The 44,836-nt window shown below is 57.2% G+C and carries 47 protein-coding genes; 23 read left to right on the top strand and 24 right to left on the bottom strand.

Features of this window, described 5'->3' with window-relative positions; all coding sequences use genetic code 11:
- Positions 1–46: 46 nt before the first annotated feature.
- From IM273_RS20875 to IM273_RS20860, 4 genes are all read right to left on the bottom strand, one after another.
- A complete protein-coding gene (locus tag IM273_RS20875) occupies positions 47–742 on the bottom strand; it encodes a helix-turn-helix transcriptional regulator (protein ID WP_059357823.1) in 696 nt (231 codons plus the stop codon).
- Positions 717–1,112, bottom strand: a complete 396-nt coding sequence (locus IM273_RS20870) for an amino acid-binding protein (RefSeq protein ID WP_193051779.1) — start codon at positions 1,110–1,112, stop codon at positions 717–719. Before IM273_RS20870 ends, IM273_RS20875 begins: the two co-directional genes overlap by 26 nt.
- Positions 1,105–1,428, bottom strand: a complete 324-nt coding sequence (locus IM273_RS20865; RefSeq protein WP_041911331.1) for an antibiotic biosynthesis monooxygenase — start codon at positions 1,426–1,428, stop codon at positions 1,105–1,107. The genes IM273_RS20870 and IM273_RS20865 overlap by 8 nt, the downstream gene beginning before the upstream one ends.
- Positions 1,429–1,503: 75 nt before the next feature.
- Positions 1,504–2,916, bottom strand: coding sequence for an aldehyde dehydrogenase family protein (locus IM273_RS20860; protein ID WP_193051780.1), 1,413 nt, complete (start codon positions 2,914–2,916; stop codon positions 1,504–1,506).
- Positions 2,917–3,016: 100 nt separating this feature from the next.
- On the opposite strand from IM273_RS20860, the gene IM273_RS20855 reads away from it, so the two are divergent.
- The gene (locus IM273_RS20855; protein ID WP_193051781.1) at positions 3,017–3,919 is read left to right on the top strand and encodes a LysR family transcriptional regulator; all 903 of its coding nucleotides are present in this window, start codon (positions 3,017–3,019) and stop codon (positions 3,917–3,919) included.
- Here IM273_RS20855 and IM273_RS20850 read toward each other — a convergent pair.
- Positions 3,906–4,385, bottom strand: coding sequence for a carboxymuconolactone decarboxylase family protein (locus IM273_RS20850; RefSeq protein WP_014882392.1), 480 nt, complete (start codon positions 4,383–4,385; stop codon positions 3,906–3,908). The genes IM273_RS20855 and IM273_RS20850 overlap by 14 nt on opposite strands.
- Before the next feature lie 101 nt (positions 4,386–4,486).
- Here IM273_RS20850 and IM273_RS20845 point away from each other — a divergent pair, with 101 nt between their 5' ends.
- Positions 4,487–5,875: a PLP-dependent aminotransferase family protein gene (locus IM273_RS20845; RefSeq protein WP_193051782.1), complete on the top strand. Its 1,389-nt coding sequence runs from the start codon at positions 4,487–4,489 to the stop codon at positions 5,873–5,875.
- Positions 5,876–5,912: 37 nt separating this feature from the next.
- On the opposite strand, the gene IM273_RS20840 is transcribed toward IM273_RS20845, so the two are convergent.
- Positions 5,913–6,074: a DUF1127 domain-containing protein gene (locus IM273_RS20840; RefSeq protein WP_032644967.1), complete on the bottom strand. Its 162-nt coding sequence runs from the start codon at positions 6,072–6,074 to the stop codon at positions 5,913–5,915.
- A 176-nt stretch (positions 6,075–6,250) separates the two neighbouring features.
- On the opposite strand from IM273_RS20840, the gene IM273_RS20835 reads away from it, so the two are divergent.
- Positions 6,251–7,666 carry a PLP-dependent aminotransferase family protein gene (locus IM273_RS20835; RefSeq protein WP_193051783.1) on the top strand — a complete coding sequence of 472 codons (1,416 nt, stop codon included), beginning with the start codon at positions 6,251–6,253 and terminating at the stop codon, positions 7,664–7,666.
- Positions 7,667–7,745: 79 nt separating this feature from the next.
- On the opposite strand, the gene foxA is transcribed toward IM273_RS20835, so the two are convergent.
- The 3 genes from foxA to IM273_RS20820 form a co-directional block, all read right to left on the bottom strand.
- Entirely contained in the window at positions 7,746–9,872 is a 2,127-nt protein-coding gene (gene foxA / locus IM273_RS20830; RefSeq protein WP_193051794.1) for a ferrioxamine B receptor FoxA, read from the bottom strand.
- A gap of 121 nt (positions 9,873–9,993) precedes the next feature.
- A complete protein-coding gene (locus IM273_RS20825; RefSeq protein WP_193051784.1) occupies positions 9,994–10,947 on the bottom strand; it encodes an AraC family transcriptional regulator in 954 nt (317 codons plus the stop codon).
- Positions 10,948–11,085: 138 nt separating this feature from the next.
- Positions 11,086–11,319 (bottom strand): DUF2171 domain-containing protein, encoded by a 234-nt coding sequence (locus IM273_RS20820; RefSeq protein ID WP_028015371.1) that lies wholly within the window; start codon positions 11,317–11,319, stop codon positions 11,086–11,088.
- Between the two features lie 221 nt (positions 11,320–11,540).
- Here IM273_RS20820 and IM273_RS20815 point away from each other — a divergent pair, with 221 nt between their 5' ends.
- Positions 11,541–11,729, top strand: coding sequence for a hypothetical protein (locus IM273_RS20815; protein ID WP_028015370.1), 189 nt, complete (start codon positions 11,541–11,543; stop codon positions 11,727–11,729).
- 38 nt (positions 11,730–11,767) lie between these two features.
- Here the strand turns inward: IM273_RS20815 and IM273_RS20810 are convergent, their stop codons facing one another.
- A complete protein-coding gene (locus IM273_RS20810; protein WP_193051785.1) occupies positions 11,768–12,889 on the bottom strand; it encodes a cupin domain-containing protein in 1,122 nt (373 codons plus the stop codon).
- A 135-nt stretch (positions 12,890–13,024) separates the two neighbouring features.
- A complete protein-coding gene (locus tag IM273_RS20805; protein WP_028015368.1) occupies positions 13,025–13,627 on the bottom strand; it encodes an ATP-dependent Clp protease proteolytic subunit in 603 nt (200 codons plus the stop codon).
- Between the two features lie 284 nt (positions 13,628–13,911).
- Between IM273_RS20805 and IM273_RS20800 the strand changes: the two genes are divergently transcribed.
- Positions 13,912–14,529 carry a response regulator transcription factor gene (locus IM273_RS20800; RefSeq protein WP_045259555.1) on the top strand — a complete coding sequence of 206 codons (618 nt, stop codon included), beginning with the start codon at positions 13,912–13,914 and terminating at the stop codon, positions 14,527–14,529.
- A 3-nt stretch (positions 14,530–14,532) separates the two neighbouring features.
- Here the strand turns inward: IM273_RS20800 and IM273_RS20795 are convergent, their stop codons facing one another.
- From IM273_RS20795 to IM273_RS20775, 5 genes are all read right to left on the bottom strand, one after another.
- Complete coding sequence (locus IM273_RS20795) at positions 14,533–20,115, bottom strand: ATP-binding sensor histidine kinase (RefSeq protein ID WP_193051786.1); 5,583 nt, start codon at positions 20,113–20,115, stop codon at positions 14,533–14,535.
- A 9-nt stretch (positions 20,116–20,124) separates the two neighbouring features.
- Positions 20,125–20,505 carry a response regulator transcription factor gene (locus IM273_RS20790; protein WP_048960182.1) on the bottom strand — a complete coding sequence of 127 codons (381 nt, stop codon included), beginning with the start codon at positions 20,503–20,505 and terminating at the stop codon, positions 20,125–20,127.
- 23 nt (positions 20,506–20,528) lie between these two features.
- On the bottom strand, positions 20,529–20,789 hold the full coding sequence (locus IM273_RS20785; RefSeq protein ID WP_028015363.1) for a XapX domain-containing protein: 261 nt from the start codon (positions 20,787–20,789) through the stop codon (positions 20,529–20,531).
- Positions 20,786–21,007 (bottom strand): DUF1427 family protein, encoded by a 222-nt coding sequence (locus IM273_RS20780; protein WP_193051787.1) that lies wholly within the window; start codon positions 21,005–21,007, stop codon positions 20,786–20,788. Before IM273_RS20780 ends, IM273_RS20785 begins: the two co-directional genes overlap by 4 nt.
- 61 nt (positions 21,008–21,068) lie before the next feature.
- Complete coding sequence (locus IM273_RS20775; RefSeq protein WP_023331928.1) at positions 21,069–21,755, bottom strand: hydrolase; 687 nt, start codon at positions 21,753–21,755, stop codon at positions 21,069–21,071.
- A 219-nt stretch (positions 21,756–21,974) separates the two neighbouring features.
- Here IM273_RS20775 and IM273_RS20770 point away from each other — a divergent pair, with 219 nt between their 5' ends.
- From IM273_RS20770 to IM273_RS22560, 5 genes are all read left to right on the top strand, one after another.
- Positions 21,975–23,846, top strand: a complete 1,872-nt coding sequence (locus IM273_RS20770; protein ID WP_047367252.1) for an amidohydrolase — start codon at positions 21,975–21,977, stop codon at positions 23,844–23,846.
- Positions 23,846–24,253 carry a DoxX family protein gene (locus IM273_RS20765; RefSeq protein ID WP_028015359.1) on the top strand — a complete coding sequence of 136 codons (408 nt, stop codon included), beginning with the start codon at positions 23,846–23,848 and terminating at the stop codon, positions 24,251–24,253. The genes IM273_RS20770 and IM273_RS20765 overlap by 1 nt, the downstream gene beginning before the upstream one ends.
- A complete protein-coding gene (locus tag IM273_RS20760; RefSeq protein WP_193051788.1) occupies positions 24,250–25,869 on the top strand; it encodes an MFS transporter in 1,620 nt (539 codons plus the stop codon). Before IM273_RS20765 ends, IM273_RS20760 begins: the two co-directional genes overlap by 4 nt.
- 30 nt (positions 25,870–25,899) lie before the next feature.
- The gene (locus IM273_RS20755; protein ID WP_193051789.1) at positions 25,900–26,721 is read left to right on the top strand and encodes an alpha/beta fold hydrolase; all 822 of its coding nucleotides are present in this window, start codon (positions 25,900–25,902) and stop codon (positions 26,719–26,721) included.
- A 125-nt stretch (positions 26,722–26,846) separates the two neighbouring features.
- Positions 26,847–28,088, top strand: coding sequence for a hypothetical protein (locus IM273_RS22560; RefSeq protein WP_048999283.1), 1,242 nt, complete (start codon positions 26,847–26,849; stop codon positions 28,086–28,088).
- Between the two features lie 36 nt (positions 28,089–28,124).
- Here IM273_RS22560 and IM273_RS20745 read toward each other — a convergent pair whose 3' ends face one another.
- On the bottom strand, positions 28,125–29,519 hold the full coding sequence (locus tag IM273_RS20745) for an MFS transporter (protein WP_226841188.1): 1,395 nt from the start codon (positions 29,517–29,519) through the stop codon (positions 28,125–28,127).
- A gap of 45 nt (positions 29,520–29,564) precedes the next feature.
- Complete coding sequence (locus IM273_RS20740) at positions 29,565–30,653, bottom strand: cellulase family glycosylhydrolase (RefSeq protein WP_193051790.1); 1,089 nt, start codon at positions 30,651–30,653, stop codon at positions 29,565–29,567.
- Between the two features lie 185 nt (positions 30,654–30,838).
- Between IM273_RS20740 and IM273_RS20735 the strand changes: the two genes are divergently transcribed.
- Positions 30,839–31,846, top strand: coding sequence for a LacI family DNA-binding transcriptional regulator (locus tag IM273_RS20735; protein WP_193051791.1), 1,008 nt, complete (start codon positions 30,839–30,841; stop codon positions 31,844–31,846).
- On the opposite strand, the gene fosA is transcribed toward IM273_RS20735, so the two are convergent.
- On the bottom strand, positions 31,832–32,257 hold the full coding sequence (gene fosA / locus IM273_RS20730) for a FosA/FosA2 family fosfomycin resistance glutathione transferase (protein WP_193051792.1): 426 nt from the start codon (positions 32,255–32,257) through the stop codon (positions 31,832–31,834). The genes IM273_RS20735 and fosA overlap by 15 nt on opposite strands.
- Before the next feature lie 199 nt (positions 32,258–32,456).
- Here fosA and trpS point away from each other — a divergent pair, with 199 nt between their 5' ends.
- From trpS to IM273_RS20695, 8 genes are all read left to right on the top strand, one after another.
- On the top strand, positions 32,457–33,458 hold the full coding sequence (trpS, locus tag IM273_RS20725) for a tryptophan--tRNA ligase (protein WP_193055602.1): 1,002 nt from the start codon (positions 32,457–32,459) through the stop codon (positions 33,456–33,458).
- Positions 33,459–33,709: 251 nt separating this feature from the next.
- Positions 33,710–34,192: a hypothetical protein gene (locus tag IM273_RS20720; protein WP_045259567.1), complete on the top strand. Its 483-nt coding sequence runs from the start codon at positions 33,710–33,712 to the stop codon at positions 34,190–34,192.
- A 3-nt stretch (positions 34,193–34,195) separates the two neighbouring features.
- Positions 34,196–35,854 carry an S-type pyocin domain-containing protein gene (locus IM273_RS20715; protein ID WP_193055601.1) on the top strand — a complete coding sequence of 553 codons (1,659 nt, stop codon included), beginning with the start codon at positions 34,196–34,198 and terminating at the stop codon, positions 35,852–35,854.
- Between the two features lies 1 nt (position 35,855).
- The gene (locus IM273_RS20710) at positions 35,856–36,104 is read left to right on the top strand and encodes a bacteriocin immunity protein (RefSeq protein WP_088204630.1); all 249 of its coding nucleotides are present in this window, start codon (positions 35,856–35,858) and stop codon (positions 36,102–36,104) included.
- A 67-nt stretch (positions 36,105–36,171) separates the two neighbouring features.
- A complete protein-coding gene (locus tag IM273_RS20705; protein ID WP_193055600.1) occupies positions 36,172–36,423 on the top strand; it encodes a bacteriocin immunity protein in 252 nt (83 codons plus the stop codon).
- Between the two features lie 18 nt (positions 36,424–36,441).
- Entirely contained in the window at positions 36,442–36,693 is a 252-nt protein-coding gene (locus tag IM273_RS20700; protein ID WP_193055599.1) for a hypothetical protein, read from the top strand.
- A gap of 156 nt (positions 36,694–36,849) precedes the next feature.
- Positions 36,850–37,131, top strand: a complete 282-nt coding sequence (locus tag IM273_RS22555) for a DUF6392 family protein (protein ID WP_226857965.1) — start codon at positions 36,850–36,852, stop codon at positions 37,129–37,131.
- Positions 37,053–37,313, top strand: coding sequence for a hypothetical protein (locus IM273_RS20695; RefSeq protein ID WP_226857967.1), 261 nt, complete (start codon positions 37,053–37,055; stop codon positions 37,311–37,313). The genes IM273_RS22555 and IM273_RS20695 overlap by 79 nt, the downstream gene beginning before the upstream one ends.
- Before the next feature lie 79 nt (positions 37,314–37,392).
- On the opposite strand, the gene IM273_RS20690 is transcribed toward IM273_RS20695, so the two are convergent.
- From IM273_RS20690 to IM273_RS20675, 4 genes are all read right to left on the bottom strand, one after another.
- Entirely contained in the window at positions 37,393–37,866 is a 474-nt protein-coding gene (locus IM273_RS20690) for a SymE family type I addiction module toxin (protein WP_193055598.1), read from the bottom strand.
- Positions 37,867–38,208: 342 nt separating this feature from the next.
- Positions 38,209–38,694, bottom strand: coding sequence for an Hcp family type VI secretion system effector (locus IM273_RS20685; protein WP_193055597.1), 486 nt, complete (start codon positions 38,692–38,694; stop codon positions 38,209–38,211).
- A gap of 1 nt (position 38,695) precedes the next feature.
- Positions 38,696–39,214, bottom strand: coding sequence for a hypothetical protein (locus IM273_RS20680; RefSeq protein WP_193055596.1), 519 nt, complete (start codon positions 39,212–39,214; stop codon positions 38,696–38,698).
- Positions 39,195–39,710: a DUF2778 domain-containing protein gene (locus IM273_RS20675; protein ID WP_193055595.1), complete on the bottom strand. Its 516-nt coding sequence runs from the start codon at positions 39,708–39,710 to the stop codon at positions 39,195–39,197. The genes IM273_RS20680 and IM273_RS20675 overlap by 20 nt, the downstream gene beginning before the upstream one ends.
- A gap of 638 nt (positions 39,711–40,348) precedes the next feature.
- Between IM273_RS20675 and IM273_RS20670 the strand changes: the two genes are divergently transcribed.
- Both IM273_RS20670 and IM273_RS20665 read left to right on the top strand, forming a co-directional pair.
- A complete protein-coding gene (locus IM273_RS20670; RefSeq protein ID WP_193055594.1) occupies positions 40,349–41,362 on the top strand; it encodes an HNH endonuclease domain-containing protein in 1,014 nt (337 codons plus the stop codon).
- Positions 41,362–41,946 carry a bifunctional 2-polyprenyl-6-hydroxyphenol methylase/3-demethylubiquinol 3-O-methyltransferase UbiG gene (locus tag IM273_RS20665; protein ID WP_193055593.1) on the top strand — a complete coding sequence of 195 codons (585 nt, stop codon included), beginning with the start codon at positions 41,362–41,364 and terminating at the stop codon, positions 41,944–41,946. The genes IM273_RS20670 and IM273_RS20665 overlap by 1 nt, the downstream gene beginning before the upstream one ends.
- A gap of 37 nt (positions 41,947–41,983) precedes the next feature.
- Here the strand turns inward: IM273_RS20665 and IM273_RS20660 are convergent, their stop codons facing one another.
- Entirely contained in the window at positions 41,984–42,190 is a 207-nt protein-coding gene (locus tag IM273_RS20660; protein ID WP_116343944.1) for a hypothetical protein, read from the bottom strand.
- Positions 42,191–42,395: 205 nt separating this feature from the next.
- Here IM273_RS20660 and IM273_RS20655 point away from each other — a divergent pair, with 205 nt between their 5' ends.
- On the top strand, positions 42,396–43,952 hold the full coding sequence (locus IM273_RS20655) for a type I restriction-modification system subunit M (RefSeq protein ID WP_193055603.1): 1,557 nt from the start codon (positions 42,396–42,398) through the stop codon (positions 43,950–43,952).
- A partial coding sequence (locus tag IM273_RS20650) for a restriction endonuclease subunit S (RefSeq protein WP_193055592.1) occupies positions 43,949–44,836 on the top strand: 888 nt, incomplete at its 3' end. The genes IM273_RS20655 and IM273_RS20650, both read left to right, overlap by 4 nt.

Below are 44,836 nucleotides of genomic sequence, written 5' to 3'. Positions count from 1 at the left end.
CCCTGTGGGAGAGGGTCGGGGTGAGGGCACCAGCCCGCAGTGGAGTTTAGCGGCTAAAATGCCTCCTGACGGCACTTTTTCCCGAAGCCGTCACCACCACCTCCCGATACCCCGCCACCCGCTGGATCCACCCTTTGCTTTCCAGATGAATAAGCAGCGCCGCGCCAGCTTCGCCTCCGAGGTGAAACCGCCGCTCGCTCCAGTCCAGACAGGCGCAGCAGGCCTTGCGGCGCGGATGAGCGCTTAACGACACGCCGAGCTTCAGAAACTGCTCCCGGCCATACAGCGTGAGTGCTGAACCGTCTGCCTCCAGCCAGCCTTCCGCCTGCATGAAATCGTAGATCTTTACCGCCACCGCGCCCGCCAGATGATCGTAGCAGGTTCGCGCCTCCCGCATGGCCTCCGGCGCGGTGGTTTCCGGCGGCGCAATGCGGCTCCAGGAAAGCCCCATCATCTGTTCGATCAACTCCGCCACGTCGTGCCCCGCCAGACGATAGTAGCGGTGCCGCCCCTGAGACAGACAGGTAATCAACTTTCCCTCCACCAGCCGGGCGAGATGACCGCTGGCGGTCGACGGGGCGACGTCTGCCGCGGTGCTCAGTTCAGTGGCGGTCCACGCCCGCCCGTCCATCAGCGCACACAGCATCTTCACGCGCGACGGATCGGCCATTGCCGCCGCCACCGCCGCAATGGCCTGCTCCAGCGCCGCGCCGTTATCAGTCGGTAAGCTTGTCTTTAACATGTGCTGCCCAGGGTTCGGTGATCTCTGCGGCCAGCTTATCATCATCCGTCAGCAGAATAAGGTGATTCGCATGGTCGCTGTACTGGGTAAGAACAGACACGCCGCGTGCCGCCAGCGCCGTCGCGATCTCGCCCAGCTCTCCGGGGCGCGCCTGCCTGAGCTTTCTGATCACCGGCTTTCGCACCGCCTGCACGGTAAACCCGGCGTCGAGCAGCACGCGTCGCGCTTTTTCACCATCTTCCACCAGGAAATGGGCCTCCGTACCGAATACGCCACCGCCTTCCAGCCCCACGCCGTTGCGGCCTAAAAGCTGTCCAAAGCGCGCCAGCTCGCCGGGCCCGTCGCGGAAAATCACGTGAACGTCATACATTCGCGCGCCCTCCCGTTTCGGAACTGTACTCCCGCACCAGCTGCGCCACGCGAATACGGTAGAAAGAGAAAATCGACTCCCGCCCTTCGGCCTGCGCCGCCTGATGGAAAACGTTCTGCTTCCAGCGGCGGACGGCCTCTTCATCCCGCCACCAGGAAAGGGAAAGAATTTTGCCGTCGGTCGTCAGGCTCTGGAACCGTTCGATATCGATAAAGCCGTCGATGTCGGCCAGCAAAGGCTTAAGCTCTGCGGCAAGTTGGAGGTAGCGCGCCTGATGGGCAGGCGCGGCTTTGGCTTCGAAAAGGACTGCGATCATGATGGTCTCTCCGCTGTGATGTTGAGGAGAGAATGCAGGATGGAAAAGCACAATGCTTCGGTAAAGAGCGAAGCTTTAGCCCAGAATCGACCTCGGCTCCATAAACGCCCGGATCCCCCACTCGCCCATCTCGCGCCCCACGCCGGAGTGCTTAAACCCGCCAAACGGCGCTTTCGGTTCATGGGCCAGAGTGTTCACCAGCACGCGACCGGAAACAATCTGCTGCGCCACGCGGCGCGCGCGGTCCGCACCGCCCAGCACCACCGCGCTCAGGCCGTAGTCCGTGTCGTTGGCAATGGCAATCGCCTCCGCCTCGTCACGGTAGGGAATTACGCACAGCACCGGGCCAAAAATCTCGTCGCGGGCAATCGTCATTTGGTTGTTCACGTCGGCAAACAGCGTCGGGCGCACAAACCAGCCGTCCTGCGTGCCTTCCGGCCGCCCCTCGCCGCCCGCCAGCAGGCGCGCCCCCTCTTCGACACCTTTGCGGATATAGCCCTGCACCCGCTGCCACTGCTTTGCGCTGACCATCGGGCCGACGTCCGTTGATTTATCGCGCGGGTCGCCGGAGTTCACCGCCGCCACGGCCTGCGCCAGCGCGGTTTCGATCTCCGCCTTACGCGAGTAAGGCACCAGAATGCGCGTACCGGCCACGCACGCCTGCCCGCTGTTCATAAACCCGGCCTGAATCACCAGCGGGATCGCCTGCGCCAGATCCACGTCATCCAGCAGGATCGTCGGCGATTTCCCGCCTAACTCCAGCGTCACGCGCTTAAAGCTTTCCGCCGCGTTGCGCAGGATCGCCTTGCCGGTATGCGTCGAACCGGTAAACGAGATTTTTGCCACGTCCGGATGGCGGCTGATTGTGTCACCGACCGTCTCACCCCGCCCGGTGACGATGTTAAACACGCCCGGCGGCAGAGCCGCATCGCGCAGCGCTTCGGTGACAATCTGCGTTTGCAGGGCGCTCATTTCGCTCGGCTTGATCACCGCCGTACACCCCGCGGCCAGCGCGGCCGCCAGCTTGCCGCAGATAAATCCTGCGTCGCTGTTCCACGGCGTAATCAGCCCGGCCACGCCAAGCGGCGTCATCTGCACCGTGGCTGCGCCCGCGTGGGTGACGAATTCAAACGCCTCCAGCGCCTCAATCGCCTGAGCAATCACCTCCGCCGGATAGCTGGCCATCCACGCCGAGCGCGAGGCGGGCGCGCCGTACTCTTCGATGACCGCTTCCAGCAGATCGTCGTGACGAGCGGCCACGGCGGCGTGCATACGTTTTAGCGCGGCAATGCGCTCCTGCTTTGTCGTCTGCGACCACGCGGGGAACGCCGCTTTTGCCGCCGCAACGGCGCGCGCTGCGTCAACCTCATCCGCCAGGCGTACCTGCCCGATGACCTGCGCCGTCGCCGGGTTGTATAAATCAAACCGTTCGGTGCCGTGCGGGGTAACAAATTCGCCGTTAATAAAGATCTGTTCGATAGTGTGCATATAAACCTCCTCAGGCTGTGTGAGCACAGTCTGGCACGGCTTCTCCGTTGCGATAATCCACGCTATGCTGCAAGGGTTGTTTCGATTTTCAGGATAATCTATGCATCGTTCAGGTCTGACAGAGCTGGAAGTGGTTATGGCGGTGGTGCGGCGCGGCAGCTTTCGCGGCGCGGCACAGGAGCTCGGCATGTCCGCCACGGCGGTCAGCAAAGCCATCGCCGGGCTGGAGAGCCGCCTGGATACCCGCCTCTTTAACCGCACTACCCGCAGCGTGGCGCTCACCGACGCCGGACAGCGCTACGTGGCGCGCGTTGGCCCGGCGCTGCAGGAGATCCGCCTCGCCAGCGAGGAGATCCACAGCGACACCGGGGAACCCGCCGGCACGCTGCGTCTGAACGTGCCGAACCATATCGGCACCCTGTTTCTGGACCAGCTGCTGATCGACTTTATGATCCGCTACCCGAAGATGCGCGTGGAAACCGTCAGCGAAGCGCGCATGATCGACATCGTCGCGGAAGGCTACGACGCGGGGATCCGCCTCGAGGAGTCCGTGCCGCAGGACATGATCGCCGTGCCGCTGACCGGGGAGATCCGCCAGCTGGTGACCGCCACGCCGGACTATTTTGCCCGTCACGGTACTCCGCAGACGCCGGACGATCTGCTTTCACATCAGGGGATCGGCATGCGCATGGCCCACGGCGGGATCTACCGCTGGGAGCTGGCGCGTCGGGGGGAAACGTACGCCCTTGCCGTACCGCCACGCTTTGCGACATCCGATCTTTTCGCCTCGATCCGCGCCGTAAAGGCGGGATTAGGGGTAGGATTTTTGCCGGAACTGTATATCCGGGAAGAGCTTGAGAATGGAGAGCTGGTGAGCGTTTTAAACGACTGGGCGCAGCCCTTTGCCGGGCTGCGCCTGTATTACCCCGGCCATCGCCACGTCCCGCCGGGACTGCGGGCGCTGGTGGCGATGATCCGCGAGCGCGGGATTATTCCAGGTTAGCCTTATTCAGCCCGTAAGCCGCGTCCAGCGAGCCGGGCGCCATGCGGGAGGTGATCCCCAGACGGTTCCAGGCGTTGATCGCCACGATGGCGAAGTTCAGCTCTGAAATCTCCACGTCCGAGAAGTGCTCCGCCACGCTGCGGTACAGCGCGTCGCTCACCCCATGAACGCCAATCTGGGTCAGCGCTTCGGTGAAGGCCAGCGCGGCTTTCTCGCGGGCGCTGAACAGCGGGGACTCGCGCCAGGCCGCCAGATGGTACAGGCGCAGCTCGCGTTCCCCGGCGATTTTGGCCTCTTTAGAGTGCATATCCAGACAGAACGTACAGCCGTTCAGCTGCGACACGCGAATGTCGATCAGGTGCTTCAGCGCCGGGTCGATGGAGGTTTTTGCCACCTCCATGCTCAGGGCAGACAGCGCGTTGGCGAGGGCAGGTGTAACTTTATGGTGGTTAACGCGAGTGCTCATTGTCTTTCCTCTTTTTGTGCGGCATGTGCCGTGCGATGAGGCAAATCTACGCCGTTCATGACATAGTAAAAAGATACAAAAAGCGTGAAATGAGGTAGGACATGAAGCCGGGCTATCACGACATTTATTCCCGCTATCGCGACAACATCACGCGCGGCGTGCTGAAGCCGGGCGATAAGGTGCCTGCCATCCGCGTGCTGGCGGAAGAGCTGAAGGTGGCGCGCAAAACCGTCGAAACGGCGTACGCCATTCTGACGGGTGAAGGGTATCTGGTGAGCCAGGGCGCGCGCGGCACGCGGGTCAACCCGGATTTACTGCTGCCGGATAACAATGCCCCTGCGGAACAGCCTACCGGCACGCTTCCGGCCTCGCTTATCAGTCAGCGCGAGCGGGCCGGATTTCTGCGCCCTGGCATCCCCGCCCTCGACAGCTTCCCGTATAAAAAATGGCTGCTGCTGGCGGGCCAGGCGACGCGCGCCATGCGTCAGGAGGAGATGCTCAACCCGCCCGTCCTGGGCTGGTATCCGCTGCGCCAGGCCATCGCCAGCTATCTCAATATCTCACGCGGCTTGTCCTGCACCGCCGAACATGTGCTGATCACCAGCGGCTACAGCGGCAGCCTGCGGCTGATCCTCGACACCCTCGCCAGCCGCAGCGACAAGGTGGTGTTTGAAGATCCGGGCTACTTTATGGGCCAGCAGCTGCTGAAGCGGATCGTGCCGCGCCTGCACACGGTGCCGGTCGATCGCTGCGGCATTGATACGGACTACCTGCTTCGTCACCATCGTGACGCGCGTTTTGCCATCGTCACCCCCTCGCACCAGAGCCCGCTGGCGGTGACGCTCTCCCTGCCGCGCAAGCAGCAATTGCTCGACTGGGCCAGCCAGAACGAGGCGTGGATCATCGAAGACGATTACGACGGGGAGTTTCACTACACCCGCAAGGTGCTGCCGTCGCTGAAAAGCCTCGACCAGCACGACCGGGTGATCTTTATGGGCACCTTCAGTAAAACCATCATGCCGTCGCTGCGCATGGGCTACGTGGTGATGCCCGCCAGCACCGTCGGAGCCTTTACCGACTGCGCGGATATCACCACCAGCGGCCAGCCGGTGCTGACGCAGAAGATCCTCACCGCGTTTCTCAACGAAGGGCATTTTTTCCGCCATCTCAAGAAGATGCGCGCGCTGTATCAGACCCGCCGCGACTGGATGATTGCCGCCCTGCGCGAGGTGTATGGCGATCTGTTTTTCACCGAGCAAAACGACGGCGGGATGCATATCGTGGCGTTTCTCACCAAAGGGAGCTGCGACCGGGAAGTGGCCCGCTGCTGGCAGGAACAGCAGCTGCAGGTCAATGCGCTCTCGGAGTGGTATCGCGGGTCGGGCAAACGCTACGGGCTGGTGATGGGCTATAACAACGTGCGGTCGTATCAGGAGGCGGTGGAGCTGCTGGAAAGGCCGAAACGGCAGACGCTTGCGCTGTTGAACTGAACCGCCGGGTGGCGGCTGCGCCTTACCCGGCCACGGTTTAAATATCATTGCGGGATAACCCGACGTCCTTGAGCTGCTCGTCGCTCATCTGGCTCAGGATGCGGCGGGTCCGGTTGATGCGATACCAGTTGCGGATCGTTTTGCCGATCCAGACAAATACGACGAACGGACGTTTTGAACGGTTCTCGTAGAATTCCATAATGCTCTCCTCACTGTGCCAGTGGGGTTATCATCCTGGAAATCGACCTGCGCAATACAGATGCAAAAACAACTTTTGTTTAACATACAGATCCGCTAAAACGGTATCTGCATGCCGTTTTTTGCGGCAATCTGTACTGGTTTAATAATCTGTATGGTGAAAATAAAGGATACAGCATGACACGCTATCAACACCTCGCCAACCTTCTGGCAGAACGCATTGAACAAGGGCTGTATCGCAGCGGCGAGCGTCTGCCGTCGGTGCGCGCCCTGAGCCAGGAGCATGGCGTGAGCATCAGCACCATACAGCAGGCCTACCAGATCCTCGAAAACCTTCAGCTGATCACCCCCCAGCCGCGCTCCGGCTATTTTGTCTCGAAACGCAAAGCCCAGCCGCCCGTCCCGGCGATGACGCGCCCGGTGCAGCGCCCGGTGGACGTCACCCAGTGGGATGAGGTGATGATGCTGCTGGACGCCCGCGCCGACAAAGAGATGATCTCCTTTGGCGGCGGTTCGCCGGACATTAACCAGCCGAGCCTGAAGCCCCTGTGGCGCGAGATGAGCCGCCTTGCGCAGCATAACCCGAGCGAGATGCTGAGCTATGACGTGCTCGACGGGCGGCTGGAGCTGCGCGAGCAGATCGCCCGCCTGATGCTGGACGGCGGCTCTACCGTCTCGGCAAGCGACATTGTGATCACCAACGGCTGCCACGGCGCGCTGTCGATCGCCCTGCTCTCGGTGTGCAAACCGGGGGACATCGTGGCGGTGGAATCGCCGTCGTTCCACGGCACCATGCAGATGCTGCGCGGGTTTGACATCAAGGCGATTGAAATCCCTACCGATCCCGAGACCGGGATCAGCATCGAGGCGTTAGAGCTGGCAATGGAACAGTGGCCGATCAAGGCGGTGATCCTGGTGCCCAACTGCAATAACCCGCTCGGGTTTATCATGCCGGAAGCGCGGAAAAAGCAGGTTCTGGCCCTCGCCCAGCGGCACGATATCGTAATTGTGGAGGATGATATCTACGGTGAGCTGGCGGCGGAGTACCCGCGCCCGCGCACCATTCACTCGATGGACATCGATGGCCGCGTGATCCTCTGCAGCTCGTTTACCAAAACCGTGGCGCCGGGCCTGCGCGTCGGCTGGATTGTGCCGGGACGCTATTACGACCGGGTGATGCACATGAAATACGCCGCGGGCGGGTTTAACGTGCCGGGCACCCAGATGGCGGTGGCGGCGTTTATTCGCGACGGCCATTACCATCGCCACGTGCGCCGTATGCGCCAGATTTATCAGCAGAATATGGAAACATACACCTGCTGGGTGCGGCAGTATTTTCCGGCGGAGATTTGCGTCACGCGCCCGCAGGGGAGCTTCCTGCTGTGGGTTGAGCTGCCGGAGAAGGTGGATATGGTGTGCGTCAGCAAGCAGCTGTGCCGCCTGAAGATCCAGGCGGCGGCCGGGTCGCTGTTTTCCGCCTCCGGGAAGTACCGCAACTGCCTGCGGATCAACGTGGCGCTTCCGCCGACGGATAAGCATCGCGAGGCGTTGAAGAAGATGGGCGAGGCGATTGTGATTGCGATGGAGGAGTAGCACGTTTTTTAGCGCCGGTGGCGCTACGGAATAGAGTAGGCCGGGTAAGGCGAAGCCGCCACCCGGCAAAATCAACGACTCAGAACTTCCACGAAACGCTGCCCACAATGCTGCGTTCCGCACCGAAGTAGCAGTAAGAGAGGGAGTTACACGCCGCAACGTAGCTTTTGTCCGTCAGGTTATTGACGTTCAGCTGCGCACTCACGCCCGTGAGCCCCACTTTAGACAGGTCATATCCCACGACCATGTCCACCAGCGTGTACGATGGAAGCGTATGGGTGTTCTGGCGATCGCTGGCGATCCCGTTGACATAGCGCACGCCGGAGCCGACGGTCAGGCCGTCCAGCGGGCCAGTTTTGACGTCGTAGCTCAGCCAGGCGCTGGCCATGTTACGCGGGGCATAGACGGCGCGCTTGCCCTCCTCTTCCGGGCTGCTCTTCTTATAGCGAATATCCGTGTAGGTATACGCCGCCTGCATGCGCAGGCTGTCGGTCAGCTGACCAATCGCCTCCAGCTCAACGCCTTCGGATTCGATTTCACCGATGGAACGGTACGGATCGGTCGGCTCCTCTTTGGTGGCAATGTTCTTCTGGTTGATGCGAAACACCGAGGCGCTGAACTGGCTGTTCATCCCTTCTGGCTCATACTTCACGCCCGCTTCCCACTGCTTGCCCTTCATCGGATCCAGGATATTGCCCTGCTCGTCGGCAAAGCTGGTCGGCGTAAAGGCGGTGGAGTAGCTGACGTACGGCGCAACGCCGTTATCAAACAGATACAGCAGCGCCGCGCGGCTGCTGAAGTTGTTTTTATCCAGATCGCTGCGGGTGTGGTTGAAGTTGTCGACGTTCGACACGCTCACCTGGTCGTAACGCCCGCCGAGCGTCAGGCGCCAGCGGTCAACGGACATCTGATCCTGTAGGTAGTAACCGGTCTGGCGAAGCTTATGCTTTTCCCTGCTGTACTGGGTGATGTAGTCCGGCTTCGCACCGTAAACCGGGTGGAAGGCGTCAATCGGCGGGAAGGCGTCAATCGGCGGGAAGCCGCCATAGTAGCCGGTCACGTTGTTGGTGCGGTCCTGATAGTCCATGCCGATCAGCACGCGGTGGTTCACCGCCCCGGTGTCGAAGCTGCCGTCGACCTGGTTATCCAGGGTGATGGCGTTCATCTTCTCGTCGGAGCCGGAATAGCCGCGGTTCAGCTCGGTGTCATTTAGCCAGCCTGCGGCATACACCTGGTTCAGCTCCACTTTGGTGTGCAGGTAGCGCAGCTTCTGGCGCACGGACCAGCCGCTGTCAAACATATGCTCAAGGTTATAGCCGACCATGTTTTCCCGACGATCGTACTTGTCGTAATCGTCTTCACCTTCAAAGAACGTGTTGGAGATTTTCTTCCCGCTGTGCGGCACAACCGTGCCCTCATACGGCAGGCCGGAGTGGCTGCCGCCTTCCGGATCGCGGTGCAGGTAGGCCATCAGATCCAGACGGGTGTTATCGGTGATACGCCAGGTCAGGCTCGGCATCAGCGCGTAACGCTCTTCCTTCAGCGGATCGAACTGGGAATCGGCATAGCGGGTCATCCCGCTGAGGCGCACCGCCACGCGGTCATTATCATCAACCGGGCCGGTGACGTCGAACATCGCCCCACGCTGGCTATTGTTCCCGGCGAAGAGCTTGATCTCCCCGCCCGGATCGAACGACGGCTTACGGGAGGTAAGCGCCACAATCCCGCCCGGCGATGAACGGCCATAGAGCACGGAGGCCGGACCGCGCACGACTTCGATACTGTCCAGGAACCACGGATCAACCACCAGCGAGCTGTGGGAGTTGGTGTCGCCCATCATCTTCAGGCCGTCCAGGTAGACGTTGTCGAGGCTGCCGTCAGAGAAGCCGCGCAGCACCATGTAGTCAAAGCGGTTAGACGCCCCAATCTGGTTGCTGTAGACCCCCGGCGTGTAGCTCACGGCCTGACGCACGCTGGTTGCGCCCTGCTCTTCGAACTGCTCGCGCGTGACGATAGAGACCGACTGCGGAGTTTCAATATCCGGCGTTTCAAGCTTGGTGGCCGCAGACTGCATCTGCGAGGTCACCACCACGGTGTCAGTTTTTTGCGCATCCTGCGCCAGTAAAGGAAAAGCGACGCTACCGGTAACCCATCCCACCAGCAGTGCCAGACGCGATTTAGCAAACATAACCCTCTCCAGAGATATTTCTTATTGTTAATAAGAATTATTACCTTTTTGAGAGTGCAAACGGCTATGCGCGCCGCCAGGTTACGTATGCGCGATGCTAAACCGCACGGGATACGTTCGCGCGATGGGCGAAATTACGTTAGCGGAGTTTGCGCACGTCGCCCGGTGAAATCCCGTAATGACGACGAAACGCGGTGGCGAAGTTAGTGGCATGCTGATACCCGCACATCCAGGCCGCCTGCTGCACGCTGTGGCCTTCCAGCAGATAGCGGCGCGCCAGCGCAAGGCGACAGTCGCGAAGATAATCGAAGAGGGTGCAGCCGTAGCGCTGACGGAACTTGCTGCGCAGGCTGCTTGGGCTCATTGCAGCCAGGGCTGCCAGCTGCGCGAGTGTATGATCCCGTTCAGGAGACTGTTCCAGTATGCTCCGTACGCGTTCCAGGCGCGCATGCTCAGGGCGGCTCGGGCAGGGCTGCTGGCGCTGGTTCAGGCCGTGGCCGAGCAGCTGGTACATCAGCCCCTCCAGCAATAGCTTACGCGCGAGCACGCTTCCCCTCTGCTGCTGCGCATGCTGAATGCCTGACATAACAAACTCGGGAACGTGCCAGACAAACGTGGGTGTATTCAGGTTTTGCCATTCCAGCAGCAGCGACTCAAGCAGGGCTTCACGCCCGGCTTCATGCGGGTACACGCCAAACGAGAGCGTTTTCAGCGAGCTGTCGGCGTCGTGACGCGCGCTCATCACCTGTTCCTCACTCAGACGGGCGCTGAACGCCATGCCGGGACGAACGTGATAGTCGATGCCATTGAGCGCGATCGTAACGCACCCTTCCAGGACTACCAGCATATAGAGCGGGCTGCTGTGGCGAGATGTGGTTTCGTAGGGTTGTAATACATGCACGTCGGAGTGGGTCAGCGAAATGCCGGACGAGAGCGTCATCTCTTCCACATTCCCCTGCAACACCGGGCTGCCGCTGACCTGCTCCCCTTTTAACAGCGGGAAACGGTAGTCGATGCCGTAGCGCTCGCCGAATACCTGAAAATCCTCAACAAAAAATATGCGTTTCGCTGATCTATTTTCACTCTGGAGCATAATTCGGGACCTGCATCGGGAAAAGGACAGGCAAAACAGTACCATCCCTTTACCATATCAGCAATCACCGGGCGCAGACACTATTACGCTCCGGACTAAGCCGGAGCGAAGATATATATTCCTTTACGAGGAATATATTTATGCTTCCTGCCACTCAGCAAAAACCTCTTTATGGTTTTTGGTCAGGATAACTTTATTATCTTCGACCTTATCGACCCAGCCGAGAGGAATAAAGTGGTGCTTGCCGCCTGATTCAGGGTCACTCTTAGCAAGCTTGATACGCTCGCCGTCTAAATGGTCCACAACCCCGACGTGCGTTCCGCAGCTGGCGACAACCTGAGTGTGATCCTTAATTGCGCTTTTATCTACCATAATCATTCTCCTGTTTCGGTTATTTGCCTGTTGCACGAAAAATAACTGTAGCGCATAAATTCAGGCTTAAAAGGCTTATTAGCATTTTGAAACATCATTGACAGAATGGAATATGATGTCTATTTAACGCCGAAATGAAAAAAATAAGAATGAGATGAATTATTTCCGACTGATTATTTCCCGATCATAATTAAATTATCGCAACCAACGAGGAGGTATTTATGACGATTCGCAACAATAATCGGGCAGAAATTTCGCTGGCTCTTGGTGAAGCGGTCTTAGACATCGTGCAAAAAGGCCATGAGTTATCGCGAGAGAATCTCGCCCAGGCGATGAAAATCAAAGCGGAGAAAGAGCGCGACGACGAGCGGCTTTTGAACTACTGGAAGGCGTGTAATATGCTGGTTTAAACGTAGCGGCGTTTAGGCTGACTAAACGCCGCCTCCTGTTACTCGTCGAAGTACCAGTAGCCCTGGTTAATCAGCTCGGTGAGTTCGTCAACAAACGCCGGGTTTTTCAGCGCATCGCCCAGCTCGGCCTGGCCGAGCTCGGTGTAGCGGCACAGCGCATCCGCGCCCTTCGCGTCTACCGTCTCCAGCTGTTCACTGTTGATGAAGACGCTGCCGTTAACGTTCAGCACGCGCAGGCCGCTCAGGCGCGACAGCGTTTCGCCGCCCTGCAGCGCGTCCAGCACCTCGTCTGCCGAATACGGCGGCTCGGCGGCGGCGATATCCAGCTCGTGGCGCGGCGTGGAGACGAAGCTGCCAAACCATTTCGTGAAATCGTCCGGCTTGCTAATCATGTCGATCATCATCTGACGGATACGATCGAGCTCGTACTGCTCCACGCGGCCCGGGTGCTCGCGGCAGGTCAGATCCGGATCGCTGTAGTGCTCGCCGCCCAGATCGTTTTCCAGCGCGTAATCAGCAAAGCTGCTGATCAGATCGCGGCCGTTCGGCCCGCGGAAGCCGACGGAGTAGTTCAGCGCGGTTTCATGGGTGAAGCCGTCGTGCGGGAATCCAGGCGGAATATAGAGGATATCGCCCGGCTCAAGATCTTCGTCGATGATCGGCTCAAACGGATCGACATGCAGCAGCGCCGGATGCGGGCAGAACTGACGCATCGGCAGCTTGTCGCCCACGCGCCAGCGGCGGCTGCCCATCCCCTGAATGATAAACACGTCGTACTGATCGATATGCGGACCCACGCCACCGCCCGGCACGGAGAAGGAGATCATCAGATCGTCCAGACGCCAGTCCGGCAGGACGCGGAACGGACGCACCAGCTCCGCGGCGGGCATATGCCAGTGGTTCACCGCCTGCGCCAGCAGTGACCAGCCGGTTTCGCCCAGACCGTCAAAGTGCTCAAACGGACCATTGCTGGCCTGCCATTTGCCGTTAGCGTGGCTCACCAGACGGCTATCGACTTCCGGCTCCATCGCCAGGCCTGCCAGCTCGTCCGGGGTAATCGGGTCGACAAAATTCGGGAAGGCATTTTTCAGCACTACGGGTTGTTTTTGCCAGTATTTCTCAAGAAATTCCGGCCAGTTCAGGTTCAATTGATACGCCATGGGTAGCACCAGTGAGAGGGGAAACAGGCGCGATTATAGGCAAGAAGGCAGAGGGGGAACTTGTCATGGGTCAAACGAGCGCGCGTAGGTCGGGTAAGGCGAAGCCGCTACCCGACACGTACACGGCAGTAAAACTTAATCCAGGTTCAGCTCGTCGTAATGGGTAATCAGTTTGCCCACGATGCCGTAGTCCAGCGCTTCTGCCGGAGACATCCAGTAGTTGCGGTCGGTGTCTTTTTTCACTTTTTCCAGCGGCTGGCCGGTGGCGTCAGCGATCAGCTTGTTGACGCGATCCAGCATGCGGATGATCTCGCGCGCTTCGATCTCAATATCCGTCGCCTGACCGCGCACGCCGCCCAGCGGCTGGTGGATCATAAAGCGGGTATTCGGCAGCGAGTAGCGGTGCTCTTTTTTCGCTGCCAGGAAGATGGTGATCCCGGCGCTCGCCACCCAGCCGGTGCCAATGACGTGCACTTCCGGGCGGATGAACTTGATGAAGTCGTGGATGGTGTCACCCGCTTCCACGTGGCCGCCCTGGCTGTTGATGTACAGCTTGATCGGATCGTTGCTGACGCTTTGCAGCAGGATCATCTGGGTAATGACCTTCTGCGCCAGCTCCTGGTTGATCTCGCCGGAGATGACAATCGAACGGGACTCCAGCAGTTTTTGCTGCAGAGCGCCCGCGCCGCTTGACCCTTCCGCTTTGTCCTTGTCGCTTTCTTTCAGTGTGTAGTGCATTGTTATGTCCTCAGCATTTAGCGCTCAAAACCAGAGTGTAGCCTGTTTTACCGCTCAAAGTCCTCACCGGCTAATCACGAGGGATCTTATGCACATTGCCCATGTTGCACGCGTTTCGTTCCTTCACCGCCCCCGCCCCGGCTCGCTATACTTCATATGGTTATCATATTGTTAAATGATAATGATATTTAATGTGTTAAGATGAAAGTCAGCATAAACAGTCTCTTACGCCACCGTTGGGACTGTTTGCATCCTCGACATTTAAATCAGCACCGGGGCGGTGAATGGAACACATTGTGTATGTGGTTGATGACGATGACGCGGTCAGGCAGTCCGTAATCGGGCTGCTGGAATCGGCAGACTTAAACGCCATCGGCTTTTCATCAGCAGAAACGTTTCTTCAACACCGGTTTGAGGATCTGCCGTCGTGCGTGATCCTCGATATGCAGATGCCCGCCATCTCGGGCTTCGAGGTGGCGGACGCGCTCAAAGACAGCGGGCGCGAGATCCCGATTATTTTTCTCACTGGCCACGGCACTATCCCGATGTCGGTTCGCGCCATCAAAGGCGGCGCGTATGAATTTCTCACCAAGCCCGTTGAATCCGCCGCGCTTATCGACGCCATTGAGTCCGCGCTGCAGCTGGCGGAAAACAACGCCGTGCGCAATAAAGAGCACTACGCCCTGAAGCAGCGCCATCTGTCCCTCACGCCGCGCGAGCACGAGGTGCTTGAGCTTGCCATCACCGGCAAGCTCAACAAGCAGATTGCCGCCGAGCTGGGCGTCAGCGAGATCACGGTGAAGGTGCACCGCCGCCGCGTGATGGAGAAAATGCAGGTGCGCTCCGTGGCCGAGCTGGTCAGGGCCGTTGAGCGACTGACCAAAAGCCAGCCCGCGGAGTAACGTTTACCCTTCCTGCGCGGCCAGCGGCAGCGCGAAGGTAAACACCGTGCCGTGCGGCTCCCGGCGGCGCGCGCTCAGCTTTCCGCAGTGGCGCTCGATGATGCTGGCGCTGATGGTCAGCCCCATCCCCATCCCCTGCGGCTTGGTGGAGTAGAACGAGTCAAAAATCTGCTCCAGCCGTTCGGGCTCAATGCCGCTCCCGGTATCGGCGATCTCAACGATCACTTTCCCGTCCGCGTTGGCGGTGCTGAGGATGATGGTGCTGGCGCGATCCCTCACCTCGGCCATCGCTTCTACCGCATTCATCACCAGATTCAGCAGCACCTGCTGGATCTGCACGCTGTCCCCGGTGATAAAGCTGTCGCTGGCGTTCAACAGATAATCAACGCTAATGTGTCTCTGCTCCAGCTCGCTGCGCGAAAGCGTGATGATATGGTGGATCAGGTAGTGCATATCGATGCGCGAGAAGGTGGGATCCTGCTTGCGCGTCAGGGACTGGATGCTGCGAATGATCTCCCCCGCACGCGCGCCTTCCGCGGCGATCTCCTCCAGCCCTTCGCGCACTTTATCCAGGCGGGCGGGCTCGCGGCTGAGCCAGCGCAGGCTCGCCCCGGCATTCGAGACGATGGACATCAGCGGCTGGTTGATCTCGTGGGCGATGGAGGAGGTCAGTTGCCCGACGGTGGTGGCGCGGGACACCCTCGCCAGATCTGCCTGCGCCACCCGCATAGCATCTTCCGCGGCGCGCTGGCTGGTGATATCCGTAATGATGCCGTAGTACTCGTTCACCTCGCTGCCCACCCCCACCGGATCGCCAATCCCGAGGATGTAGCGCGTTGAGCCGTCGGTGCGCTTTATACGAAACTCCGCACGCATGGAGAGCCCGTCGCGCACGCTCTGGGTGACGATGGCGCTGATGCGGGCGTAATCGTCCTCGTGGACGAAGGTTAAAAACTCCGCCATGGAGATCATCTTTTGCTGGTCGGGCAGGCCGAGAATGCGGGCGTACTCTTCCGAGACAAACATCAGATCCTGCTCCAGCTCCCAGCGCCAGCTGCCGGTGTGGCTGATCTGCTCGCCCAGCATCAGCGAGGTCTGGCTGGCGCGCAGTTCTTTTTCCACCCGGCGGCGCTGAATGTTCTCCGCCAGCAGCTCGGCGTAGAGCCGCGCCGTCTCCAGGGATACCGCTGCCTGCGCGCCCAGCAGGCTGACCACGCGCGAGTGCTCGGCGGTGAAGACCTCCGGCATCAGGCGGTTTTCCAGGTAGAGCACGCCCACCAGCCGCGCCTGTTTGAACATCGGGACGCACATCACCGCCGCCCCCGAGGTCACCAGATAAGGGTCCTGGCTGAAGGGATGAAACTCCTCCGGCTTGCCGGTACGGATCTCCTGCCCGGTGCGGATCACCGCAGCCAGCACCGACAGCGGCATGTCGGTCGCCATCGGCACGTCTTTCAGGATCCGCACCCGCACGCCGTCGGTGCTGGTCCAGGCGCTGGCCTCGATCTCCGGGATCAGGTTATCGCTCACGCGAAGCAGCAGGCCGCGCTGCGCCCCGGCGCGTTCGAGCAGGATGGTCATCAGGTTTTCAATCAGGCGCTCAAGATTGATCTCTTCCGACAGCGCGCGGGAAGCCTTGATCACGCTCTGCAGATCGCGGATCGTCTCGTTCTGGGCAAACGCCACCGTGTCGTAGGCGCTGGCCTGCCCGGAGGCCAGCAGGTGCGGGAAATCCTGCTCCAGCTGGCGCACCTTGGCCTGCGCGCCCGCGCGGCCCCAGGCGGCAATCGAGCCGCGGAAGTGCGCGTCTGATGCGGTCGGGTAGCCGCAGGCCAGCGCAAAGCGGCCCGCCAGCTCGTGGGCCAGGGCGTTAATCGGGTTAAAGCCACCCTCGCGGGAGAGCCGGACCGCCTTCTCATACTGCTCAAGCGCAATGCTGTTCATCCCGTCCAGACGGACAATTTCGGCGTAGATCAGCGCCTCTTTATCCGCGAACGTGCCGGGATTAATGCGCGCCCAGAGGGCGATTTTGTCGTAGTGAGCGTGAATGCTGCGGCGGTGATTCGCCGAAAATGTCTCCGGCGTCAGCTGACGTGAGAGCGCCAGCGCGCTGTAGAGATGGTAATCCAGCAGATGGATATGGCCCGGCGCAGACCACGCGTACCAGCCCGCCATCTCAAGATCCGCCTGCGCGTCGGTATACTCGCCGCAGGTAAAGTGCGCCATGCCACGGTAGAGCCAGTACCAGAAAAGCATGGTGGAGGTCTGCTCCGGGGCCTGCTCCGGCGACGCGGGAAGCAGCGCCTCGGGCAGCGCCTGCGACGCGGTCCAGGTGCCAATCGTCGGCGTGCGCAAAAACTCCACGAAGGTGCGCTGGAGCATCAATATGGTCTCCACGTCCTGGAAGTGGGTTTTACGCACAAACGCCAGGCCGCGATCGATGCTGGTCAACACTCCGTCCAGGTGATCGCCCCGTGAGAGGAAGTTAATGACCTGATGGCAGGCGGCAAAGCAGGCCACCGTCATATCGCCGTGGGTAACGGCGGCGGTGAAGCAGGCTTTTGCGCACTCGATGGTGAACGACAGCGGCTGGGTCCAGACGCTGAGCTGGTCGAGGGGCAGCAGGGTTTTGGCTTCGAACGCGTCGTAGCCGTGGCGGTTCACCAGCTCGCGGGCCAGGGTGCCGTACTGGAACCCGAGGCGGTACTCGGCGTAGCGCTGGCCAATCAGCACGCCAAACCAGGCCATCGCCGTGGTGGAGGCACCAGTGATGCCGTGGTCGAGGGTCAGGTGCATCATGCGGCAGAGCAGCAAAAAATGCAGGCGCGGGCAGATGAAGCTGGCGCAAATGCTGGCGCTGTAGAGCAGGTTCATCACCGCTTCGGTTTCCGGGTTATCCATCCGCGACAGCTGGGCAAAAAGGCTTTGCGGCGCGTCGGCCGTGCGGTTGCAGAAGTGTTCCCAGGCCTCGTCGCAGTCGGCGTCTTCCGGGTGGCGGCCAATCTGAATACCAAAAATCCCCAGCCAGCAGAGCGCCGCCTCCAGCGCCAGACGGCTGTCCGACTGGCGAATGTACACTTCCACCAGCAGGTTGGCCGCCAGCGCCTTTTCGGTCAGCCCGCCGGGGCAGCCGAGGATGGCGTCACACAGCTCGCGGGTGCGCTCCAGGTGCCCCAGAGCAAACTCGCAGCCCGCCTCTTCGATATCAAGCATAAAGTCTGACACCGTCCCGGCGTTGCCCAGCGCTCTGGCGGTCTGGATATAGCTGAGCGCCGATGGATAATCCCCCGAACGCTTTGCCCGTCGTGCGGCCAGCAGGCTCAGCTCGCGGAACATCTGGCGCTGCGGCGCGGGCTGGATGCAGTCCAGCGCGGCCGTGACGTGGTGAACGGCGCGGAACAGCAGTTCGTTCCCCGCGGCCTGACGCGCGGCGTCGGCCAGCAGGCTGGCGGTGGTCAGGTGAAGATGGCTTTTCTCATGCTGATCCAGCATCGCAAAGGCCGCCTCCTGCACCCGGTCGTGGGTGAAGGCGTACTCTTTTTCCGTCAGCACAATGAGCTGGGCCATCACCGCCGGATGCAGCGCATAGCGCATTTCCGCCATCGACATGCTGACCACCCGGCAGATCATCTCCATCTCGCCCGTGCCGCCGAGGCAGGCGAGGCTGCCCAGCAGGCGGCGCGTCTCGTCGGGCAGCTCTTCAAGCTGCTCCAGCACCAGGGTAACGACGTTTTCGGTGTAGTGTCGGGCGCGGATCGCCTGCAGATCGTAGTGCCACTTATCCTGATATTTGTTGTGCACCACCAGCCCGTCATCCACGATGCGGCGGAAAAACTCGTGCACAAAGAGCGGGTTGCCCCCGGTTTTCTCGTGGATCAGCGTGGCGAGGTCGGTCGTCGCCGCGCTGCGGGCACGAAATATCGTCGCCAGCCAGCGCGCCACCGCCTTCACGGACAGCGCCTGCGGGACAATTTCAGTCGCGTTTTGCGCCGCCTCCGGCAGGCTCGCCAGCTGCTGTTGCAGCGTCGGTTCAGACAACGAACCGATATCGCGGTGGGCGACCACCAGCAGCAGCGGGATAGCGCCGCAGGTCACCAGCAGATGTTTCAGCGTATGCAGGCTGGCCGCGTCGCTCCACTGGAGATCGTCGAGCACCAGCACCAGCGGGCAGCCCTGAGAAGCAAAGGTTTTAACCAGCGCCAGCACCATATGGCTGAAGCGCGCCCGGGCATCAATGGAAAAGGTATCCGCCGAGTAGCGCGGCTTGCTCTCAAGGAGCAGCCCCAGCTCGGGCACCAGGCTGACGGCCAGCGCTTCGTACCCCTCCAGGGCGCGCGACAGGCGGATTTTCCACTTCGCCACATCTTCCGCGGGCAGCCCCAGCAGGTGCAGCGTCAGGGTGCGGAACGCGGAGCTTAATACGCCGTAGGGCAAAGACGGCGAGAACTGATCGACTTTCCCCACCGCCAGCAAAACCTGACGCTGCTGCAGCGTTTTGAGCGCCGTCGCGATGATGGACGATTTGCCAATCCCCGACGGCCCGCCGATCGTCACCAGCTCCGGCACCAGGTTCTGCCCCACCCGCTCAAACGCGGCAATGACGTCATTCGCCTGCGGATGCGTCGCGAACAGGGAGTCCGCCAGATGGATCGCGGGAGTGCGGTCCTGCTGGCCGGGGGTAAAGGCGACGATCTCGCCCTCGCAGGTCAGCGTCGCCTGGCAGCGGCGGAGGTCGGCAATCAGCCCGTCGACCGTCTGGTAGCGGTTATCGGGGTGCTTTTCCAGCAGCTTGAGGATGATAGTCGACAGCATCCCCGGCACGTCCGGGCGAATCTCGTCCGGGGCCAGCGGCTCCGAGGCAATATGGTAGTGAGCCCAGTTGGTTTGATCGTCCTCCCCCAACTCAAACGGCAGGCGTCCGGTCAGGAGTTCATACAGCACCATGCCGAGGCTGTAGAGATCGCTGCGGCCGTCAACGGGACGCCGGGTGCGGGTGGTGTGCTCCGGCGACATATACGCGGGCGTACCGCCTGAAACGGCAAGCCGGGCCTGGGAGAAGGCACCGGAGAGGCTACAGGAGAGGCCAAAGCTGCCCAGACGGCAGGTGGCATCGTGATGAACAAAAATCGCGCCGGGCTTGATATCGCCGTGGATCAGGTTTTGCAGGTGCATCTGGCGCAGGGGAACGCAGATCTGGATCGCCATCTCAATAAAGCGCGAGATCCCCGAGATCGCCCTGCCCGCGCGCCGCGCCAGCAACTCAAACGCAAACGGCGCATACACCAGCGCGAAACGTCCCCGGTACTGGGTCGAGGCAACGGCGCGGATGGCCCAGCTGTCCTGCAGCACGTCACGCAGCGCAAATTCGTTTTTTAGCAGCCGCGTGGCCCGCTCTTCCTCTTCGTCGCTCACCGCGGTGGCAATGATGAACGAGCCGCCTGAATGGGGATGGCGCGCGTGCATCCAGGCGATACCGCCCTCCTGCGCCAGCACGGTAAAAATCACATCCTCTTTAAGGACAAAAACCCGCCCCTGGTCAAGATTCCCCTGGGCGGGCCAGAATGCAGGCTGCTCGTGTTCGTTCATCCGCGATCCTTATCGTCGGCGGGCCAGCTCCCGCTGTATATGATCCAGCAGAATATCGATGTTAATGGGTTTACGCAAAAATGCAGCGGCGCCCAGGCTAAGAGCGTACCGCTGCATATTTTCATCAGCATGACCGGAGATAAAGATCACGGGCGGCGGGGGAACGGCCAGCAGCCGCAGCTTTTCAAACAGCTCCAGGCCGCTCATGCCCCGCAGCTTGATATCGGCGATCACCAGCGCCGCGCCGGACAGGGCGAGCGGATGGCTCAGAAATACCTCTGCCGAATCAAACGTATCGGCGGCATACCCTTCCGACTCCAGGAGATTACTCAGCCCGCTGCGGACGGAACGTTCGTCATCAATGATGGCAATGCGCCACGGCAGCGTCATGCTGTCTTTCCTCAAAAAAATCATTAAACGTCGCGATCGTCCTTCGCGGGCGCGGGGGGCGCCGTGCCGCTGATTTTCGGCACGCATTCGTGACGAAACCAGGCGAGGGTAAACGGTTCGCGACTCAGTAAACGCCGTCCCACCGGGATGAGCTGTTCACCCACCAGCATGCCAAACAGGCCAAGCAGGGCGACAACCGGCGGTGCCGGGGAATGAACGTCGAGCAGGGCGTAAATTACCCCAGCAACCACGCCGCACACCAGCGAAATTATCCATGCTCTCATGACATCGCTCCCGTCTGCGATTTCACCTGCGGAACCGTTACCTGAGGAGGCGGCGCGCCGTCGCGGGATAACAGATGGCGCGTCGCCTGTTCACCCGCCAGCATCCCCAGCAGGCCAATCAGCGCCAGCGCGGGCGGCGCGGGGGAGCGCACCTTCAGCACGGCATACATCAGGCCAATCAACACGCCTGCGGCAAGGGATATCAGCCCAGTACTCATTGTGAACTCCAGAGAAAGAGGCAGCGGCGAGCCGGATGAGGGACCAGCCCGCCAGCGGAACTTAGCGAGCCGGGACCGGCGCTAAGGTGCGGTGCTCGCTCTTCTGGCGAGACGGTGCTTTGTGCACCATGGTGTAGGCGTAATCCACGCCCATACCGTACGCGCCGGAGTGTTCGCGCACGATATCCATCACCGCGGTGTAGGTCTCTTTACGCGCCCAGTCGCGCTGCCACTCCAGCATCACCTGCTGCCAGGTCACCGGGATCACGCCTGCCTGGATCATGCGCTGCATCGCGAAGTCGTGGGCTTCTTTGGAGGTGCCGCCGGACGCGTCCGCCACCATATAAATTTCGTAGTCGCCTTCCAGCATCGCGCACAGGGCAAAGCTGTTGTTGCACACTTCGGTCCACAGGCCGGCAACCACCACCTTCTTCTTGCCGTTGGCCTTCAGCGCGTCGCGCACCTTCTGGTCGTCCCAGGAGTTCATGGAGGTACGCTCCAGAATGTCCTGTCCCGGGAAGACGTCCAACAGCTCCGGATAGGTGTTACCGGAGAAGCTTTCGGTCTCAACGGTGGTGATGATGGTCGGGATGTTGAACACTTTGGCCGCTTTCGCCAGCGCCACGGTGTTGTTTTTCAGCACCTGGCGGTCAATCGACTGCACGCCAAACGCCATCTGTGGCTGGTGATCGATAAAGATGATCTGACAGTTCGCAGGGGTTAACACTTCGAGCTTTGAAGAGGTCATAGCATTTTCCAGTGGTTAAGGGTAGAAATCGCCGCGAGCGCCGCGACGATAAAGTCGCCCTCATCCTGCGGTTTTCCGTCGCCGCGCGTAATTATCTCTTCGTATAGTTAACCTTAGGTATAGTTATACTTTGGTATACCTATCCTATTGTATAACTGGATCTTTGCCGAAACCGGTTCCCATAATCCTGACCATTCCCCCTCTCAGTCAGGAGCAGTTATGGTTACCCTCGGTAAAGCCGATCTCATTCTGGTTAACGGCCAGTTTCACACCGTCGATCGCGAAAATCCTGTCGCGGAAGCCGTTGCCGTGCGCGACGGAAAATTTCTGGAAGTGGGTACCGTCGCCGAGGTGATGCAGCACCACTGCGACGGCACTAAGGTGGTGGATTTGAAAGGCCACACCGCGATCCCCGGCCTGAACGACTCGCACCTGCACCTGATCCGCGGCGGGCTGAACTACAACCTCGAGCTGCGCTGGGAAGGCGTGCCGTCCCTGGCCGACGCCCTGCGGATGCTGAAAGAGCAGGCCCTGCGCACGCCGTCGCCCCAGTGGGTGCGCGTGGTGGGCGGCTGGAGCGAGTTCCAGTTTGCCGAGCGCCGCATGCCGACGCTGGATGAGATTAACGACGCCGCGCCGGACACCCCGGTCTTCATCCTGCACCTGTACGACCGCGCCCTGCTCAACCGCGCCGCGCTGAAGGTGGTCGGCTACACCAAAGAGACGCCGAACCCGCCGGGCGGCGAGATCCAGCGCGACGCCAACGGCAACCCGACCGGGATGCTGATCGCCCGTCCGAACGCCATGATCCTCTACGCCACGCTGGCGAAAGGGCCGAAGCTGCCGCTGGAGCAGCAGGTCAACTCCACGCGCCAGTTTATGCGCGAGCTGAACCGTCTGGGGCTGACCAGCGCCATCGACGCGGGCGGCGGCTTCCAGAACTACCCGGAAGATTACGAGGTGATTGCCGAGCTGCACGAGAAAAAGCAGATGACCATCCGCATCGCCTATAACCTGTTTACCCAGCGTCCGGGCCACGAGCTGGAGGACTTTGAAAAATGGACCGACATGCTCACGCCGGGGCAGGGCAGCGACTTCTTCCGCCACAACGGCGCGGGCGAGATGCTGGTCTTCTCCGCCGCCGATTTTGAAGACTTCCTCGAGCCGCGCCCGGACCTCGCGCCGGGCATGGAGGACGAGCTGGAGCGCGTGGTGCGCCATCTGGTGGAGCACCGCTGGCCGTTCCGCCTGCACGCCACCTACAACGAATCCATCAGCCGCATGCTGGACGTGTTCGAGAAGGTGAACCGCGACATTCCGTTCAACGGCCTGCACTGGTTCTTCGACCACGCGGAAACCGTTACCCAGGCCAACATCGACCGCATCAAAGCGCTGGGCGGCGGCATTGCCGTCCAGCACCGCATGGCCTTCCAGGGGGAGTACTTTGCCGAGCGCTATGGCATCGAAGCTACCCGCCACACGCCGCCGGTGGCAAAAATGCTCGAGACCGGCGTGCCGGTGGGCTTAGGCACCGACGCCACCCGCGTGGCGAGCTATAACCCGTGGACCGCGCTCTACTGGCTGGTCTCCGGCCGCACCGTCGGCGGGATGCAGATGTACGATCATAGCGCCCGCCTGGACCGCGATACCGCCCTGATGCTCTGGACCCAGGGCAGCGCGTGGTTCTCCAGCGAGCAGAACCAAAAGGGGCAGATCAAGGTCGGCCAGCTCGCCGACCTGGCGGTGCTGAGCAAAGACTACTTCCGCGTGCCGGAAGAGGAGATCAAGGGCATCGAGTCCGTCCTGACGGTGGTCAACGGCGACATCGTCTACGCCGCAGGCACCTTCGGCCCGCTCGCGCCGCCGGCCATTCCGGTTCTGCCCGAGTGGTCCCCGGTGGTGAAGGTGCCGGGCCACTACCGCAGCGCGCCGCCGCAGGCTACGCGCGTCGGCATGAACACCGTCCACCACTGCAGCGGCCCGTGCGGGGTTCACAGCCACCAGCATGATTTCGCCCGCACGTCAGAGATGCCGGTGTCCGACGATAACGCTTTCTGGGGGGCGCTGGGCTGCAGCTGCTTTGCATTCTGATGAAAAACACTACTATGCCGCCCCGGGTCGACCTGGGGCTGTTCTTCCTGCGCCTCACCGGCAGCCTGCTGCTGCTCTACGTGCACGGCCTGCCGAAGGTGCTGCACTTCAGCGAAGAGCTGACGCGCATTGAAGATCCGTTTGGCTTCGGGCCTTACGCGAGCCTGATCCCGGCGATCGTCGCCGAGGTCATCTGCCCGCTGTTGATCATTGCGGGCGTCTACACCCGCCTGGCGTGCCTGCCGATTATCGCCGTGCTGCTGGTGGCGATGCTGGCGGTACACCCGGACTGGTCGATTGCCGAAGGGCAGTTTGGCTGGCTCCTGCTGATTATCTTCACCACTCTCGCCCTCACCGGGCCGGGCCAGTGGCGGCTGCAGCGTAAGGCAACGGAGAGGTTCGCATGACCCAGGTTAACGACGTTCGCGACGCACACGTCGAGACGACGCCCGCACCGACGGTTTCACCCTGGCAGCCGCTGAGCCAGCCGGTGTTCCGCATGCTGTGGATCGCCACGGTGGTCTCTAACGTCGGCTCATGGATGAGCGACGTCGGCATCAACTGGAGCATGCTGACGCTCAGCGCCGATCCGCTGGATATCGCGCTGGTGCAGGCGGCCAGCAGCCTGCCGATGTTCCTCTTCGCCCTGCCGTCCGGGGTGATGGCGGACATTGTCGACCGGCGTAAATACCTGCTCTTCTCCCAGCTGTGGGTGTTCATCGCCGCCGCCGGGCTGACGGTGCTCTCTTTTACCGGACATGTCACCCCCACCGTTCTGCTGGCGGCAACGTTTCTGCTGAGCGTGGGCGCGGCCATGAGCTCGCCGCCGTTCCAGGCGATTGTGCCTGACCTGGTGAGCAAGCCCGAGCTGGGTTCCGCCGTGGCGCTTAACTCGCTCGGGGTCAACATCAGCCGGGCGATTGGCCCCGCGCTGGGCGGTTTTCTGCTTTCGCTGGCCGGGCCGTGGATGGTGTTTGCCCTGAACGCGCTGTCCGTGGTCGGCGTAGCGTGGGTGCTGTGGCGCTGGCGTCCGGCCCCGTCCGTGCAGCGCCTGCCGCCGGAGCACTTCTTCTCCGCGGTGCGCTCCGGCATTCGCTACGTGCACGCCGCGCCGGTGCTGCGCAACGTGCTGGTGCGCACCGTGGCGTTCTTCGTTTTCGGCAGCGCGGGCTGGGCGCTGCTGCCGCTAGTGGCGCGCCGCGAGCTGGGTTTAGGCCCGGCGGGCTACGGCGTGATGCTGGCGTGCATTGGCCTGGGGGCCATTGCCGGGGCCATCCTGCTGCCGCGCCTGCGCCAGCGGCTGAACGCCGATCGGCTGATGGTGGCCGCGAGCCTGGTCTTTGCCCTCACCATGCTGGCGCTGGCGTTTGTGCGCCACGTCTGGCTGCTCAACCTGTTTGAGTTCTTCACCGGCTTCGCGTGGATTGCGGTGCTCTCGACGCTGAACCTCGGCGCCCAGCGCAGCGCCGCCCGCTGGGTGAAGGCCCGCGCGCTGGCGGTCTACCTGACGGTGTTCTTCGGCTCAATGACCACGGGCAGCGCCATCTGGGGGCAGATCGCCTCGCAGTTCGGCACCCCGACCTCGCTGGTTGTCGCCACGCTGGGGATGGTGCTGGCAAGCGCAACGGTGTTCCGCTGGAAGCTGGAGAAAGATCCTGATTTAAACCTCGACCTGAGCGGCCAGCCGCTGGACGGCGTGGAGATTGAGCTGCCGAACGAGCGCGGCCCGGTGCTGGTGTCGCACGAGTACATCATCGACCCGCAGAACGCGAAAGCCTTCCTGGAGGCGGTACACGAGCTGCGCCGGGTGCGACGCCGCGCCGGGGCGATGAGCTGGGCGGTGTACGAGGATATCGAACGTCCGGGCCTGTTTATTGAGACTTTCCTGATGGGCTCGTGGATTGAGCATTTGCGCCAGCAGGAGCGCCACACCATGAATGACCTCCTGCTGCAGAGCCGCGTTCTGGCTTTTCATCAGGGCACAACATCACCGGCAATTCGCTATCTGGTCGCGCCGGTATAACCATAACCATCACCTGTACAGGAACACACTATGGCAACGTTTAAGGCAAAAGACGGCACGCAGATTTACTACAAAGACTGCGGCGCGGGCAAACCGGTTCTCTTCAGCCACGGTTGGCCGCTGGACGGCGACATGTGGGATAGCCAGTTGAACTACCTGGCGGAGCGCGGCTTCCGCGCCATCGCCTTTGACCGTCGCGGCTTTGGCCGCTCGGATCAGCCGTGGAACGGCTACGACTACGACACCTTTGCGTCCGACATTAACGACCTGATCACCACCCTGGACCTCCAGGACGTGACGCTGGTGGGCTTCTCCATGGGCGGCGGCGACGTGACCCGCTACATCAACAACTACGGCAGCGCGCGCGTGGCCGGTCTGGCGCTGCTGGGCGCGGTCACGCCGATCTTCGGTAAATCCGACTCCTTCCCGCAGGGTGTGGATCAGAGCGTGTTCGACGGCATTCGCGACGGACTGCGTAAAGATCGCGCCCAGTTCATCAGCGACTTCGCGACGCCGTTCTACGGCACCAACGCCGGGCAGACCGTTTCCGGCGGTGCCCTGACCCAGACGCTGAACATCGCCCTGCTGGCGTCCCTGAAGGGCACCATCGACTGCGTGACCGCGTTCGGCGAAACCGACTTCCGCCCGGATATGGCGAAAATCGACGTACCGACGCTGGTGATCCACGGCAGCAACGACCAGATCGTGCCGTTTGAAAGCACCGGCAAGCTGGCGGCGGAGATGATCAAAAACGCCACGCTGAAGGTGTACGACAACGCGCCGCACGGCTTCGCGCTGACCCACCAGGACCAGCTCAACGAAGATCTGCTGGCGTTTGTGAAGTCGCTGTAAGGTCCCGGGGCTGACGCCAGCAGGCGTCAGCCTGAATATGCACTTCCCGGCATACTAAATTTGAGCGTAGAACTCCCTCTCCCTTGTGACTAGTATTCCTTCATTTCAAAGGGAGACTACATAAGATGAATATCCAGTTTCTTAAGCGGCTAACCCGAAAGTTTATCATCGCTATTTTAACATCCTCTTCATTTGTCACAGCCTGTACATTTAGCGTTATATGGTTCTATCTTGCGAATATTGACCGGCTTGATATTTTATATGATGCGTTGAGCGTGAGTAGCGCAGTAGGAATAATATTTGGGTTTACCCTTGTCTCACTACTTGGTTTCAGCCTTGTCATTTTTATCTCATCTGTCCTTGCTTACTTAATTTACACCGCACATGAGAAAGAGTTTGTTAAATACGAAGGTTTGACACATAGCTTTACCTCAATCTGTTTTGGTAATAGCGTTGTGATGTGCGTTGTGCTTATCGGAGCGTTCTGCTTACAATTTTTTCTTGATATAAATGGTTTTATCGTTCTTGCCTTAGCGATAGCCATAATACTGGCCGCATCGTATTGCTTATCCTACTGGCTTATGTTCAACGTTCAGTCATATAAGGATGTTGATGATACGCGTGATGTAAAATATTTGCAGAAAAACGCCGTCAGAAACTGGCTGCCTCTGTTATTGATTGCCCCTGCATTTACACAAATCTTCCCGCTCATTTTTATCGCGGGTCAACTAGATTTTAGCGAAGGAAGTAATACGTTCTTACAGGTTATCATTTTCCTTGCACTCTCGGTCGCGATGATTATTGTGGGTATTTTCCCAGGAATGATCCTGATAAACGAAAAGAAAAATAAAAGTTTATTGCAAATAATCACTTATACACTAATTATTATTCCTCTCAGCATGCTTGTCCTGACAATGATTTTCCGCCCCACCCCCAATATGATCATTAACATGACCATGAACCTTTCCGGCATTAGCGACTGGCGCACACATCAATATTACATAGATACTCACACTCACCCGCCAGCGATGTTTGATGGTTTAACATGGAACACACGTTACTATAAAGATATCCCTTCGAGATTCTTTATTACCGGCGTAAACATTTTCTCGCTTGGAAACATTCAGCTTATTTGCCCTACGCAAATCAATCATGCCAGATCGCTGAGCCTGAAAACTACGCCAGACAACTTTGACGAATATGACCTTCGCATAAAACGGTTAAAAAACACCGCTATGAAATGTATCCCGTTTAAGAAGGATGAGATACACCAATGGGATTCGCCTATAGCTGAGCCTGTTTATTTTCAGAAAATTAAATCTAACGGTGATAGCCTTTTATTAAAGTTGCTTCATGATATCAAGTAGCTTTTAAGAAACGCCCGCAGCGCGGGCGCTACTTAATCAATTCACAGTAAGCGGAGGCTCATGCTTCTGCCCAGGCTCACCGCGTTGCACAACGCCGTGCTCGCGCTCCGCCAGCAACCGACAAACCTCCGCATGCTTCTCCTCGGTAAAGGTAAAGCGCGACATAAAGCCCATGCGGATCAGCGACCCAATCGCCGGCAGCAGGCAAATCCCAAAGAACAGCCCCGACAGTACGCCTTCGCTCTGGATCTGCGCCTGCGGCACGTAGCCGATCATCGTCAGGAACACGCCAATAAGCCCGCCGCCCACCGCCACCGACATCTTGCCGGTAAAGGTCTGCCCGGAGAAGGTGATCGCCGCGCAGCGCTTGTTAGTGTGGTACTCCGCGTACTCAATGGTGTCGGCAATCATCGACGAGGTGAGGATGTTGGTCATCATCACGAATAGCGTGCTCAGGCCGAGCAGAATAAACAGCATCGTCACCTGCTGATATCCGACAAACCACATCACCACGCGCCCCGCCACGTCCAGCCCGCAGAGGATCATAAACAGCTTCCGCTTCTGCATCCGGCGCGTCAGCATCGGGGCGACCAGGCACAGCACCGCCGCCACAATGCCCATCACGCCAATCGCCATCTGCAGGCTGCCGTCGCCCAGGTTGTTGATAAAGAAGTAGATATACAGCCCACCCGCCACGTTGTGGAACACGCAGAAAAAGAACGACAGCAGGACGATAAACAGCGGCTTGTTCTGGCGCAGGTTGTGGAAGGTGTCGCGAATGGTCACCTTTTCCGGGCTCGGCGGCACACGCTCTTTGATCTGCATAAAGCCGTTGAGCATCAGCGGCAGGCCCACCAGCATCATCACCAGCGCCGCCATAAAGTAGCCTTTATCGTTGCTGTACTGGGCGAAGAACGCCGCCAGCTTCGGGAAGAAGATATTGGCGCAGGCAATCCCGGCGTTCACCCCGAGCATCGCCGCCGTCACCGCGCGGGTGCGCTGGGCGGAGTCGTTGGTCATCACCGACGACATCGACCAGAACGGGATATCGGAGATGGCGTACAGCGTCCCCCACAGGATATACGTCACCCCGGCGTAGAGGATTTTGGTGGTCATGTCCGCTTCGATTTTATAGAACGACAGCAGCGTGACGCCGGTAATCAACAGCGGCGCGATCAGCAAAAAGTGGCGAAACTTGCCGAACCGGCTGTTAATGGTGTCCATTATGCTGGCAAACAGCGGATCGTGAACCGCGTCCCACGCGCGGGCAATCAGGAAGATGGTGCTCGCCGCCAGCGCCGAGATCCCCAGCACGTCGGTGTAAAAATAGTTAATAAACGAACCCACTAAACCAAAGCTAAAACACTGACCTAAACCATAGCCAAAATAAGACCACAACTCGCGAGACGGTATTTTCATTGTCGTTGCCATAGTGCGTACCTGGTTGCCCGGCGACAGCGCGCCGGGTCGTTATTATTAGCCCTGCGGATTCGGGGCGATTTTGCGCAGTTTCTGCATCAGCGCAATTTCAGCGCGTGAGAACGGAATCCCGTTCTCCTCAAACACGTCGTGGAACCAGAGGCGACAGTAGTCCGTAGACTCCTTCATCACCACCGGCCACGGCAGCCACGTCTGGGTTTTGCCGCGCACCAGCCCCCACTGGTACGGCGCGACCTTCGCCGCGTACATCAGCGGGAGCTGCTCTTCGATGGTGCTGCCCACGTGGCGCGCCAGCCATTCGGTGCAGAAGATTGGGCGGCCCAGCGCCTGAAGTTGCTGGATAATCGCCGTCATGCGCCCGGTATTGGTGTAGGCGTGGAAGCTCACCACGTCCGAGAGCGCCAGCGCGGTCTGGTCCAGCGGGTGCTGGAAGAACGTCTCGCCCTCCTCTTCCGGCGGGACGCGCCACGCGCAGACGGTGAGCGGCTGGGTCGGGTCTTCTTCACGCACCCACTGGAACGCCAGCTTCATCAGCGCGTGGGCGCAGGTCTCCAGCTTCGCGTCGTACTGCACCTCCTGCGTGCCGGTCGCGAAAATGCCGCGGTTGCCCGGCTCGTTATAGAGATCCCACAGTAGCACGCGCTTATCGTCGCGGAACTGGCGAACAACGTCGCGGATATAGCGTTCAATGTCTGCCCAGCAGTCGGGATCGCACACCTTATCGCGACCGGGGCTCGCCGCCGCCTGGCTGTTGTGCTTGCCCGGCACGGGCGGCTTTTGCGGGCCAAGGTACGGCTCGTCACCGGAGAAGCCGCAGTCGTCCATCAGGGTCAGCATGGTGCTGAACCCGTGACCGTCGGCAATCGTCAAAAAGCGGTCGATGCGCGCCATCAGCCCGTCGCGGTCATGCTCCCAGACGATAAACGGCAGATTAATGCGCAGGGTGTTATAGCCCGCCTCCGCCGCCCAGCCCAGCTCGCGGTCAATCGTCACGGCATCGAAGGTCTCTGCCTGCCAGATATCGGTCCAGTTCACCGCTGTCGACGGCAAATAGTTAAACCCGCACAGCCAGCCCTTCTGCTGATACCACGCCTGTGCCTGCTCCCTGCTCCACTGCTCTTTCATTACGCATCCTCTTACTGATAATGTTTAGCTAATAAATATTAGCTGCGGGATAAATGCGCAAATTACGGCGTTTAGAAAAGCGATGCCCCTCACAAAGTTCACGCTTCGATGAATGAGAAACGTGATCGACGGCGCTAAAGCGTGCGGTTAGGGTATGATGCGAAGTCGCGAAAGGGAGAGGACGGATGAAGCGAAAAACAAAAGTGACGATGAACGATATTGCGCGGGCGGCAGGGGTGTCGCAGGCGACGGTATCGCTGGTGCTTAACCAGTCCCGCAACATCAAGCTCAGCGACGACACCCGCCACAGGGTGATTAGCGTCGCCACCGAGCTCGGCTACGACCGTCTCCCCGCCGTACACGCCCCGCGCAACCAGGAAGAGATCGCTCTGCTCGTCAGCTCGCTGCAGAGCTTTGACCCGTTTATCGACGCCATCAGCCAGGCGCGGGAAGCGGCGTGGCGCAACGAGACCCTGCTCACCGTCTACGACTACGGCGACGACGTGGAGCTGGCGCTGAACATTATCCGCCAGCTGGAGAAGCGCAACTGCATCGGGATTATTCTCGCCTCTCCGGTCACCACGCTGGTGGACATGACGGCGTTTCACGACTGTACCCGCATCCCGCTGGTGCTACTCAACCAGCGAGACCCCGGCTCGCCGCTGCTGCCGTCGTTTATCCCGGACGACTACGCCAACGCTTTCCAGGTGACTAAACACCTCATCGCCTGCGGGGCCACGCGCATCGCCCACATCACCGGCGAGAGCTGGATGGAGGCCTCGCGCCAGCGACTGGCGGGCTACCGGGCGGCGCTACAGCAGGCCGGATTAGCGTGCGACGACGGCCTGGTGCGTCAGACCAACTGGCAGTTCAGCGAGTCCTTTACCGCCACCACGGCCCTGCTGGAACTGGCCGAGCGCCCGGACGCCATCTTCTGCGCCAGCGACTGGCTGGCGATTGGCTGCTATCAGGCGCTGGCGGTGAACGGCGTGCGCATCCCGCAGGACATGCTGCTGGCGGGCTACGACGACCAGAAGATTTCCGAGCAGCTCACCCCGCCGCTGACCAGTATCCAGCTGCCCTACAGCGAACTGGGACGGCTGGCGGTGGAGTACCTGTGCAATCAGGAAGATGCCGCCACGCACGTGACGCTGGCGGGCAGGCTGAAGGTACGCGCCTCAAGCCTCGTCTGAGGTAAACACCATGCCCGCATAGGGCTTCTCGCGACACGCCGCCAGCCGCGCGGCGAGGCTGCCCACGTGCAGCTCCAGCTTGTGCCCGTCCGGGTCGAGAAAGTAGAACGACGCCCCCTCGCTTTTGTTCTGCTTCCAGACGGTGACGCCCGCCTGCTCAAGCCTTTGCGAGAACGGTTCAAAATCCTCTTCCGCCACGGTAAACGCGTAGTGGGTATAGTCGCTCTCCTGCGGCGGCACGTACCGGCGTGCCTCATCGTACGACAGGCAGACCCACAGATCGCCGCAGGTGAGATAGGCCCCGGTATTCCAGCGGGCGTGCAGCGTCAGCCCCAGCAGCGCGTGCCAGAAGGTGATGCTTTTTTGCAGGTCGCTGACCGCGAGGGTCAGGTGGTTGAGAGATTGCAGCATGACGTGCCCTTTTGTTTTTCGCGCCGGACGTGGTACGGTAAAGAGATGAACATAAACCACGCCGTCCTCACCGTAAACCGCTGGTGGCTGCCTTCTTAAAGGCGGCACGGAGTAGTTTTTCCCATTTTCAGATAGCCGCCGAAAGGCGGCTTTCACTTTTCTAAGACCCCTTTCGGCAACTGCACATTAAGGAGTCTTTATGAACGCACCCACCATCCTCACCGGCGACCGCCCAACCGGCCCGCTGCACCTCGGCCACTTCGTCGGATCGCTGCGACAGCGCGTGGCGCTCCAGCAGACGCACAGCCAGTTTGTGCTGATTGCCGACCTGCAGGGGCTGACCGACAATGGCAGCAACCCGCAAAAAATTCGCGACAACATCCCCGAAGTGCTGGCCGACTACCTCGCCGCCGGCATCGATCCGAACCTGACCACGATCTGTCTGCAATCCGCCCTGCCCGCCCTCGCCGAGCTGACGATGCTGTATATGAACATCGTCACCGTCGCCCGCGTGGAGCGTAACCCGACGGTGAAAAACGAGATTGCGCAGAAGGGCTTCGCCCGCTCGCTGCCGGTCGGGTTTATGGCCTACCCCATCAGCCAGGCGGCGGACATTACCGCGTTTAAGGCCGAGTGCGTGCCCGTCGGCGACGACCAGCTGCCGATGATTGAGCAGACCAACGAGATCGTCCACAAGATGAATAGCCTGCTGCCCGCTCCGGTGCTGCGCCACTGCAAGGCGATGCTGAGCGATACCAGCCGCCTGCCCGGTATCGACGGCAGCGCCAAGATGTCGAAATCGCTGGGCAACACGCTGCACCTTTCAGCCAGCGAAGAGACCATTCACCGTGCGGTCAGCGCGATGTACACCGACCCGAACCACCTGAAGGTGAGCGACCCGGGGCAGATTGAGGGGAACGTGGTGTTTACGTATCTCGACGCGTTTCATCCGGACAAGGAGAAAGTGGCGGCGATGAAGGCGCACTATCAGGCGGGCGGGCTGGGTGACCGGGTGTGTAAGAACGAGCTGGAGGGGTGCCTGCAAGAGCTGATTGCACCGATGCGGGAGCGGCGGGCGATGTATATGCAGGACAAGGGGGAGCTAATGACGATGCTGAAGCGCGGGACGGAGCGGGCGCAGGGGGTGACGCAGGCGACGTTGAGGGAGGTGAAGGTTGGGCTGGGGGTGCCGGTGTTTTGAAATAACGTCATGCAGCGTATGTATTCAAATATTACATGCGCTGCATAATATTATTTATCGGCAACTCAGAGAGTATTACATTTTTAATTAACAGGAACCATTACAGCCCCTGGATTAGAATATGACTGATATCAATCTGGATATTTATTTCGGATTTTAGCCCGGTTTATTAACCACTTTATGTATATTCGCCATACAGTCTAAAACCTAGCATTGCTGCATTTACTCTTCTGCCCCTACAAGGAATTGTCATGCAGCTTTATACCAATGAATTTACCGCTGAGTTAAAAGCGGAAATAGATCGTTCACCGTTTTCCGATGAAGAACTGGCCGCCATGCCCGAGGACGCGCGCGCCATCATTGCCGAACAGGAAGCCTTTCATCGACAACATCCCGTCACCGCCATCTGGCGGATCGCCACGGCTGGCAGCCAGACCCGACTGGGCGGCGTTGTTCTTCCCGTCGATCGTGAAGCCACAATGCTCATGGACGATGGGAGTTACACCAGCGTGATTGTCGAAGGAGACTGTGTGGCCTATCCGGATGGAACGCTCGCCACGATTATGACCTCAGCTGGCGAAGCGTTTTCCTGGAGACGTCAGGGCGTTGCGCTGGTTGGCAGCCTGCTTGATAACGATGACGAGATTATCAGCACACCGCTAGGCAGTACTTATCTGGTCACCCGCGAAGGTATTCCACCTCATGAGGACTTCTTAACCTGGCCCGGAGAATAGGACATGGGCTACCGTTCCGATAACCATGGACGCGGTCAGGCGCTGCACGGCGACAGAACAACCACCGGCGCAATATGCTGCACAACTCTGCCCAACTGCACCGAGCATGGTCGCGGCATCGTTCGTGTTGGCGATAAAACCACGGCATGCCCTAAATGCGGCAAACAGGGCGTGATTGCCAACGGTGAGCCACGCGTCAACTGGATGGGGCAAGCCTCAGCCGTCGATGGTTCTGTCGTTATTTGTGGCTGCCCGCACGGAACCAACCGCGTGATTGCCCCATCGGGAGAGTGGCTCGGCTTCGGTCCCTCTCCTGAACAGATCGCACAGGAAAAGCATCAGGCCATGCTCGCAGCGCGCCAAAAAGAGCAAGAGGCCGAAGCGCTGCGGCGAACAGAAGAATGCGATCGCAATCGGGTCTTTGCGAAATCCTGCCTGCGTGGTGAAGGATGTAACGATGCGGGTACCGGAAGCGAGCCGCACACCAACTTCGCCGAGATGGCATTTTACCAGGCCATGCCTAACGACGCCCCGCAACACGCTCAGGCGGCAAAGCGTAAGGCGATCCCAAAGCCGAAGCAACGCAGCGCGCTTTATCTTTGGTGGAATGGGCATCACGAGGAGATGGACTATCAGGCTGCCGTTGCGGACGAAGAAAGGGCCTGGATTGCACGGACCGCGATCGCCGATGCCAGCGAACTTGTTCTGGTTGGCGGGAGCACAATCACTCCTGGCACCTGGGCCGTGCGCGGCGCTGCATTTGGCGAGATAGCCACGGGAGGCCTTGGTGCCCCTGTCGCAGGGCTGCTGATAGGAATGTACCCCGGCAAGCTGAACGACGGCGAACAGGATTTTATCGACAGGATGCGCGCCGAACAGATGCGGGAAGCCCCTACCCGCGTTCGCTTCACCTGGGAGAACGACGCCAGCGGCAACCCAACACCGCGAGGCTGGCATACGCCGCCCGGCAAAGACAGCGTGCGCGTTCGCAGGATGGAGTGGGATAGCCGACGCCAGGCGTACACCTTTACTACCGAAGAAGACCCTGGCATCACCCTCATCTGGACACCGGACCGCACCGGAGAGAGTAAGCCGTGGGATACGGGCAATCACAACCCGGTACGGATACCGAACCCGGTTGTGGTAGATCCGCTGCCGGAGGATACGGGGATTGGTGCGACGACCAGCCCGACACCGGAAGAGAAGACGTTTGCGGATTATATTCTGATTCTGCCGGTGGGCGGGGTGCCGCCGATTTATGTTTATATCCGCCACAATCCCGGACAGGTCACAGGCAAGGGGCAAAAAGTTAGCGGGGTTTGGTTATCTGATGCGAATGCGGGGAATGGGTCTCCTATTCCAAGCCAGATAGCGGATCGGTTACGTGGTCAGACATTTACGGACTTTGACCAGTTTCGTAAGGCGTTTTGGCTGGAGGTGTCGAGGGATCCGGGACTGCTGGAGCAATTTATCAGCAATAACCGCGCAAGTATGCGTAAAGGAAACGCCCCTTTCACACGCACACCTGACTCGGTTGGAAAAAGAGAACGTTATGAAATTCATCACATACAACCTATCCGTCAGGGCGGTAAGGTGTATGACGTTGATAATATGGGAATAACCACTCCAAAACATCACATCAAAATTCATAAAGGAGAGTGATATGAGACTGTTAAGTGATTACACAGAAGAAGAATTTTTAGAACTGGTACGCAAAATTTGCAATGCGGACGCACCAACTGAAGAAGACGAGAATCGATTGGTTAGAGAATTTAAACGACTTACCGAGCATCCCGCAGGCTCTGACCTGATTTTTTATCCTGAAGAGGGCAAAGATTATAGTCCAGAAGGTATTGTTAGAGAAGTTAAGGAGTGGCGTAAAGAAAATAGTAAATCCGGATTTAAAGAATAACAATCTTTGAGACTCCCGCGCTTTCGGGCGCGGAATGTGTACAATAAAATTCAAAAAGTTAAAAACAATGAAGGATTTAAGAGATTATACTGAAAGTGAATTTCTAAGTCTGGTGCGAAAAATTTGTACCGCCACAAGTGAAACAGAGGAAGATGGTAATCGTCAGGTTAAAGAGTTCGTACGACTTGCCGAGCATCCTTCTGGCACAGATCTTATTTTTTATCCTGAAGATGGAAAAGATGATAGCCCGGAAGGCGTTGTCCAGGAAGTAAAAGAGTGGTGTCAGCCTCATGGTAAACCTTGCTTCAAGTCTAAGTGATTTTTTAGGATTAAAACAATGATCGTTTACTCTATAGATGTATACAGTAAAACAAATGAACTTTTACTTTATGAAATCATAATCTCTCAGCGAAATGTAGCTGCGCTGTATGACATTATGGGTATTTCAGGGGAAGATGAAGCCGACTTCTCGTATGGCATCGGTGTTTATAATATAAACGAAAAACAGGCACATCTTTTAGAAATGCTCATAGGTAAAACATTCTACTCGGACGATTTAATTTTTCAGCTTTCAGGAGGAGAGATTTAAATGAAGATTAAATATATAATGCCCCTTTTCTCATTTCGAAAACCTAAGAATTGACATCTGGACGGTACTTTATAACTCTAAGTCCTGAAACGAGAAAAAAAAGCTTACGTTTAAACTATAGGGTGGACTTATACAGATGATTACAAACATGAGGCAATGATTGTTTATCCAGGGAAAAGTCATGACGAATTGGTAGATGCAGGATTTATTTCATGGAAAACATATCCAAAGGGACATTCAGGCTCTATGAACCAACACCTGGAAATGGCAAAAGAAGGCATCAATTTAAGTTTTTTGAGAGAAGCTCAAGCCCTTGTTGTGATAAACCTTAAATTGAGGCCGATTTGCATATTTGTGGTATGGACGGCGAAGACCTACAGGAAGACTGCGAAGAAGCGTTTGGCGTTCAGCTTACCACGGAAGAAGATGGCTATATGAAAACGTTCTCTCTTGCTGAGAATGAGTATCTGTTTACGGGCGAGGGTATAGATTTTTTTGGCATCTGTAGGTTTATGCGCTGGTTGCATGGCATACCCGAACCTGTTATACGCGATTTAACCGTCGGCGAACTTCACGCTGTGCTGGTTAAGGCTGTGAAAGAGCAGGTAAAGCACGAGTGATTTCTGAAGATTACGGGCATGGGATAACATGCCCGTATCGTTTTATTGCTTCAAGGATTACATGAGGTGGGAAGCACGGTTACTCCGACATCGCCTTCCCTGTTCCACGTTTAACAGCCGGTATATCACCTGTATCATTCAGCGCTCCCGGAAAGGTCTTCAACCACTGCGCGACTTTCTGCTTATTTATATTCACCATGCTCATCCCTTCAAGGTATCCCCATAATTCTCTTGTATGCTGTGGTGTAATCACAATGCAGTCTTTCATGGCGCGGATTTTTACCGGCATGCCGTTGATAAAGCCTGCACGGGTTAACCACTCGCCGCCCAGAAGAAGATATTTCATGTCTATGCGTGCATACAGTTCGCAGCAGGCGGCACTGTCCTGCGGCGTTTCCGCTCGGGGATGGACGGGCGCCGCGTTAGGCGGGTTGCCGTGAAGACGGCGGGCGCTGTTTTTGCGTACCAACTCGCGGTTTTCAATCATGCCGGTGAAAGCGTCTGATTCTGTTTTGCAAACAGTAAACTCTGGCTTAAAATTCGTCGCAGCCATTTTCAACTCCTCAGTAGTTGGTTGTGGTTAGCGGTATGGGGGTGTTGCAGCACCTTCATATCGCGAATTCCTTGTTAAATTCTCTTTGATACTTCCTTTGCCATTCGGCGTAAATTCTGGTGACCATTATACAGGGCTGAATATAAGGTGAGCGCCCGCATGGACCTCAGAGCAACCATTCGCCGATCTGCGGGCTGGCAATGAGTAGTTTTATTATCAAGTTCAGTGACCGACTGAGCGTTCACCTTTAATACGATGGCAGTTACACAGCATTACGGACAGGCTCCTTTTAGAGGATAAGCGTTAATAAAGAGGAGGCACTCAATGCCTCCGTTCTATTTGTTACGCTCTTACGTTCCAATCGTCCGTATACCGGACATTACCATCAACATAACGCCAGGTGATTTTGTCATACATCAGGGAAACAGATTCCATGTGGTTGATCTGCGAGTTTCCTGCCATTTTAGCGTTTGGCATCCCTGGGTTAATGCCCGTCACCTTCACGCCCTCAATGGTCATGACGAAGTAGCACTCTTCTTGTCCTGCATGGTTAATGCGATACCAGCGAATTTCCGCACTTTTCAACGTTTGACCGGTGGCAACGGCTTTGTATAGATACGGGCTGGAGCTATCAAACTCCTTTTCAATCATCATCGGAGAATGTGAACGCTTACCAGTAATCTTCCCGTTGGCACTGTCTACTGGAATGTTCAGACCATGACTAAAGCCAACAATCTCTATACTCCCCTCACGATCCTGAACGTCTACAGCTCCTTTAATATCTGCGCCGCCATCGTCCTTAAGCCACATGTAAGCCGGAATAGGCATTTTACAAACTCCTTTTAGTTGTGATTTTCTTCGTGATGAACCAGTAGCAAACAATCGTTAAGAGCAACTGAAAGCCCACAATCGCCGCTATTGTGAAATTTGAATACGTTTGATCCGGGAATAAAGACTGATAAGGCAGCAAGCGAAATAACGCCCAAAACAGGAAGGTAAACCCGAAGATTTTAGCTAACCGTCGCAATGTGGAACTGAACCACTCTCTGGGGATACCAGCTGGACTAACTTTGTGAGTCGCGCCACGGTACGCCGTGGTAATAGCGCTCATGACAGGTACGCTGATTAATGTATTGATTAAGATGCTAAAGTAGCCGTCTAAAGATTCCCAAACTTCTGAATCAGGTTCACCTAAAATGAAGCGGGTAAACTTGTCGGCGCTTTGGAAATCGAAAAGCCCCGTAATAGAATTAACTAATCCATCATACGGAACCATTTCAGCAACGATCAGCACAACAACAGCGAACAGCACTATCTTGATGAATAAACTAAGGGCATGTTTTGCCATTGGAGATCACCTCAATCGTGCCGTATGCCTGTAGCTTCCTCATGCAAGGAACATCTATTTTTTGGCTCCTCAACAGAGCATTACGCAACATGGCAAAATCAGAATCATGTGGGAGAGTGATACAACCTTCTGATAGTACGCCTGGATGCAAACGGAAATTGCCACGCTGAACGCTCTCAATCCATGTGCAATCGTCGATCCCCCAATCATCACGCCATAATGCGAACCATTCAGAATGTTTGAATGTTGCACCATTGGCGAAGTGATTATAAATGTCTCTTCCCACTGTGTTTAGCTGTGACTTAAGTCCACCTTGAGGGCGGTCAACAATCCAGTATTTACCCGCTGGTACTGGCCCCTCTTTGGGGATCATTCCACATGCCCCACGATTACGGTAAGCACCATTACCAGAGAAAGCTAAAAAAGTGCCTATACCAGGAAACGATAACGGGGAGTAGTACGCATCATTAATTACGAACTTTCCATGTAGAGCCATAGATAACCCTTTTATCTATAATGATTTATTGGCTTATCGTACTCCTACGCAATCAGACATAAGAAGGTTTTCTTCCGAGAGACCTCTGATTTTCAGACAATAGCCCGTTGGTGGTAAGACAACGTGTAAGGCCGTTAAGCGGTAACATCAGAGGTGTATCAGGAAGCTAAGTTTATCAAGTTGACCATGTGCCCTCAGGGGAGAGACCGAACCGCTGGCAGAGTGACCTGCTCCCTGATGTTAGTAATGTCTTCATAAGCCACATGAGAACATCCCCATGAAGAGGCGTTTTTCCGACTGGCGTAATTACCGCTGCCTATTATACAGAACTGAATATAAATACAGCGGTTTTGCGACAGGTAAAATTGGGAAATACGAGGGGGATTCAGGAAATGGGTTTGGGGGATACTGGTAACTCGCTGGCTTGAAAATCAGTCTTATTTTCCTCATCCAGAAATCTATTCATTTGCTAAAGTACCTTAGACGACAAATTCATCGCATCCAGCCCTTCTTCTCAGATCCCACAAAAATTCATCAAAGCTATAGATTAACGATTTACATCACCCTGATTTTGTTATGTGATCCTGTTACAGGCTTTAGTAACGCCCTGCCCAGCCAACCGTAACAGGACTTCATTGATGGAATTTTATCAGGCCGATCCGACGCTTGAGAACTACTGGCGTGGTGTGATCCTCTTTGGAAGGAACGTCGCATCTTACAAATTTGCGCTGGCGTCGGCGTTGTATGAAGTGGATAAGACGGGCAGCGATTTGATAACGCTCGACCAGCTTGCCGTGCCGTTCAGCCGCTATCTTTGCGAGCACCTGAAGCATGCGCCAAAACAGATCACCTCCCGCAGCAGCCAATTTCTGGAAACCTGCCTGAAGTTCAACAGAGGTGAAATCACCCACGCCCAGCTCATTGAAGCGACGGTGCGCCTTGGCTTTAACAATGTGATTGATGCCTTTCATTACGTGAACCAGGGCGAGATCGATAAACGTTTTTTCCTTGATGAGCGCAAAACCCACAACGGGATCCGACTGACGGATAACTTCTATTTACTGGGCGAACGCCTGCAGTATAAAAACCTCGCCTTTGAAACCAATGCTCGCTGGAACCTGGTCGAACAGGCCTGGTCGATGGGGATTTCACGTAACCTTGCGGGCGTGGAGTTTGATGAAGATAATCAGCTGTTGTTCACGAGGGTGAACGCGCGTCGCGTAGACATCACCAGCTGTCGCGACAGCCTGAATGGTTATCAGAAAGGGCGGTGTTTTTACTGCTTCAAACCCATCAGCCTGGTACCGGGAGACGCAGAACTGGCGGACGTCGACCACTTTATTCCCTGGGCTGCCCGCCATGAAGTGAGCAATATTAACGGCGTATGGAATTTAGTGCTGGCCTGTCGGTGCTGTAACCGTGGCGTTGAAGGCAAATCTGCACGCATTCCCGACCTCAGGCTCCTGCAGCGGTTACACACCCGCAATGAATATTTTATTCAGAGCAAACTGCCGTTACATGAGACGATTGTTCTACAGACAGGGCAACGTCCTGAAGTACGGAAAAGCTTTCTTCAGCGTAACTGGCAGGCCGCGCTGGACAAGCTTATCCATACCTGGAAACCCAACGCGGAAGGCGAGGCAACGTTTTAATGACACTTCACTACTACCAGAACCACGCACAGGAATTCTTCGATGGCACGGTCAATGTCGATATGACCCCGCTTTACGAGGCCTTTACCCAACATCTGCCTCACGGTGCCCTGGTTCTGGATGCGGGCTGCGGCTCAGGCCGGGACGCAAAAGCCTTTGATGAGATGGGTTATCTGGTGGATGCTTTTGATGCCTCTTCCGCGATGGTGGAGCTGGCAAGGCAACATACCGGGTTACCCGTGCAGTTGATGACGTTTTCAGAGATCGACGGTAAAGCGCAGTACGATGGGATCTGGTGCTGTGCCTCTTTGCTGCATGTCCCCTCTTCTGAGTTGCCTGAAGTGATGCAGAAGCTTGCGGATGCGCTTAAACCTGGCGGCGTCTGGTACGTGTCCTTTAAGTATGGCAACGGTGAACGCGTGCAGGGTGAAAGACGTTTTACGGATCTGGATGAAGAGGGATTGCGGGAGTTGCTGAAGGCGGTTCCGGGGATGGAGATAGCTTCGCTTTGGGCGACTCAGGATAACCGCCCGGACAGGGATGAGACATGGCTGAATGGGGTATTACGAAAAACCACCGCTTGATCATCAGGCCGTGCTAATCGACAGGGAGTAGGTTAACTCAGTAATTCATCACTTTAGTCAGCTCAACTTCACCCGTGGCGGCATTAAAGTACAGATAGAAAATATCCCCTTTTACCTGATCGGGTTTTGACCAGATTTCCTTATCCCCCAGGCGACGCTTTTCCTTTGTGTATCCCAGCGTTTCGAGATACGCGCGCAACGGTGCAGCACCGGTATGGGAGATTTTTTTTGGCAGTCCAGACAACTTTTAAAGAGCTTGCGGAACTTTAGATCGCAGGCGGGTTTGATGAATGCTCAACTGGTTAAAACAAAACACTATCTACACGCTAGCGCAGCAGATCTTCAAATGTAGTGGCAGACTGGATCTCATATTGATACAGCCGATTGTAATAAATTACGATAAAATCTCTGCAACAGTAGTTGCTAAGAACCGAACACAGGATAAAAAAATGACAAGCTTTCAACAGCGTGCAGAACTACATCGTCAAATCTGGGCTATCGCCAACGATGTCAGAGGCTCGGTAGATGGATGGGATTTCAAACAGTATGTCCTTGGTGCGCTTTTTTACCGCTTTATCAGTGAAAACTTCTCCAGTTATATAGAAGCTGGTGATGACAGCATCAACTATGCTGCGCTGGATGACAGTATCATCACCGATGACATTAAAGATGATGCCATCAAAACCAAAGGCTATTTCATTTACCCGAGCCAGCTGTTCTGCAACGTTGCAGCTAAAGCGAATACCAATGACAGGCTGAACGCTGATTTAAACAGTATTTTTGTCGCCATTGAAAGCTCAGCTTATGGTTATCCATCTGAAGCCGATATCAAAGGCCTATTTGCTGATTTTGACACCACCAGTAACCGTCTAGGTAACACTGTAAAAGACAAAAATAGCCGTCTGGCTGCCGTTCTGAAAGGTGTCGAAGGTTTAAAACTGGGTAACTTTAACGACCACCAGATTGACTTGTTCGGTGATGCGTATGAGTTCCTGATTTCTAACTATGCGGCGAATGCCGGTAAGTCTGGCGGGGAGTTCTTCACTCCACAGCACGTTTCAAAACTGATTGCACAACTGGCAATGCACGGTCAGACCCACGTCAATAAAATATACGACCCGGCAGCAGGCTCAGGCTCACTGCTACTGCAGGCCAAAAAGCAGTTTGATAACCACATCATCGAAGAAGGCTTCTTTGGTCAGGAAATAAACCATACGACGTTCAACCTGGCGCGTATGAACATGTTTCTGCACAACATCAACTACGACAAATTTGATATCAGACTGGGCAATACCCTGACTGAACCACACTTTGGTGACGAAAAGCCGTTTGATGCGATTGTGTCGAACCCGCCATATTCGGTGAAATGGATTGGCAGTGATGACCCGACACTGATTAACGATGAGCGTTTCGCACCAGCAGGCGTACTGGCACCTAAATCAAAAGCTGACTTTGCGTTTGTGCTTCATGCGCTGAATTACTTGTCCGCCAAAGGCCGTGCGGCGATTGTCTGCTTCCCGGGGATCTTCTACCGTGGCGGCGCAGAGCAGAAAATCCGTCAGTATCTGGTCGATAACAACTATGTTGAGACGGTGATTTCACTCGCACCAAACCTGTTCTTCGGCACCACCATTGCCGTCAATATTCTGGTGCTGTCAAAGCACAAAACCGATACCAGCGTGCAATTTATTGATGCCAGTGGGCTATTTAAGAAAGAAACCAATAACAACATTCTCACCGATTCCCATATCGCTCAGATCATGCAGGTGTTCAGCAGCAAATCAGATGTTGACCATCTGGCAAAATCAGTGCCCTTTGAAAGAGTGGCCGGGAATGAATACAACCTTTCTGTCAGCAGCTACGTGGAAGCGAAAGACACCCGTCAAATCGTCGATATTACGGAACTGAATGCTGAGTTGAAAACTACCGTCAGCAAAATCGATCAGTTACGCCAGGACATTGACGCGATTGTGGCTGAAATTGAAGGTAGTGAGGTACAGGCATGAGCGAATTGAGTTATCTGGAAAAACTGCTGGATGGGGTTAAGGTTGAGTGGTTACCGCTAGCTTCGCTATGTGCCCTGATAACAACCGGAAAATTAAATGCGAATGCAATGGATGATAAGGGCAAATATCCCTTTTTCACCTGTAATGAACAACCTTACAAAATTAATACATATGCATTCGATTTGGAGGCGATAATAATATCGGGCAATGGAAGCCAAGTCGGCCATTTAAACTACTACAAGGGGAAATTTAACGCCTACCAGAGAACATACATTGTCGGTGACTTCAATAGCAATGTTAATATAATGTATCTCTATTACTATTTAATTCACACATTGAAACCTTACATTCACAAAAATTCAAGGAAAGGCTCTGTTCCATATATTACAATGCCTATGCTCGAAAATTTCATATTTCCAATCCCCTGCCCGGACAACCCGGAAAAATCCCTTGCCATCCAGTCTGAAATCGTCCGGATTCTGGATACATTTACTGCACTTACCGCTGAGCTTACCGCTGTGCTTAGCATGCGTAAAAATCAGTACAACTACTATCGCGACCAATTGCTGAGTTTTGAGGAGGATGAGGTTGAGTGGAAGAATTTGGGAGCGGTAGTAGAGATCAATACAGGGCAAAAACCATCTGAAATACTTGATAACCCAACAACGTTCGATTATATCAACGCAGGGACAACAAGGTCTGGATATACAACTGTTAGTAATTGTGATGGTGATACTGTAACTACCCCTTCGCGAGGTCAAGGTGGAATTGGTTTTGTAGGATATCAACAGGGGCCATTTTGGTTAGGTCCGTTGTGCTACAAAATGAGAGCTATAGATAAGAGAATTTTAATTAATAAGTTCCTTTTCTATTTCCTTCAATCT

Source organism: Enterobacter cloacae complex sp. P13B (genome assembly GCF_014895915.1).
GTDB classification, from domain to species: Bacteria; Pseudomonadota; Gammaproteobacteria; order Enterobacterales; family Enterobacteriaceae; genus Enterobacter; species Enterobacter bugandensis.
Note: the sequence above shows the minus strand (reverse complement) of the source record. Positions and strands in the feature narration are given on the sequence as shown.

Excerpts from the sequence above, each read along its gene's own strand:
- IM273_RS20845 (WP_193051782.1), top strand. The coding sequence starts at position 4,487 with ATGAAGCCGGGCTATCACGACATTTATTCCCGCTATCGCGACAACATC.
- IM273_RS20840 (WP_032644967.1), bottom strand. The coding sequence starts at position 6,074 with ATGGAATTCTACGAGAACCGTTCAAAACGTCCGTTCGTCGTATTTGTC.
- IM273_RS20805 (WP_028015368.1), bottom strand. The coding sequence starts at position 13,627 with ATGCACTACACACTGAAAGAAAGCGACAAGGACAAAGCGGAAGGGTCA.
- IM273_RS20800 (WP_045259555.1), top strand. The coding sequence starts at position 13,912 with ATGGAACACATTGTGTATGTGGTTGATGACGATGACGCGGTCAGGCAG.
- IM273_RS20755 (WP_193051789.1), top strand. The coding sequence starts at position 25,900 with ATGGCAACGTTTAAGGCAAAAGACGGCACGCAGATTTACTACAAAGAC.
- IM273_RS22555 (WP_226857965.1), top strand. The coding sequence starts at position 36,850 with ATGATTGTTTATCCAGGGAAAAGTCATGACGAATTGGTAGATGCAGGA.
- IM273_RS22560 (WP_048999283.1), top strand. The coding sequence starts at position 26,847 with ATGAATATCCAGTTTCTTAAGCGGCTAACCCGAAAGTTTATCATCGCT.
- IM273_RS20790 (WP_048960182.1), bottom strand. The coding sequence starts at position 20,505 with ATGACGCTGCCGTGGCGCATTGCCATCATTGATGACGAACGTTCCGTC.
- IM273_RS20850 (WP_014882392.1), bottom strand. The coding sequence starts at position 4,385 with ATGAGCACTCGCGTTAACCACCATAAAGTTACACCTGCCCTCGCCAAC.
- IM273_RS20770 (WP_047367252.1), top strand. The coding sequence starts at position 21,975 with ATGGTTACCCTCGGTAAAGCCGATCTCATTCTGGTTAACGGCCAGTTT.
- IM273_RS20695 (WP_226857967.1), top strand. The coding sequence starts at position 37,053 with ATGGACGGCGAAGACCTACAGGAAGACTGCGAAGAAGCGTTTGGCGTT.
- IM273_RS20760 (WP_193051788.1), top strand. The coding sequence starts at position 24,250 with ATGACCCAGGTTAACGACGTTCGCGACGCACACGTCGAGACGACGCCC.
- IM273_RS20720 (WP_045259567.1), top strand. The coding sequence starts at position 33,710 with ATGCAGCTTTATACCAATGAATTTACCGCTGAGTTAAAAGCGGAAATA.
- IM273_RS20775 (WP_023331928.1), bottom strand. The coding sequence starts at position 21,755 with ATGACCTCTTCAAAGCTCGAAGTGTTAACCCCTGCGAACTGTCAGATC.
- IM273_RS20670 (WP_193055594.1), top strand. The coding sequence starts at position 40,349 with ATGGAATTTTATCAGGCCGATCCGACGCTTGAGAACTACTGGCGTGGT.
- IM273_RS20785 (WP_028015363.1), bottom strand. The coding sequence starts at position 20,789 with ATGAGAGCATGGATAATTTCGCTGGTGTGCGGCGTGGTTGCTGGGGTA.
- IM273_RS20745 (WP_226841188.1), bottom strand. The coding sequence starts at position 29,519 with ATGGCAACGACAATGAAAATACCGTCTCGCGAGTTGTGGTCTTATTTT.
- IM273_RS20795 (WP_193051786.1), bottom strand. The coding sequence starts at position 20,115 with ATGAACGAACACGAGCAGCCTGCATTCTGGCCCGCCCAGGGGAATCTT.
- IM273_RS20735 (WP_193051791.1), top strand. The coding sequence starts at position 30,839 with ATGAAGCGAAAAACAAAAGTGACGATGAACGATATTGCGCGGGCGGCA.
- IM273_RS20835 (WP_193051783.1), top strand. The coding sequence starts at position 6,251 with ATGACACGCTATCAACACCTCGCCAACCTTCTGGCAGAACGCATTGAA.
- IM273_RS20655 (WP_193055603.1), top strand. The coding sequence starts at position 42,396 with ATGACAAGCTTTCAACAGCGTGCAGAACTACATCGTCAAATCTGGGCT.
- IM273_RS20860 (WP_193051780.1), bottom strand. The coding sequence starts at position 2,916 with ATGCACACTATCGAACAGATCTTTATTAACGGCGAATTTGTTACCCCG.
- IM273_RS20665 (WP_193055593.1), top strand. The coding sequence starts at position 41,362 with ATGACACTTCACTACTACCAGAACCACGCACAGGAATTCTTCGATGGC.
- IM273_RS20875 (WP_059357823.1), bottom strand. The coding sequence starts at position 742 with ATGTTAAAGACAAGCTTACCGACTGATAACGGCGCGGCGCTGGAGCAG.
- IM273_RS20685 (WP_193055597.1), bottom strand. The coding sequence starts at position 38,694 with ATGCCTATTCCGGCTTACATGTGGCTTAAGGACGATGGCGGCGCAGAT.
- trpS (WP_193055602.1), top strand. The coding sequence starts at position 32,457 with ATGAACGCACCCACCATCCTCACCGGCGACCGCCCAACCGGCCCGCTG.
- IM273_RS20870 (WP_193051779.1), bottom strand. The coding sequence starts at position 1,112 with ATGTATGACGTTCACGTGATTTTCCGCGACGGGCCCGGCGAGCTGGCG.
- IM273_RS20765 (WP_028015359.1), top strand. The coding sequence starts at position 23,846 with ATGAAAAACACTACTATGCCGCCCCGGGTCGACCTGGGGCTGTTCTTC.
- IM273_RS20820 (WP_028015371.1), bottom strand. The coding sequence starts at position 11,319 with ATGGTAGATAAAAGCGCAATTAAGGATCACACTCAGGTTGTCGCCAGC.
- IM273_RS20680 (WP_193055596.1), bottom strand. The coding sequence starts at position 39,214 with ATGGCAAAACATGCCCTTAGTTTATTCATCAAGATAGTGCTGTTCGCT.
- IM273_RS20825 (WP_193051784.1), bottom strand. The coding sequence starts at position 10,947 with ATGCTCCAGAGTGAAAATAGATCAGCGAAACGCATATTTTTTGTTGAG.
- IM273_RS20710 (WP_088204630.1), top strand. The coding sequence starts at position 35,856 with ATGAGACTGTTAAGTGATTACACAGAAGAAGAATTTTTAGAACTGGTA.
- IM273_RS20705 (WP_193055600.1), top strand. The coding sequence starts at position 36,172 with ATGAAGGATTTAAGAGATTATACTGAAAGTGAATTTCTAAGTCTGGTG.
- IM273_RS20780 (WP_193051787.1), bottom strand. The coding sequence starts at position 21,007 with ATGAGTACTGGGCTGATATCCCTTGCCGCAGGCGTGTTGATTGGCCTG.
- IM273_RS20715 (WP_193055601.1), top strand. The coding sequence starts at position 34,196 with ATGGGCTACCGTTCCGATAACCATGGACGCGGTCAGGCGCTGCACGGC.
- fosA (WP_193051792.1), bottom strand. The coding sequence starts at position 32,257 with ATGCTGCAATCTCTCAACCACCTGACCCTCGCGGTCAGCGACCTGCAA.
- IM273_RS20700 (WP_193055599.1), top strand. The coding sequence starts at position 36,442 with ATGATCGTTTACTCTATAGATGTATACAGTAAAACAAATGAACTTTTA.
- IM273_RS20810 (WP_193051785.1), bottom strand. The coding sequence starts at position 12,889 with ATGGCGTATCAATTGAACCTGAACTGGCCGGAATTTCTTGAGAAATAC.
- IM273_RS20855 (WP_193051781.1), top strand. The coding sequence starts at position 3,017 with ATGCATCGTTCAGGTCTGACAGAGCTGGAAGTGGTTATGGCGGTGGTG.
- IM273_RS20815 (WP_028015370.1), top strand. The coding sequence starts at position 11,541 with ATGACGATTCGCAACAATAATCGGGCAGAAATTTCGCTGGCTCTTGGT.
- IM273_RS20740 (WP_193051790.1), bottom strand. The coding sequence starts at position 30,653 with ATGAAAGAGCAGTGGAGCAGGGAGCAGGCACAGGCGTGGTATCAGCAG.
- IM273_RS20675 (WP_193055595.1), bottom strand. The coding sequence starts at position 39,710 with ATGGCTCTACATGGAAAGTTCGTAATTAATGATGCGTACTACTCCCCG.
- IM273_RS20690 (WP_193055598.1), bottom strand. The coding sequence starts at position 37,866 with ATGGCTGCGACGAATTTTAAGCCAGAGTTTACTGTTTGCAAAACAGAA.
- IM273_RS20865 (WP_041911331.1), bottom strand. The coding sequence starts at position 1,428 with ATGATCGCAGTCCTTTTCGAAGCCAAAGCCGCGCCTGCCCATCAGGCG.